The organism is Rhodoferax sp. TH121 (genome assembly GCF_002251855.1).
In the GTDB taxonomy this organism is placed as follows: Bacteria; Pseudomonadota; Gammaproteobacteria; order Burkholderiales; family Burkholderiaceae_C; genus Allorhodoferax.
On record NZ_NOXW01000022.1, the window covers coordinates 1 to 57,671 of the forward strand.

52 protein-coding genes, 1 pseudogene and 1 riboswitch (1 of these 54 running past the window's edge) are annotated in these 57,671 nt (G+C 57.2%); of the genes and pseudogenes, 33 read left to right on the plus strand and 20 right to left on the minus strand.

The genetic code is table 11. From position 1 onward, the window contains the following. Positions 1-499 precede the first annotated feature (499 nt). Both CHU94_RS14415 and CHU94_RS19085 read left to right on the plus strand, forming a co-directional pair. Positions 500-3,259 (plus strand): RHS repeat domain-containing protein, encoded by a 2,760-nt coding sequence (locus CHU94_RS14415; RefSeq protein ID WP_094481140.1) that lies wholly within the window; start codon positions 500-502, stop codon positions 3,257-3,259. After that, positions 3,256-3,693: a hypothetical protein gene (locus CHU94_RS19085; RefSeq protein WP_141211463.1), complete on the plus strand. Its 438-nt coding sequence runs from the start codon at positions 3,256-3,258 to the stop codon at positions 3,691-3,693. The genes CHU94_RS14415 and CHU94_RS19085 overlap by 4 nt, the downstream gene beginning before the upstream one ends. A 66-nt stretch (positions 3,694-3,759) precedes the next feature. Here CHU94_RS19085 and CHU94_RS14420 read toward each other — a convergent pair. The 5 genes and pseudogenes from CHU94_RS14420 to CHU94_RS14440 all read right to left on the minus strand — a co-directional run. Beyond that, positions 3,760-4,115, minus strand: a pseudogene (locus CHU94_RS14420) (transposase); the annotation flags it as partial. 253 nt (positions 4,116-4,368) lie between these two features. Then, entirely contained in the window at positions 4,369-5,226 is an 858-nt protein-coding gene (locus tag CHU94_RS14425) for a hypothetical protein (protein WP_141211464.1), read from the minus strand. Positions 5,227-5,699: 473 nt separating this feature from the next. Further along, positions 5,700-7,628: a hypothetical protein gene (locus CHU94_RS14430; RefSeq protein ID WP_217901321.1), complete on the minus strand. Its 1,929-nt coding sequence runs from the start codon at positions 7,626-7,628 to the stop codon at positions 5,700-5,702. A 95-nt stretch (positions 7,629-7,723) separates the two neighbouring features. Continuing rightward, on the minus strand, positions 7,724-8,704 hold the full coding sequence (locus CHU94_RS14435; protein WP_141211465.1) for a hypothetical protein: 981 nt from the start codon (positions 8,702-8,704) through the stop codon (positions 7,724-7,726). Positions 8,705-9,010: 306 nt separating this feature from the next. Further along, complete coding sequence (locus CHU94_RS14440) at positions 9,011-9,286, minus strand: DNA-binding protein (protein WP_255033978.1); 276 nt, start codon at positions 9,284-9,286, stop codon at positions 9,011-9,013. A gap of 94 nt (positions 9,287-9,380) precedes the next feature. Here CHU94_RS14440 and CHU94_RS14445 point away from each other — a divergent pair, with 94 nt between their 5' ends. The 6 genes from CHU94_RS14445 (at position 9,381) to CHU94_RS14470 (ending at position 14,408) form a co-directional block, all read left to right on the plus strand. Next, complete coding sequence (locus CHU94_RS14445) at positions 9,381-9,845, plus strand: helix-turn-helix domain-containing protein (protein ID WP_094481150.1); 465 nt, start codon at positions 9,381-9,383, stop codon at positions 9,843-9,845. Positions 9,846-9,848: 3 nt separating this feature from the next. Continuing rightward, entirely contained in the window at positions 9,849-11,348 is a 1,500-nt protein-coding gene (locus CHU94_RS14450) for a TniQ family protein (protein WP_094481152.1), read from the plus strand. A gap of 73 nt (positions 11,349-11,421) precedes the next feature. Continuing rightward, complete coding sequence (locus CHU94_RS14455; protein WP_176452044.1) at positions 11,422-12,945, plus strand: TnsD family Tn7-like transposition protein; 1,524 nt, start codon at positions 11,422-11,424, stop codon at positions 12,943-12,945. Between the two features lie 167 nt (positions 12,946-13,112). Continuing rightward, a complete protein-coding gene (locus CHU94_RS14460; protein WP_094481156.1) occupies positions 13,113-13,520 on the plus strand; it encodes an HAD domain-containing protein in 408 nt (135 codons plus the stop codon). A 290-nt stretch (positions 13,521-13,810) separates the two neighbouring features. Continuing rightward, positions 13,811-13,936 (plus strand): hypothetical protein, encoded by a 126-nt coding sequence (locus tag CHU94_RS19545; protein ID WP_255033979.1) that lies wholly within the window; start codon positions 13,811-13,813, stop codon positions 13,934-13,936. A gap of 175 nt (positions 13,937-14,111) precedes the next feature. After that, positions 14,112-14,408 carry a helix-turn-helix domain-containing protein gene (locus tag CHU94_RS14470; RefSeq protein WP_217901322.1) on the plus strand — a complete coding sequence of 99 codons (297 nt, stop codon included), beginning with the start codon at positions 14,112-14,114 and terminating at the stop codon, positions 14,406-14,408. A 214-nt stretch (positions 14,409-14,622) separates the two neighbouring features. On the opposite strand, the gene CHU94_RS14475 is transcribed toward CHU94_RS14470, so the two are convergent. The 4 genes from CHU94_RS14475 to CHU94_RS14490 form a co-directional block, all read right to left on the minus strand. Further along, on the minus strand, positions 14,623-15,378 hold the full coding sequence (locus tag CHU94_RS14475; RefSeq protein ID WP_094481160.1) for a hypothetical protein: 756 nt from the start codon (positions 15,376-15,378) through the stop codon (positions 14,623-14,625). Between the two features lie 49 nt (positions 15,379-15,427). Continuing rightward, positions 15,428-16,153: a hypothetical protein gene (locus CHU94_RS14480; RefSeq protein WP_094481162.1), complete on the minus strand. Its 726-nt coding sequence runs from the start codon at positions 16,151-16,153 to the stop codon at positions 15,428-15,430. A gap of 85 nt (positions 16,154-16,238) precedes the next feature. Next, positions 16,239-17,012, minus strand: a complete 774-nt coding sequence (locus tag CHU94_RS14485; RefSeq protein WP_094481164.1) for an HNH endonuclease — start codon at positions 17,010-17,012, stop codon at positions 16,239-16,241. Positions 17,013-17,429: 417 nt separating this feature from the next. Beyond that, entirely contained in the window at positions 17,430-18,935 is a 1,506-nt protein-coding gene (locus tag CHU94_RS14490) for a hypothetical protein (RefSeq protein ID WP_141211466.1), read from the minus strand. A 331-nt stretch (positions 18,936-19,266) separates the two neighbouring features. On the opposite strand from CHU94_RS14490, the gene CHU94_RS19695 reads away from it, so the two are divergent. From CHU94_RS19695 to CHU94_RS14500, 3 genes are all read left to right on the plus strand, one after another. Then, positions 19,267-19,554 carry an HNH endonuclease gene (locus CHU94_RS19695; RefSeq protein WP_369597404.1) on the plus strand — a complete coding sequence of 96 codons (288 nt, stop codon included), beginning with the start codon at positions 19,267-19,269 and terminating at the stop codon, positions 19,552-19,554. A 465-nt stretch (positions 19,555-20,019) separates the two neighbouring features. Continuing rightward, on the plus strand, positions 20,020-20,538 hold the full coding sequence (locus tag CHU94_RS14495) for a hypothetical protein (protein WP_094481168.1): 519 nt from the start codon (positions 20,020-20,022) through the stop codon (positions 20,536-20,538). 691 nt (positions 20,539-21,229) lie between these two features. After that, positions 21,230-22,711, plus strand: a complete 1,482-nt coding sequence (locus tag CHU94_RS14500) for a SulP family inorganic anion transporter (protein WP_094481170.1) — start codon at positions 21,230-21,232, stop codon at positions 22,709-22,711. A 574-nt stretch (positions 22,712-23,285) separates the two neighbouring features. Here the strand turns inward: CHU94_RS14500 and CHU94_RS14510 are convergent. The 3 genes from CHU94_RS14510 to CHU94_RS14520 all read right to left on the minus strand — a co-directional run bounded on the left by CHU94_RS14510 (position 23,286) and on the right by CHU94_RS14520 (position 25,333). Next, on the minus strand, positions 23,286-23,987 hold the full coding sequence (locus CHU94_RS14510; RefSeq protein ID WP_094481174.1) for a YafY family protein: 702 nt from the start codon (positions 23,985-23,987) through the stop codon (positions 23,286-23,288). A gap of 2 nt (positions 23,988-23,989) precedes the next feature. Next, entirely contained in the window at positions 23,990-24,289 is a 300-nt protein-coding gene (locus tag CHU94_RS14515; protein WP_094481176.1) for a hypothetical protein, read from the minus strand. Positions 24,290-24,415: 126 nt separating this feature from the next. Beyond that, positions 24,416-25,333, minus strand: coding sequence for a LysR family transcriptional regulator (locus tag CHU94_RS14520; protein ID WP_176452046.1), 918 nt, complete (start codon positions 25,331-25,333; stop codon positions 24,416-24,418). 152 nt (positions 25,334-25,485) lie between these two features. Between CHU94_RS14520 and CHU94_RS14525 the strand changes: the two genes are divergently transcribed. From CHU94_RS14525 to CHU94_RS14575, 11 genes are all read left to right on the plus strand, one after another. Continuing rightward, positions 25,486-25,902: a 4-oxalocrotonate tautomerase gene (locus CHU94_RS14525; RefSeq protein ID WP_094481180.1), complete on the plus strand. Its 417-nt coding sequence runs from the start codon at positions 25,486-25,488 to the stop codon at positions 25,900-25,902. A 74-nt stretch (positions 25,903-25,976) separates the two neighbouring features. Beyond that, positions 25,977-26,414: a lactoylglutathione lyase gene (gloA, locus tag CHU94_RS14530; RefSeq protein ID WP_094481182.1), complete on the plus strand. Its 438-nt coding sequence runs from the start codon at positions 25,977-25,979 to the stop codon at positions 26,412-26,414. A 32-nt stretch (positions 26,415-26,446) separates the two neighbouring features. After that, complete coding sequence (locus CHU94_RS14535) at positions 26,447-26,824, plus strand: tautomerase family protein (RefSeq protein ID WP_094481184.1); 378 nt, start codon at positions 26,447-26,449, stop codon at positions 26,822-26,824. Between the two features lie 20 nt (positions 26,825-26,844). After that, positions 26,845-27,771, plus strand: coding sequence for an NAD(P)-dependent oxidoreductase (locus CHU94_RS14540; protein WP_094481186.1), 927 nt, complete (start codon positions 26,845-26,847; stop codon positions 27,769-27,771). A 230-nt stretch (positions 27,772-28,001) separates the two neighbouring features. Next, a complete protein-coding gene (locus tag CHU94_RS14545) occupies positions 28,002-28,766 on the plus strand; it encodes an alpha/beta fold hydrolase (protein ID WP_176452047.1) in 765 nt (254 codons plus the stop codon). A gap of 3 nt (positions 28,767-28,769) precedes the next feature. After that, complete coding sequence (locus tag CHU94_RS14550) at positions 28,770-30,257, plus strand: NAD-dependent succinate-semialdehyde dehydrogenase (RefSeq protein WP_255033980.1); 1,488 nt, start codon at positions 28,770-28,772, stop codon at positions 30,255-30,257. Between the two features lie 57 nt (positions 30,258-30,314). Then, positions 30,315-30,539: a nitrate/nitrite transporter NrtS gene (gene nrtS / locus CHU94_RS14555; RefSeq protein ID WP_094481190.1), complete on the plus strand. Its 225-nt coding sequence runs from the start codon at positions 30,315-30,317 to the stop codon at positions 30,537-30,539. Between the two features lie 114 nt (positions 30,540-30,653). Beyond that, positions 30,654-31,541 (plus strand): AraC family transcriptional regulator, encoded by an 888-nt coding sequence (locus CHU94_RS14560; RefSeq protein ID WP_094481192.1) that lies wholly within the window; start codon positions 30,654-30,656, stop codon positions 31,539-31,541. 105 nt (positions 31,542-31,646) lie between these two features. After that, positions 31,647-32,225 carry a carboxymuconolactone decarboxylase family protein gene (locus CHU94_RS14565; protein ID WP_094481194.1) on the plus strand — a complete coding sequence of 193 codons (579 nt, stop codon included), beginning with the start codon at positions 31,647-31,649 and terminating at the stop codon, positions 32,223-32,225. Between the two features lie 834 nt (positions 32,226-33,059). After that, positions 33,060-34,220, plus strand: coding sequence for a hypothetical protein (locus CHU94_RS14570; protein ID WP_094481196.1), 1,161 nt, complete (start codon positions 33,060-33,062; stop codon positions 34,218-34,220). Next, entirely contained in the window at positions 34,217-35,365 is a 1,149-nt protein-coding gene (locus CHU94_RS14575) for a hypothetical protein (protein ID WP_094481198.1), read from the plus strand. Before CHU94_RS14570 ends, CHU94_RS14575 begins: the two co-directional genes overlap by 4 nt. 402 nt (positions 35,366-35,767) lie before the next feature. Here the strand turns inward: CHU94_RS14575 and CHU94_RS14580 are convergent, their stop codons facing one another. Beyond that, positions 35,768-36,970 carry an ammonium transporter gene (locus tag CHU94_RS14580; protein WP_094481200.1) on the minus strand — a complete coding sequence of 401 codons (1,203 nt, stop codon included), beginning with the start codon at positions 36,968-36,970 and terminating at the stop codon, positions 35,768-35,770. Between the two features lie 128 nt (positions 36,971-37,098). Next, a riboswitch (yybP-ykoY riboswitch) is annotated at positions 37,099-37,291 on the plus strand. A 4-nt stretch (positions 37,292-37,295) separates the two neighbouring features. Here CHU94_RS14580 and CHU94_RS14585 point away from each other — a divergent pair. The 8 genes from CHU94_RS14585 (at position 37,296) to CHU94_RS14620 (ending at position 45,659) form a co-directional block, all read left to right on the plus strand. Further along, positions 37,296-37,853, plus strand: a complete 558-nt coding sequence (locus CHU94_RS14585; protein WP_094482741.1) for a TMEM165/GDT1 family protein — start codon at positions 37,296-37,298, stop codon at positions 37,851-37,853. Between the two features lie 139 nt (positions 37,854-37,992). After that, positions 37,993-39,141, plus strand: coding sequence for a homoserine O-acetyltransferase (locus CHU94_RS14590; RefSeq protein WP_094481202.1), 1,149 nt, complete (start codon positions 37,993-37,995; stop codon positions 39,139-39,141). Next, complete coding sequence (gene metW, locus CHU94_RS14595) at positions 39,138-39,719, plus strand: methionine biosynthesis protein MetW (RefSeq protein WP_094481204.1); 582 nt, start codon at positions 39,138-39,140, stop codon at positions 39,717-39,719. The genes CHU94_RS14590 and metW overlap by 4 nt, the downstream gene beginning before the upstream one ends. Positions 39,720-39,725: 6 nt before the next feature. Continuing rightward, positions 39,726-40,553, plus strand: coding sequence for a 2-oxo-tetronate isomerase (gene otnI, locus CHU94_RS14600; protein ID WP_094481206.1), 828 nt, complete (start codon positions 39,726-39,728; stop codon positions 40,551-40,553). A gap of 77 nt (positions 40,554-40,630) precedes the next feature. After that, a complete protein-coding gene (locus CHU94_RS14605; protein WP_094481208.1) occupies positions 40,631-42,091 on the plus strand; it encodes a M20/M25/M40 family metallo-hydrolase in 1,461 nt (486 codons plus the stop codon). 16 nt (positions 42,092-42,107) lie between these two features. Continuing rightward, positions 42,108-42,950 carry an alpha/beta hydrolase gene (locus CHU94_RS14610; RefSeq protein ID WP_094481210.1) on the plus strand — a complete coding sequence of 281 codons (843 nt, stop codon included), beginning with the start codon at positions 42,108-42,110 and terminating at the stop codon, positions 42,948-42,950. A gap of 42 nt (positions 42,951-42,992) precedes the next feature. Further along, positions 42,993-45,062, plus strand: coding sequence for a bifunctional diguanylate cyclase/phosphodiesterase (locus tag CHU94_RS14615; RefSeq protein WP_094481212.1), 2,070 nt, complete (start codon positions 42,993-42,995; stop codon positions 45,060-45,062). 3 nt (positions 45,063-45,065) lie between these two features. Next, a complete protein-coding gene (locus tag CHU94_RS14620; protein ID WP_094481214.1) occupies positions 45,066-45,659 on the plus strand; it encodes a chalcone isomerase family protein in 594 nt (197 codons plus the stop codon). Positions 45,660-45,763: 104 nt separating this feature from the next. Here CHU94_RS14620 and CHU94_RS14625 read toward each other — a convergent pair whose 3' ends face one another. From CHU94_RS14625 to CHU94_RS14635, 3 genes are all read right to left on the minus strand, one after another. After that, positions 45,764-46,927, minus strand: a complete 1,164-nt coding sequence (locus tag CHU94_RS14625; protein ID WP_094481216.1) for an MFS transporter — start codon at positions 46,925-46,927, stop codon at positions 45,764-45,766. A gap of 27 nt (positions 46,928-46,954) precedes the next feature. After that, positions 46,955-47,680 (minus strand): 16S rRNA (uracil(1498)-N(3))-methyltransferase, encoded by a 726-nt coding sequence (locus CHU94_RS14630; protein WP_094481218.1) that lies wholly within the window; start codon positions 47,678-47,680, stop codon positions 46,955-46,957. Positions 47,681-47,751: 71 nt separating this feature from the next. Continuing rightward, positions 47,752-48,903, minus strand: coding sequence for an aminoglycoside phosphotransferase family protein (locus tag CHU94_RS14635; protein WP_094481220.1), 1,152 nt, complete (start codon positions 48,901-48,903; stop codon positions 47,752-47,754). A 103-nt stretch (positions 48,904-49,006) separates the two neighbouring features. Here CHU94_RS14635 and CHU94_RS14640 point away from each other — a divergent pair, with 103 nt between their 5' ends. From CHU94_RS14640 to rsmA, 3 genes are read left to right on the plus strand one after another with little or no spacing between them, the layout of a single operon-like run. Further along, a complete protein-coding gene (locus tag CHU94_RS14640; protein ID WP_255033981.1) occupies positions 49,007-51,415 on the plus strand; it encodes an LPS-assembly protein LptD in 2,409 nt (802 codons plus the stop codon). Positions 51,416-51,420: 5 nt separating this feature from the next. Next, positions 51,421-52,728 (plus strand): peptidylprolyl isomerase, encoded by a 1,308-nt coding sequence (locus CHU94_RS14645; RefSeq protein WP_094481222.1) that lies wholly within the window; start codon positions 51,421-51,423, stop codon positions 52,726-52,728. Further along, positions 52,725-53,534: a 16S rRNA (adenine(1518)-N(6)/adenine(1519)-N(6))-dimethyltransferase RsmA gene (gene rsmA / locus CHU94_RS14650; RefSeq protein WP_094481224.1), complete on the plus strand. Its 810-nt coding sequence runs from the start codon at positions 52,725-52,727 to the stop codon at positions 53,532-53,534. The genes CHU94_RS14645 and rsmA overlap by 4 nt, the downstream gene beginning before the upstream one ends. Positions 53,535-53,549: 15 nt before the next feature. On the opposite strand, the gene CHU94_RS14655 is transcribed toward rsmA, so the two are convergent. From CHU94_RS14655 to CHU94_RS14670, 4 genes are all read right to left on the minus strand, one after another. Further along, positions 53,550-55,622: a PAS domain-containing sensor histidine kinase gene (locus tag CHU94_RS14655; RefSeq protein WP_094481226.1), complete on the minus strand. Its 2,073-nt coding sequence runs from the start codon at positions 55,620-55,622 to the stop codon at positions 53,550-53,552. 304 nt (positions 55,623-55,926) lie between these two features. Further along, entirely contained in the window at positions 55,927-56,328 is a 402-nt protein-coding gene (locus tag CHU94_RS14660) for a barstar family protein (RefSeq protein ID WP_094481228.1), read from the minus strand. A 34-nt stretch (positions 56,329-56,362) separates the two neighbouring features. After that, positions 56,363-56,698 carry a ribonuclease domain-containing protein gene (locus tag CHU94_RS14665; RefSeq protein ID WP_255034039.1) on the minus strand — a complete coding sequence of 112 codons (336 nt, stop codon included), beginning with the start codon at positions 56,696-56,698 and terminating at the stop codon, positions 56,363-56,365. 208 nt (positions 56,699-56,906) lie between these two features. After that, positions 56,907-57,671, minus strand: the 3' end of a protein-coding gene (locus CHU94_RS14670; protein ID WP_176452048.1) for an NADP-dependent malic enzyme. Its footprint extends 1,596 nt past the window's final position; the window shows 765 of its 2,361 coding nt (coding positions 1,597-2,361); its start codon lies off the right edge, out of view; its stop codon occupies positions 56,907-56,909.

A 57,671-nucleotide genomic window follows, 5' to 3' on the forward strand; every position in this document is an offset into this window, starting at 1 on the left:
ACTCCGGGGTCTATGTCGTGGGCAAGGGAGGAACTGGAGGATATGGGGGTGTTACAAATCAAGGGTACGCATCGGCAGGCGGTGGCGGAGCTGGGGGACCAGCTGTGCGAGTACAACGTGCAGTCTCTGTGATCAATAACGGGACTATCGGTGGCGGTGGCGGGGGAGGCGGTGGTTCTGCACACCCTGGTGGGAACTACGACGGTGGCGGTGGCGGTGGTGGAGGCGCCGGTTTAGGCGATGGCGGCTCAGGACGATACCCTGGGAATAGCGGACAAATAGGGACACCTGGCGCCGGTCTTAGCAGAGGCTGGTATAGCGGCTCGGGCGGTCGGCTTGGAGCTTCTGGCACATCAGGCTCTACGCTTGATTTTCCACCGGCTGACGGATTCAACGGGTTTTATCTAGCTGGTGGCGTCGGAGGATCGGGAGGAGCCGCGGTAGTAGGTAACTCATTTGTGACGTGGACGACAACTGGAACCCGCCTGGGAGCATTGCAATGAACAAGAAGAGCAACATCAAGCGCAACACACTGGCCCTGCTGGGCACGCTGAGTTTGACCGTGGGTCTAGCGGGGGCCCAAACGCAAAGCCAAACGACAGTCTTTGTGAAGAACGCCCAAGGCCAAATGGCCAGCGTAACCGACGCCATGGGCAACAAGGTGGACTACCGCTACGACGCAGCGGGCAACCTGATTCAGACCAATGCAGCAGGCTCCATCACAACCCTGCAGTACGACCAGCGTGGCAACAAGATCGCCATGCAAGACCCCGTCATGGGATCGTGGACCTACGGCTACAACGCCTTTGGAGAGTTGGTCACCCAACGCGACAGCCTGAACCAGAACACCACACTGGCCTACGACGTCCTGGGGCGCATGACCAAGCGCACAGAGCCGGACCTGGTGAGTGACTGGAGCTATGACAAGAAATTCGATGGCACCGCCTGCGGCAAGGGGATCGGCAAACTCTGCGAAGCCAAGACCGACAACAACTACAAGCGAGTCCACACCTACGACAGCCTGGGGCGTCCCAGCAGCACGGCCACCGTACTGGACAACGTAGCAAGCCCAGAGATCGTCTCGGAAACCTTTGATGCCAACACCGGGCGAGTCGCCACCAAGACCTGGCCCACCGGCTACCAAGTCAGCTACAGCTACAGCGCCTTGGGATACCTGACGGCCGTCACCGGCGGAGGCAGCAACGGATTCAGCCAGACCACCAATTACCAAATCCAGGGCATGACCCCCAATGGGCAGATCACCCAGTACCGCAGTGGCAACAACGTCACCGTTGTTAAAACCTACGATCCTTTGGTAGAGCGTCAGACCGGCCAGATCGCTACCACTGACGGCCAGACTGCCGGCAACGTCATGAACCAAGCCTACCGCTTCAATGCGCTGGGCAACCTGCTCGCTCGCCTGGACAACACCCCAGGCGTAGGCACCCAAGAGAGCTTCAGCTATGACAGCCTGAACCGACTCACTACTGCCTCCATCCTGGGTGGTGCGGTAAGCCCGCCCACCACCACGGAAGTCATGTACGACCAACGTGGCAACATTGCTTACAAAAGTGATGTAGGCCGTTACTGGTACGACGCAGCCCGCCCCAACCGCATGACCCAGGTCACCCTGGAGACTGCGGCTGGTGCCACGGTGGCCCTGACAGGCACCCGAGCCTTGAGCTACGCCTTTGATGATGACAGCGTCAACGCCCAAAGCCTCAACGGCACCACGGTGGGCAACGGCAACCTGCAGTACACCGTCAGTCAAGACACTGCCAACAGCCGTCACACCGTGCGCACGGAAATCTACACCAGCTACAACATGCCTGGGCGAATCACCTACGGCAACTTCGTGACCAACACCAGCAACACGTCGGACCGGGTGCTGGACTTTGTGTACGGGCCTGAGCATCAGCGCATCCGGCAAACCGTTGCCCTGTCCGGCAACGGCACCAGCAGCTACTTCTCCGGCAACACGTGGTACTTGAACGGAGAAGACAACCTGGGGCTCACCTATGAGAAAGAGGTACGAGCCAACGGCACCACCGAGCACAAGCACTACCTGAGTGCCCAAGGCGTGACGTTTGCGCTGTTTACCAGCCGCACCGGAACGTTGAACGGACTACCTGCAACGACCACAAGCTACTTCCACCAGGACCAGATGAGCAGTATCTCGACCATCACGGACGAGACAGGGGCGGTGACGGAACGTCTGGCCTACGACCCCTGGGGCAAGCGCAGGTTCATCAGCACGACACCTGGGCTAATGGACACGTTGGACGCCATCGTGGGGCAGAAGACGGATCGTGGCTACACGATGCATGAGCATCTGGATGAGGTGGGCGTGATCCACATGAATGGACGGGTCTATGACCCGCTCATGGCGAGATTCATGTCTGCGGATCCGATCATCCAATCGCCTGATGACCTCAGGTCATTCAACAGGTACTCCTACGTATGGAACAACCCTATGCGGATGTTTGATCCTACAGGGTTCTTCAGTTGGAGTGTTGGCGGGCCCAATTCACCCAGCAGTAGCGATGGTGGTGGTTATGGGTACACAAGCAATGGAGTGTCAACCACTTATGGCTGCTCCGCCTGTGGCACCTCTACCTCAACGCCCCCAGCTGGTTGGAGTAGTGGTGGGGGATCTGGCGGACACACAGCCTATTTCTCACAGGTCGACGAAAATGGAAATCCACTAGGGACCAATCCGCTGGCCCAAGAAGCTCCAAAGATGGTAGCGATGAGCGCTCTGACATTGGGATCTGGTGTCGCGGGAATTTATGGGATAGGGCAGTTAGGACTTGGTTTGTGGGGCTTAACCGAAGCAGCCGAAACAGGCCTACCTCCAGTGATTTTGCCGCCAGGCATTAAGCCATTTCGCACTCCTCCTCGAGTTGCAGATAGAGTGGAAATGTCATCAGGGCAAGTGCTAGATCGAGCAATTGCGTCAGGTCCTGAGCGCGTCGCAGGTTTTGAGATAGACGGCGCAAAACAGATGGTTGAGGCTACGTTGCAACGCGATGTATTGCGCATAGCTACGGAGGCAGGCCCTGGCATGGGGAGCATTAAAGCTCTAATACGGGGGTTAGAGAAGGATGCCTTATCAGCTGGGGCCAATGCTCTACGTGTTGTTGGGCACGAGATCCAAAACAACACTTGGTTTAGAAACTCTAGTCTGGCAGAAAAGCTGGGGTATCAGTTCAACAAGCTATCTGAAACAACGTTTGAAATAGTTAAGGAACTCAAATGATTGATCGTGATCATCTAGTTCGAATATTTCGTCGAACCATTATTTCAACTGAGTTTACGCGGCCATATTTAGACTGGGACGAAAATACAAGAGCAAAATTTCAGGAATTAATCCAGTTAAACGATCTAGCAAAATCGGCTGTCATTCTTTATTTTAAGAAGATTGATCAATGGCTTTTGCTGACCACTAAAGATTTGTACTTCAAATCTCCGGATAAACCCATTGATCATGTTTTGGTAGATGAAGTAGTGTCAGCACGAATTGACCTCCGCATAAATAAGGAGAATGGATTCTCCCAAGGAAAGGGCTTCAGCATCATCACTTTATCGATGATTGATGGGCATCCTTGGAATATAAATATTGAGCACGGATCTGCGACAGAAGGCGTACTTAGAGTTTTGACCGAAATGATTCGAAATCGTCCAGTTGCATGAGCAATCAAGGTGTTGCAGCCGACCGAAAACTGACCATCTGGGGGTGCAGCGTAAAACTTGGACTGGTTAAGTGACGATCCCAAGGCTTGCCCGGTACTCGATAGGGCTAAGTGACCCTAAGGATGCTTGATCCTCTTCTCGTTGTACCAGCGGATATAGGCGTCCACTGTCTGGATGAATTGGTCAACAGAAACATCCTGCCAGTTCCGAGGATAGAACATCTCTGTCTTCAATCGACCAAAGAAGCCCTCACAGGCCGCATTGTCTGGCGAACAACCTTTGCGTGACATCGAACGGATTAACTTGGCGTTGTGTAATCTTTGCAACCACCCTGGCCAACGATAGTGGGCTCCACGGTCGGAATGAATTACAGGTTTCATTTCACTGGTGGCTACCGTCTCAATCGCGGCGTCCAGCATCGTACGGGAACAAATGTCCATGCGCGAGATTTCCAATCCTAACCAATACCACGTAAAGCAGTAAATGACCAGCGATGGAATAACTTTGCTCGACAGTCAAGTGCAAGACCTTGTGAGTGCAATGGCGGCGTTTGCACCACCGGCGGCGGGGTAGACCACAGCCTATGCAAAAACACTTATTCAGAAACCAGTTTATTTAACCCCGGACTCCAAACCAAAGTGCTACTGAAAATGGGGGACGTCGCCTGGGTACCAACTACAAGTCACGAAGGCTTGCCGCATTGGTCCTCAGTGTTTCGGCATCGGGACGAGCGCGGCGCGGCAACTTCACTACGGTGCTTGATTCACCCGTGTGATGGGTCCGGTTGACAGGTTTATTGGTTTTTCTCTCTTGTCCCGACGTAGCGGCTCGCTGAATTTCTTCGGTGAGTCGCAGATCTCTTCTTTGCCTCATTTCCTCTGTGAGCTTGGGGTGGAGTCTGTCGGGCTGCCCAATGGGGCACCAAAGGTCATTTCGCTTATTGTCTACTTGGCGCCCCAGAATGAGCTGTTGGGTAACAATTTCAATATCGATACGATGCGCAAAAAACAAATGCGATCGATAGGCCGATTGAATGTGCTCCATGTTGACTGTGAAGCGGCCGTCGTTTGTTTGGCTACGTGCTATGCGATACCCCTCAACTAGTAACCCTACCGCCGCGCGTTTGATGCCTGCACAGTAGCGGTGAAACTGGGGGGCATCAGTTTTCGGATTAATTCGGAAAATTTCCGGCGACACAGCAATCAAGGCCGCCAGCGTATCGCTCCAGTCGTCACTTTCCGGGGTATCCGGCGACAGGATCATCAGATCTGCCAGTAGCCGGTCACGATCTTCTTGTGGACGTCGCAATAGGCGATGCAGCAGGCTGTGGTTGGCAACATACACGGTTGGCAGTCCGCAGTACCCCATTGAAAGTAACGTCTGTGTGATTCTCGTGTTGGCCGATGCGCTTGCTGTCAGAAACTGAAACTCGTCCGCAAGCAACAACGCCACTCCATCGCGATACGCACGCTTGCGTGCCGTCTTGAGCTGATCCCCTAGCGAACCCTCGGAGCCGCCCAGTGGAGCAAGCATATCTTTCAGTGAAGAACGGACCTGTACGTCAACCCTCCACAAGGATCGCATGGGGAACTTGGATGACTCGGGTGGACATGCGACGTATCCATCCGACGGAAGAACACGCTCCAAGGCACTCGCGAGGCAGGATTTTCCGACACCTGCCAGTCCGGTGATGCAAGCCGGTGATGCGAACTGGGGGAGTGGGGAGTCTTGCCGGTAGACATTGCCTGTAAAACTCTGGATGTCCGGATAGAGTTGCAGGCAATGCCCGTAGGCCCGACTGACCAATTGATGCAGGATATCCACGATCTGTGTCGTGGGATGGAAGACCAGCTGCATTGCGTCGGTCAGAGCCCGGCAAGCTGAGTCAGTAGGTAGTTCGTGGAGGGCTGACAAAGGTACTGCTGATCGCAATGCTCGTCGTTTGATTTCCTCTTTGTCCAGGACAGGCAGAAACCGATCAATCCATGGAGATGTTGTTGTGCCGGTCATGCGCGTTTTTTCCCAGAAAGATATTGACTTGCTTCTTCATATTCGCGCTGGGCGATGGCATTCTTCTTGGGCTTGCCTGTGCGCAGCTTCGCGGCATCCCAGGGTTTTCCGACATCGGCCTCAAAGGCCTGCATGGTGCCAGTCGTTACCGCATGCTGGTGAGGTCTAAACGCTGAATCAACGTCTCTTCGTACATCGTCCCACTGCTCCAATTCCTTGTGCGACAGATAAAGCAGTCCCTCGTCGTCACGCAGTCGGAGCTTGGCGTCAAGCATGAATAGCTGTCCTTCGTGCTCAACCCAGATATGGCGCACGGCCATCTCCAGCATGTAGCCTTGGATTGTTACGGTCGTTGAGGCGCGCTTAAGCTTGTCGAACAGACCGGTCTCGCGAAACTCTTTGGATTCGAAGCGCTGCCCCAGAAGCCAAACCCCTTTTTCGTTGACGGTCAGCTCAATGGGAGTCAAGAAAGCTCGTACCGCATCCGCAATAGGCATTGGAAGCGAGTCATTGCGAAAACGGCCGTCGTAGTAGTTCCACAGACTGATCGGATCGGGCGGGACGTAGGCCAGGTCTCCAATCGGTTGGAAACGCGCAGACATATCCGCCGTGCGGTTGTAGTTCAGGAGGCGGTAGATCTCTTGCTTGGCCAGCTCCACAGGATTGAGATCACTTTGGCGGTACGTAGGTGCACCTTCAATTTTGATGTCGCGCGGATGAGAGGACTCGACCGTTGCTTTGGACTGGGCCGTCCAGGAAGGAGCTGTTTCTCCAATGGGGAGTTTGTTAAGTAGATCTTTCTGCAGTTTCTTGGATGCGCCTGGGCCGCGGTCCAAAGTCATAAAGCCGGGCACACCTTCATTGGGCCAATGCTTTTTCTCAATGGATATGCCGAAGAGCGAACAGAAGAAATCCTTGGGTACGGCCATGCAGAACAGCATCGCTCGGTAAGCTGAATTGCGCTCAGCGCCAAACGAGAAACCAATACCGAGTTTGAGTCCGCTGAGCACATCCCGCGCAATGACGACCGACAACGCCGGTAGTGTGCTCCCTTCAATGAAGCCTTTGGGCCGTTCATCGGTGTTGTAGGCATCGGCTTCCACTCGCTCGACTAGATTTGCAACCGCCTCTGAAAAAGCGCCCTTGCTGGCGACTTTGCGATTGCGATGACGGATCTGGCCATACAGACTCAACTGAATGGCGTCCAGACCGAATTTTTGCAAGACACGGTAGCGAAACTGCCAATAGCTGGGGAACGGCTTGCCCTCGGGCTGAATAAAGTCCTCGGTTCCAAAGGCCGTTGTCATCGGCCGGCACTTGAACTCGTTCTTCATGGTTCGCCGATAGATGTCTTGCATGGTGCGCTTTGGCGCGCTGTGCTTCAACCACCCTTGGATGCAGGCATCCACTACGTCATGGCGACACCCAAAACCATAGTGCTTGCCGAATTTCCTGTTCTCGCGCCCTTGCTTGGAGTCAGGGAAGGCGAACCGGTCGTGATGTCCGGCGTTGAGAAACGGCGGCAGAAGTACCCAGGAATCTCGTCCGAAACATAGGTAGGTGTAGAACCAGAGGCGGTACCGTGTCTCGTTTTGAGTAGGCTTGCAATTGCGTGCGAGGGTGTTGAGCAGGCGGTCCGGTTTAACGGCATCCAGGATGGTTTCCCATTGCTCGAGTGCAGGCGCGAGCAGCAAAAGACGATCTTCGACGCGTGATGTATGTGACTTCTTCGCACGGGGCCGCAAAACATCGATCTGAGTCAGGTCGACGCCCTCCAGCGGCGATAGCCAAGGAGGAAGCGAAGCCTGCGAAGGACACGCTACAAGCTGGCCACCGTCTATGGCGTCTTCGAAGGCTCCTTGGGGCAGGATTAGCAGCTCAGCCTTTGCTTGGTGCTTTCGATCGCCAGCAAAGCGTAACAGCATGATTCTGTTCTTGCGGCTGCGTAAGAAGTGGTAGGTCTCACCTGCACGGAGGGTACCCCATCCCTGAGGGGCCATCAGTTGGTTGCCGCAGTGCATCACTTGCGTCCAAACCAGGGGCCATAGACTTCGAGAACATCGGCGGTCTCTGGCCGCAACGGGCGGTCAATCAGTACTGGTTTGAAAAGGTCGCAGCGAATCTCGCGCTTCCAAATCGCCTGCCACAGGTAGGTTCGGCATTGATGCACAGTGAAACGGTCACGTGCCACGCATAAGGAAATCACCTCCAAAGGCGAAATGCCGTTCGCAAGCACGGTCGCGAAACGCTCCTTTAGCTCAGCGCATTGAGCGGGACTGAGATCCAGTGGTGTCTTGTGGTGCAAAAAGAGCTGGGTCAGGTTGGCAACCACATGCGAGTCCAACTGTTCGAGTGCCAGATGTTCAGTTCGAATACCCGCGTCAACGTAGTACACCCGTTCCATTTCGTTGCGCGGCAACTCTGACACTTCGTCTTGTGCGAGACGTCGCTTGCTGTTCAGGGCGCCAGGACGCTTGAAGGCCTGGATTTGATCTTTGATGTTCCAGTTGATGCAGTAGGGCACTTCCCCAGGGGGTAGCATGTAGAGCAACAAGTCCCCCACATAGGGAAAGACGAATACACGTGGATTCTGTGGATCAGCTGGCGAAGTCTCCGTTACCAACGGAAGCAGATGGCTGTATCCAAGTCGCTCCGCCACATCAATCATCCCTTTGATCGGCGGTAAGTCAAAACTCTCCACTTCAGGCCAACCGGTCAGTGGATGCAGACGTGGCTCCGCAGAGAGCATCTTTTGTTCGTGGATCTCTTTGACATAGGGGTGGTAGAGCGCCAGCAAGGCAAACGCGCGTTCAGCTGGGGACAGCAAATGCATGTTGCGTCCACCAAGCTTCTGCGGCGTGAGAATGGATGCCCTAGATAGGTTGGGGGCCTCCTTGGGAGTGGCTTCAATGGACGCTTGGTAGGCCGCCCTCCATTGCTTCTCTTGCTGACGCTTGTAGATGAGCATGAGGCGGGCAAATGTTGGGCGATTTAATGCCATAGCCGCCTCCTGGCAGTGGCAAACGGGACACCAAGGGGCGTGATTTCAGGCGCTGGAAGTTGGCGGAATGCCGCTAATCGGACATGGCCACTCCAAATGAGGCGTAACAAACACATGAGTATCTCCTTGCAGACCGACAGGTCTCCTATAAGAGACTCAGGCCAATCGGTTGCGGGTTTCAGTAGACAAAAGCATTGACAGCCCTACCGAATTTGGAGATACTTCAGGTACCAAGTGAAAGTATTTCTTACTCCGGTAAGAGCGAAAAGCCGAGTTCTTCAGCAATGGGGGATTCGGTTTTTTCGTTTATGTGTGTTGCTGCCCTTCTTGCGCAGGCGCCCCGGGCCGAGCGGCCTGGAGGCGTTGCGTCAATTCTTGGATATCCATCTTTTTTCCCTCTTTAAGTCCCAACGCCATGGCGATTTGGTGGCTTTGTCCGCGAAGGCATTTACGCCGACCTTCGAGAACCTGGTAGACCAAGCCTGTCGAAAAGCCCTGCACACGCGCCCACTCAGCTACTGAAATACCCGTGTCCGCGAAAAGCGCGCGGGCCGAGTCGGTTTCGTGCAATTGGGCATTCACGATGGATTGTATTGAATGTTTATAGGAATAGACATGGTAACCAGATTCTTATAGGATGCAAATTGTGTTTACTGATCGACAGGAATCTCTACAAATGTCTTCTAAGCCAGAGGTTTGGGGCGTCCCGCCTGGATTTGGCCAGCGGTTGAAGGAAGAGCGCACGCGTCTGGGGAAGAGCCAGGTTGAGTTTGCGCAGGCGGGGGGCGTTGGCCGCCTGTCTCAAATTCAGTACGAAGGGGAGACAACGTCTCCGACGACGCGCTACCTGTCAGGGATTGCGAAAGTAGGTGCCGATTTGACGTATCTGCTGCTTGGTGCCCGATCGAACATCGCCAAACTAACGTTGGCGCAAGAGGAGCGTATCGAGAGGTTGGCCTTTGATTTGGTCGAAAACTACGCCAAAACCCAACCAGGCGGGCAATTGGGTGCGGAGAGTCGGCACATTCTGTATCGCGTCTTCAGAAGCAGTCTGATGCAAGTGGAGGCCGGTGCTTTGCCGGCAGATTTCGATCCTGCATCCCTCATACCTAGTTACCAGGTAACCAGCATCCAGGAGTAAACAATGAAACAAGATCAAAACCATCAACCGAAGCTTTTGATCTTGCGCAAGGCGCTGGATACGGCCAAGGTGGCGGGGCACACGATAGAAGAGTTTGCACGCAACGTTGCGGCGGATCTCGCCGAAAGTGGGAAGCATGTGGGCCACCCGAAACCTCGCCCGAGTCAGCCAGTACTGCCCGGAGAAGACATAGAACTGGTGATTCCCAGGATTCAGCCCAACGAATTGCTTCACGGTTGGCGAGGTCGCGTGGCGACGAACAACTGCCTGAAGGCTGCCAAAAAGGTGGATTCCGTACTGTTGAACTGGGCCCGCAAGGAGTCATTGGTCACGGATGAGAACGCGGGCTTTGTGCAGTGCGCCGCATATGCGCTGGGCGTCACCCAGCAAGAGCTGATCCGGGACCACACACTCACGCCCTACTTCTCAGCCCTGTGCAACATGAAGCCGAACAAGCCAGGTGAACCAGGTAAACGTCAGCAGACAAGCTTGCAACAAGCACACTTGCGCATAGACGTGAAAATGGCCATGTTTTGTCCTGAATGCGCAAGGGAAGATATTGGCTCGCGAGGGCTCCCGTTCTCGTACTGGCGGCGAGGCCACCATTTGGCCGGCGTGGTCAGCTGCAGCACACATGCCGTTCCTTTGTTGGTGGCTGGTGACGATTCATGCTTTGATCGTTGTCCAGACCATTACTTATCTGAATTCAATACGGAGAGTGCCCGGCCTCTCGATGAATCCGCTCAAGCCATATTGCTTCGCTACGCCAGAATCTCCGAAGAAATTCTCGAAAGCGCGCCGAACATTGATAGCGCAGCCGCTTCATGCCTCATCAGAGAACGGGCGAAAGCGATCGGGCTTCGCAGCATCAAGGGTGGAAACCGTAAGACACTGAGTACCCACTTGATGGATCTGCTGCCCTTGGAGTGGTTGGAGCAGACGTTTCCGCGTATCCATTGGAAGCGCGACAAGTACATCTCCACCATTGACGGCATTTGCATGCCACTAGTCACCAGGTACACCACGGCCATGCTGTGCCTGTTGGCAGCCGTCTTGTATGACGACGCAGATCGTGCGCTCGTTGAACTCATGGGCAGTTCTCGCAAGAGTCGCGAACCATTCTTGGGATTTGATTTCTGGGCGAGTCGCGAGATTTTTGATTCCTATTGTCTTTACAAGGGTGTCGTGAATCAAATGGCTGAAGCAATCGGATTACCGGCCAGCACCGTATCCGTGGGGCTACTGAACCAAGGGTTGCCAGGTCTTGGTGGAAGAGCTGCGCCGATGCGATCTGCTTTGCGGGCGTTTTATGTTGGTGAATCGATAGAAACATCGTGCGAGCTGGCTGGCGTGCCCAAAGAGGCATTCATAGAGTTGTTGCGGAGCACCGGTTCCCGCTTGGCGAAAGCGTTGGATCGAATGTCGGATGCAGATGAAAGGATTCCCGGAAAGCAGGACGTGGCGGAGTCGCCATCATTCGATCCAATCGCTCAACCGAAGTAAGGTTCAAGCAAATCCAGCTTAGGTTCATGCCCTACCGTATGAACACGCTGCCTGTGTCCACTGGACAATGCGCATGACCAAGAGCGCCGCGCCCAGCACTGAATACCCAGGCCTTTTTAGTCCTCACCAAGAGCCACTCCCTGGCGCATTGGATGGTGAGCTGCTCTACAGTTGGTGTGCGCGATTTCATCGCCTCAGTGGAAACTCGAAGGCAAGTACAACCAGCCAAATGCTCTTTGGACACGCGACTACGGGATTACGTCACGACTTCCCAGGTCAACTTGGCTATTTCGGGGCGGCAACTGGAGGACATCTCGGCACTTTGCAGGAGATCGTGCAGGCACGGACACAGTTTGCGCTGCACGCACTTTTTTTGGATGAATCCACGCGGCGAGCGACGGAAAGCGTTTTCCAAGGGAATGACCGAAGTCAGCTCAGCCGAACTCTGGGCCTCAGTCGCAGCGGGCAGGTGTCGCTAACGCCATTGAAGGCGTGCCCGGCATGTATAGGCGAAGATCGCGGAACTGTTCTGACGGGTTGGTGGCGCATGGATCACCAATGGCCGAGCATGTATGCCTGTCTGAAACATCGTTGTCTGCTCAACGTCATGGCGAATCAAGGGCGCGCGCACTGGCTCCAAGAGTGGTATCTGCCAGTTGAGTTGCGGGAAGACCAGTGGGCAGAACACACAGAGATGGGGCAGTCGCAAGTGGAGCGCTTGATCCATATTGCGCGGTGGACGGAAGCGCTTCTCCATCAGCGAGACATCTACTTCGACGCAACACTGTTGCGCCACGTCTATTTGTACCAGGCGAAGGCGCGTGGTTGGATGACATGGGATGGGGCGCTACGTTTCGCGACTCTGCGTGCCGCCTTTGCAGACTCACACCGGGGTTTGGAAGCACTGCCGGGGTGGGAATTTATCAAAGAAGTAGGTTCGGTCAATGGGGGATTTCTGGGACTGTTGCTGAGAAAGCATCCAGGGCGGCGGCATCCACTCAAGCATGTGCTGCTGATGGCGTTTCTCTATGAAGAACCATTGGATTTCTATGCCCAGTATGAAAACTCCAAGTTGATACTGGAGACTGAGGGTCCAGCTGCACTGGATCGGCGGCTGACGGACATGCAATCACGTCTGATTGAAATGGTGGAGAGTGAAGGCAAGTCGGCAAATGCATCGTGTCTTGAACTTGGTATCCCAACCACCCAAGGACTTCGACTGCTGACCAGAAAGAATGTTGCTGTTCATCGACGCCCGCGAATACTGACAGATGCACTGAAGGCAGAGCTGGAGGCGCTACTGCGCGCTGGTACAGAACGCGATGAAATCGCACGTCGGTTGAAACTGAGAAAAGCCTATGTGAAAGACTATTTGGCTACACAGCCAGAGCTTCGGAATGCGTGGGAGCAAGCAGCCAAAGTCCAGCTGGCGGCGCGCTATCGAGCCCATTTTCTGAGAGTCTTGGAAGACAACCCAGATGTGCCGATTAAGCGGATACGGCGAATTGGTGGCAATGGTTTTGAATGGCTGTACAGGAATGATCGAGAGTGGCTGGCGGAGAACTTGCCGGGAATTTGGCGCAGGCCAGAAACTTGAGTGTTCTACTATCTCACCCATTGCTATGCGGGCTGCACCAAACGCCTTACAAGTGAATGAGTAGTATTTCATCGTCATGAAATATCGTAACTACTACCTGAACCATCGCAACCCACAAAGCCACGAACGAGGCTATATACGAGCGTGGTTTTCTCACATATCTGCAAATGGGCCCGGCTCACCATCTGTTTGCCCATGCCAGTCTTCTGGCGCATCTGCTGGTTCCTTACCCAGAAGTACGCATTGTGCTGAGCACATCCTGGGTGCTGAAGTACGGATACGAAGACACGGCCGAGCGGTTACCGCATGCGCTACGGGAGCGTGTCATCGGCGCGACCTATCACAGCGCCATGCACAAGGACGACTTCCGCACACTACCCCGCTGGCAGCAGATAGTTCAGGACTATGGTCGCCGCAAACCGTCAGCTTGGATTGCACTGGATGATGACCATGAAGGTTGGCCCGACCCGCTGAGGGACAACTATGTCATGACTGATCCCGTGGAAGGTCTGAGCAAACCGTCCGTCTTGCAAGATTTGCAGATGAAGCTGCGTCAGCACTTTGAGCCGGTATAGCCATTCAGTTTGTAGCCATCACCTTATAGGAGGCAGTCATGGTTGAGCATTTCAAGACAGACGCTAGTAAGAAACCAGTCTCGGATGTCCTGGTGCCAGATGACTATCCTCGTGATCCCTATCCTGCCGCGTTAGGTGGAGCCCAGCCAAAGTTCGCGGCCAGACTCATTGATGGACGTTACGTCGTTGGCCTGACCGATGAATAGCGTCAGGAGTGGTATCTCCATTGCGCTAGCTGGGTCGAGACACTGGTTATCTATGTACCCAACAAGCGGCTCCGAAGACCTGACATGTCTATGGAGGATGTCCTGCAGTACGTCCATGCAGGAATTCGCAGCGAGCGTGGCGACCTCGGCGAGGTCGAGTTGGACTGGAACATGGCCAAGCTGCGTGCCCGAGTCCTGCCCAATGGCTGAGATGGGCATGCTTTTTTAAGTAAGTCCGGGACGACGTACACGAGCGAGTTAGCGCATTCATAGCCACCCGATTCAACAGAGTTTGATCCAGTGGATTTGATTTTCCACAATGGCTTCAAAAGAAGCCATAAAGGTCTGTTTGCCTGATTAATGGCTTTATTTTGAACCCTTGTATATGACAGCCAACACCATTGAAGAATTCGAAATGGATATAGGAGAGCAGATCAAGTCGCTGCGGTTGAAGCAGAACATTGATCGAGCTACATTGGCATTACGTGCGGGCTGCAGCGTCAGCGCCTTGAAGAATCTAGAAAATGGGTCTGGCTCCACCCTGCACACGCTCATTGCGGTCGTTCGGGCCTTGGGCCGGGGAGACTGGCTGCGAAACGTCGCCCCCATGGCCACAATCAGCCCTTTGAACATGCTTAAGACTGGACAGACCCGCCAGCGTGCCCGTCCTTCTATCAAGTAAGCCCACCCCATAACTTACCCAACTAAAGCCAGATCGCCATGTGCTACCAACTGGTTCTCGCTGGGTCATGGCTAGCAAAGGCGCATAACTTAGTATTTGATTGAGTCTTAGCGACAGGTCTGGGCCATTTACCGTCTTTGGCCAATCACCGGTTGCAGAAATCCCAAGCAGCTCGGCTGAAAGTCGATATGTCCACGACGTGGCTCACATCCAGTCAAGAGGAATCTTTCTTGTATGGATCCTGATCAAGGGTATCGAGCTCCTTCACTTCCACTACCATTCCGAGGGTCTTGTACCAAGTTGCCAAAGGTTGTAGCAACCGGTCAGCCGGAGTGGCGCTCAATCCTTGTTGCATGTTGTCCAGTCCGCGGACGACCAAGTAAACACCTGCAGTCAGAAGTGCGATCAGAAGATTTGGGTCTGTAGGCGCCGCTGAGTGCGTTCCCGTAGAGACTTCGATGTACTTATACGTGGCAATCGAAATGCCAGCGGCGACTTCTGTCAAACCGTAGGTTGCTCTGTATCGAACACGAAATAGAAACAGCACTAGTCCAATTAGAAATACTGCCATACCGACAAGGAGTGGACCTGAATAGGGCCGGTCCCACTGCTGGATTAGCCATCTCAAAAAATCGTAGGCTGAGGCTACTAAGGAGTAGTAGAGTGCGCCACCGATCGCCGCTCCTGCAATCAGATGGACCAACATCAAAATCCGAAGCCAGACCTTAATCTGCTTAGATTTCCGCCAAGTGGAAAACCATAAGTTACCTACGGCGAGCATTAGCGGGATTCCAAAAATCCAGCCATATCGCAAGTACTCAGCCGCAGTTCGAGTTGTCGCGGCGTGATAAATCGCCCATAGGGTCATCACCCCAACAATGATGAACAGTGGAATCGGGGTTCCGACTCCAAGATAATAGAAGTACCCATGTTTGATGGGGGCGTTTTTGGGATAGTCTGGATTGTTCAATTCTTCCCCCTGAATAGAGGCGACTTCGAGGTGCGATGGAAATCCATATCTAGGGACTTGTTGCTCTTGGCCCTTGAATGCTCTGAAAGTATGTTTCTAGGAAATCACTAATGTCTGTATCGAGTTCAGTAAATGCCTCTCGATTGCCCTGGCGACTCAATTGCGCTCGACATTTCCAATAGGTCCATACGCCGCAATGCCACGCAACCAGCAAAACCGAACGCCGAAGTTCCCGCACTGCAATGGCGTGTATGAAGTCATCCGCTTCGATGCTTAGAAACTTTCGCCCTTGTATGGATTCTTCACTTCCGTCATTGAGTTCACGTTCCATATAGTCGCGGACAAATTTTGAAGGCTTGTCCAAGCCCTCCTTGCCTTTGAGCTGAAAAGCCAACAGTGGATTTTCTTTTGCAAGATCCTCAAGAGCCTTGAGAAACGGTGGGCCAATAATCAGTGCCGTCTGTTCGATTTCCGTGACTGCAGTATTCCGTATCAGATTTGAGAGGGCTGCCTCAAGTGCCTTATGGTTCTCCTCTGAAAGGACTAAACCTCGTTTCTTCAAAACTTCGTTGCATTTTCGTAGGTAGTTTTTTGGAAAATCTGTTACGCCCTCGTTCCATCGCGCAATGTGATGATGCATTTCCAGAACGTGATACAACACCACTCGGGTAGCACGACGATGCTCATAGCGAATCTTCGCAAAATACGTCCAAGCAGCAAACAGGGCACTGAGCGCAGTTCCCAGTACCCCCAAAATTTTGGCATCTATGTCCACGTTTTTCCTTCTATCTCATTTGGGCATTGCAGCGATTAAACGGATTCAAATAACAACCTTTGGCTTGTAGATTGCCCCAATCGCACTAGTTGGAGGGGCGTTTTCTTGCATAGGCATGAAGCTGTTTATTGAGTGCATCCTTGTTTGGTGAGTAGTGTGCATCACGGTGGCAATTAGGGCAAAGCGCCACACAGTTAGTCACCCTGTCACTTTTTGCAATTCCAAGAATGTGGTGCACATCTAGGAAACTCTTGTATCGGAGTTGTTCGGAGCATCCCTTTCGCTCGCACTTTTCCCCGGACTTCTTCAGCACATCTTCACGCACCTTCCTGTCCCGCGGGAAATAGTGCCCGGGACCAGTCGGCTTGCTATGACCTTCATCACGTCCCAGTTCCGGGGCGCCGACATCTGCGAGGTCATCTTGAACGTCTGGCTCCGAGTGAAGGGCTACAACGGATAGATCTTGTGCCCACCACATCCCGCCTTCATGCACCAAGGTCTTTGGCGTAAGCCTAGGTTCAAACCGCCCTATGGATGACGGGTCCCGCCCCGCTCCCGTTTTCCCCACTGATGCCTGCCAGATTGGGAACGTGAACAGTGCATAGCCCTCTTCAGCAACACGCGACAAATGTTCGATAGCTTGGGGGTAGCCTGGTTGACGACGGGCCTTGGTTGAACCTTTGGGAATGCGCGTTGCCCAGTGCTCATCTAGTATCAAGTGTCGCCCGGCAATATGATGGCTATCCTCCTGCCAGGCGCCAAAGATCACAAAACGTTGCGTCTTGTTCACGAATGACCAACTCCAGGTCCAGTTCTTGCAGGTGGCACCGTAGCTTTCTATGAAGGTCGTTCTACGCATTCTTGCTCCTACTCCGGTTGTCCAGTACGCTAAGAAAGCTCCAGATCATTGCCCGCATCGGTGCATGGTAAAAATAGCTGTGTGCACCTACGCTCGTTCCGTAAAGTCCTAGTCAATTTGAACGTTGGTCCGAAGCACTTTGATCCATCCAAATCAACTATGAACTATGAACTATGAACTATGTAAGGGTAGTCTGCGCTTGCGTCTTGTCCATCCCCCGTTCGAGTGAATTTGACTGCAAATCTCTTGAAAGCAGACTAACAATCTGATCGGAGGAGGCTGACGGCCAAGCTGCCCAGGAAGGCAACCAAGTCGCAGCCCCTGCGCTGTTCAACTTCAGCACGCTGAAGCACCCAGACATAGACCTGCCCTTCGAGTGCTCGCAGGTTTAGTAAGTGAATGAAGCCAAGCGCCCCTCTAGGAGAAAAATCCTCCAGGTTGCCCGGAGTACACCTGCTCATTGACGATGCTCTGAAGAAATTGCTCCGGCAGCACACGTTCCCATACATTCAATGATGCTTTGACCAGTGCGAGGTATTGGTCATCTGTACCACCTTCAATCCGCCGCCATGCACTTGGCATGTACCTAACCATGATCGAGAGTGCGTAGAGGGTTGCCGCTGCAATAGTTCGGTACTCCGTCATACCTCCGATGGTCGGGAGCAACAGCGTTGTTCTGTGAGCGAACGGAGATGAATGGGTTGGCAATGCGCTCCACCAGATGTCATGTCCCGCGTGATCCACACGAGCACTGAAAACTTGCCCCTCGTCGCCTTTTCCTTTGATCCGCAACTCCGCCAATGGCCACCCCGCCGACTCGACTCGCTGCAACGACACCAAACTCGATCGGTCATACAAGCAAGCATAGGCACTGCTCGCCTTACGCTTGGTCTGCAAGACTACTGTATGGGGGTTCGCCTCATTGTCGTAGCCAGGAGTTAGCCAACCCTGCGCACTTCCAAAAACTTCTGAAAACAGGTCATCTATTTCGGGCATCGATGAGAAAAGCTGTTCCAGCGTACACCAGCTATCGGCAGGTAGTCTCCCGAAATCCTCGGTACTCTTTGCCTTGCGTCTTGGAAAACCAGCGGTGTCATGCCCAAGCATGTCGAGCCATCGCGTCATGAAACCTTCAGCTAGTACCCCAACCCTCAAATCATTGAATCCACTCTCGGCATACGTGTACAAACCATGACCTTGCCTGGTCATGCCCTCGATGACATCCAGACTGTTGGGGCCAGTTGGTTTGGCCAACATCTCCGCGAATGCGAATGCCATGGTGCCGTAATACAGACCCAAGATGCGCTTGTTGAGCTTCTCTGTCGCAGAAGATGTTACATAGTCCAGGGCATTTCTCATTGAGTAGGCAATGCCCTCTGCCTTGGTTCTTACATCTTGCGCTGATAGTTCGACTGCGGCATCGTTCGCCCTACGCTGCACGAGCTTTACGGCAAGGTTGATGCTGGTGAACTGCCCCAACCGCATAAAAATCCCTTCGAGCGGGTTTTCTTCAGTAATTCTGCGGACTCGAAGCTTCTGCGGTGGCTTTGACGAAGAACGATCGGGCTCGGACTGTTTGTTCAGTTCGACTAGATAGGGAAAAAATTCAGCTATCGACTCCACGGGTATCCTCACGCCCTGGGCAAACGACTCCAGCATATAGGCTTGTCCGCGGAAGAAAATTCTCTCCACCCGCTTCTCTAGCAGCTTGTAGTGCTGGTTTTCAGTTCCCGTGCTGTACAAAACCGCCAGCCGAATCAAATGCTCGCCCTTCTTTGCCTCGAACTCTAAGCTCGAATGAGCATCGTGTTCTGCGACGATGTTTACGCTCCAACCGTGCGTCCGCATCGGCGAGAACATGTCCCGCTCCACTTCCTCTCGCAAGATATCGAGGCGCGGATTGGGTTCACGGGATGAGATCATCAGGCACTCACTTTGAGGGTTTTATGGTATCCGGCTAAAGGTTCTGAACCAGTGCAGCCTTCATTGGCACTGCTCACTGTACCCCTTGCGCTTGGTGGCCACGCCCGGCACAATTCACTCGCTCGAGGACCATAAGCGCACTTCGACCGCCTGATCCCTACGGACAGGCATAGCGGCATACAGGCATTTAGCCACCGCTCCCGCCATATCCAATTCGGACAACGGGGACAGCTTGAACTTGTTCAAGGAGTCTCTGATGACATCACTCATCAACAATCGAAAACGCGCTTACGAAAGTCAAGGCGGTATCTGCTATTACTGTGGATTGCCCATGTGGCTTGAGGAAGACGCCGAAGTCCTGACCGATTACCTGGGCTTAGAAGCTCCCCAGGTGAAGTTGCTTAGGTGTACCGCCGAACATCTGCACGCAAGAACTGACGGAGGTACAAATGCGGGCGAGAACATTGCTGCCGCATGCTACTTTTGTAACTCCCGACGTCACAGGCAGAGGCACGACCAGGCACCAGAACCAGACGACTACCGCGCCCGTGTCAAAGCCCGCATGGCATCGGGGCATTGGCACCCCGCTCTGTCTGCGCTAGGACGATGGGGTAGCTGATAGGTACGGATTCCCGCTTTGGGTCGAGAGTGATTGTTCAGCTTGCGCCAGCGCCATAAATAGCGTTGGTGGATTTGATGCGAATCACTGGTGGTTTTAGGGTGCGAACGGCTGGTGGAATTCACGCGAATACTCAACTATCCTGGTAAGGGGCACTCGGCGAAGGACGTAGTCCTCATTGCTGCTACTGCTCTTATGCATGTATGTGCTGGCGTTGAAAAGTGGCTAGGTACCACTTCTTCGATTAACCGAGCAATACACGCGCGCCTCACAGAGTTCGAAGCGTTCGGACCAAGGTCGGAGTGGTGACCAGTTCTCAATCCAATCCCACGAGCAAGATTCACCCAATCGCAACTTTGGCCTGGCCATGGATCACTTCTAGTGCCCATGGTTAGTTCCAATAGATAAGTCCGGGCGTCCCAGGTTATCCTGGCGTTATCGGCTCGAAGCCAGTGTAATAACGGCATGGAAACCATCGACTTTGCGGAAAAGACTGTTGATGCCTCGCTCAAAGAGGCACGAGCCTCATATGACGCTATGCATGAGCGGGCATACAAGTTCGCCACCTTGACCATGGGCGCATCGGGCGCAGTCTCCATCTACGCCCTCGGCAAGATCGGCGCTGACGGATACCTCTGGCAAATCATCCCAATGGCTCTCATGGCCGCTTGGTGGTTCGTGGCGGCGTCCGTGCTTCTCCTTAAAGGGGCGGCTACCAATGAGATGTCGGCTGGCACCACGAGCGCGAAGATCCGCGAGAGGGTCACGAAGCACTCAGAGAAGGAAGGTGGCGAGGCCGATCTGGAGCAAGGTTTGAATCTCACCAGATGGGACCAACTGGCAGCGGCAGACATCCAGATCCAAGCGTTCAGCTATGCGAACATTGAGCGGGCCAAAGCGCTCGACGCGGCCTACCGTTGGATGGTCGCTTCGCCTCTAGCAGGACTGGCTGGATTGGTTTTGGCGCACCTCATCCAGCACTAGGTCTTACTTGGTTTCGTAAGGGCGTTGATCGTCTCTGCGCATTGGAACTTGGTCCAACGGCTGAGGATTGGCCGGGATCGGTGCGGGAGCGGGGTTCGTGGCCATGCAACTCTCCGATTCAATACTTTGGCTTCAAGGGAACGTCGATTCGCACTGGGACCTGTTCAATGGGCTGTGGATTGGCGGGAATAGGTGCGGGAGTTGATGCCATGGTAATGTCCTCGTTGCCGATGCTTAATCATAGGGTAGTTCAAACACTCCCTTACCATCGTAACCGCTGGGTGAGCCAACCTTGTATGTCCGCTATCTGGCCATGAATCAGAGCTACCAGAAGGCTGCTTTGGGTCGACTGCTGAGACAGGTCAGGGCCAGTTGCGGATATTGTTGAATGCCCGCAATCGAGCGTCAAAATAGTAGTCGTAGCATTACCCACCTTTCAACACCCATATTTGCTTTGGAAACCGATCGCTAGAATCGGCACATGGTTAGGTGCTCAAATCCACGTTGCTATAGCCAGGTTCACTACCGTGGTGCTGGCTTGCCACGAGGTTATTTTTGTTCTGTCACGCCACCTTGAAGCAACACTGGCCAAAGGCCCACTGTTAGCTTTCGCCCGTCTCTCGTTTCTTGAGAGATGGAGCATCTTCCTTTTTTTGTGTAACGGCTCCTTACCTGAGCGGTTGGATCTTCCATGTCATTCCAAATCATTAAACAAAGTTGGCTTTTCAACGTCCGCGGCGACGTGCTCGCCGGCCTGGTCGTCGCGCTCGCGCTGATTCCTGAAGCCATCGCGTTTTCCATCATCGCGGGGGTGGACCCCAAGGTCGGCCTGTATGCCTCGTTTTCCATTGCCACCATCATCGCGTTCGCGGGTGGTCGGCCCGGCATGATCTCGGCGGCCACCGGCGCAATGGCACTGGTCATTGCGTCGCTGGTCAAAGACCATGGCCTGCAGTACCTGCTGGCCGCCACGGTGCTGACCGGTGTGCTGCAAATTGTTGCCGGCTGGGTCAAGCTGGGGGCCTTGATGCGTTTTGTCTCACGCTCGGTGGTCACCGGTTTTGTAAATGCCCTGGCCATTTTGATTTTCATGGCGCAGTTGCCTGAACTCACCAACGTGGGTTGGCAGGTCTATGCCATGACCGCTGCTGGCCTGGCCATCATCTACGGTCTGCCATACCTCACCAAGGCGGTGCCCTCACCGCTGGTGACCATCGTGGTGCTGACAGGAGTGTCCATCTACCTGGGTCTGGATATCCGCACCGTGGGCCATATGGGTGAATTGCCGGACAGCCTGCCAGTCTTTCTGATGCCAGATGTGCCGCTGAACTGGACCACGCTGGGCATCATCCTGCCTTACTCGGCCACGCTGATGGTGGTGGGTCTGCTGGAGTCGCTAATGACCGCCACCATCGTCGACGACATGACTGACACCAAGAGCAACAAGAACCGTGAATGTGTGGGCCAGGGCGTCGCCAATATCGCCACCGGATTCATCGGCGGCATGGCCGGTTGCGCCATGATTGGCCAATCGGTCATCAACGTAAAGTCCGGCGGGCGTGGGCGCCTGTCCACCTTGGTGGCAGGTGTGGTGCTGTTGATTTTGGTGGTATTTCTGGGCGATTGGGTCAAACAGATCCCCATGGCTGCGCTGGTTGCCGTGATGATCATGGTGTCTATCGGCACCTTCAGCTGGGGCTCGTTCAAGAACCTGCGCGAACACCCCAAAAGCTCCAGCGTGGTGATGTTGGCCACGGTGGCCGTCACGGTCTACACCCACGACCTGGCGCGCGGTGTGCTCACTGGTGTGTTGCTGTCAGGCTTCTTTTTCGCGCACAAGATCGGGCAGATTCTGCTGATCCAAGCCAAGACCGAAGACGACGGTACGACTCGCATTTACGAGATCTACGGTCAGGTGTTCTTCGCGTCTGCCGACCGCTTTATCGACGCCTTTGATTTCGAAACCCCACAGGCTAAGGTCCGCATTGACCTTACGCATGCCCACTTCTGGGACATCACAGCTGTCAGCGCGCTAGATAAGGTTGTCCTGAAATTCCGCAGAAAGGGTACCGATGTCGAAGTTCTGGGCCTGAACGAGGCTAGTGCAACCCTGGTGGACAAGTTTGGTGTTCACGACAAGAACGTTGCTGATGACATCCTGATGGGGCATTGAGTGCCTCAGAGGCTCGCCAGAAATAAACGAGCCTATTCGACTGCTATGGGCAGGCCCTCAGGCAGCTGCAAGGACCGCTTGCTGAGACGGGTCTGGGTTGCCAGCTGCTGAGGGCAAGCAGCTGCAAATCCACGGTTCAGGATCTCAAGCAATCTTAGGATGCTGTTCACATCCGCCAACACTGCAGACCATTCGGCATCGCTCAGGAGCATGACGTGCATGGACCGCGTCATCATGGCCCCTTCCAGCGCACACAAGCGCAAAATGTCTTGTCAGCCCTGCGCAGTGTCCGCTGTGTGCATCCTCGGTCGCCATGTACGGGAAGGGACGCTCTTGCGCGGTCCGGTCGGCCTCATCTTGAATCCAATACAGCACCAAGCCGTCCAGGGCAATGTCCTGCATGGCGGCTGCCTCGGTGCCTAACCGGGTGGCACCAACCCGTACAGCACGATGCCAGTTTGCCGATGCTGTAATTTCTCAATCAACATAGAACACTCCGTAGAACCCAGGCCAACGTAGGCTTGGAACACGTCATCTAAGCGGACTGGCATTGGGCGAGAATCACGCCACCACATCATCGCCAAGCGCTGGCATCTACCCCAAGGACAGTGGCGAAATAGTGTTCTACATGGATGGTCGCAGTGGTCTCAAATGTTTCGGGCAAGGCTGTCACCGAGTGCATTCGGTCAAACCGGAAGTTGCGGTAATCCTGACGCATCTCGCACCAAGCCAGCAGTAGCCAGACTCCTTGCAGCCCCACAAGGCTCAGAGGCCAAACAGTTCGATGTGTGATGTGTTGCGCCTCATCGGCATAGTGCAGATGAAGCTTGGACTGCGATGTGCAGGCATCCCGAATTACGCCGTGCAATGCCCGCAATTTGGCATCTTTCTCCAGTTGGGGAATGCGATAGGGCTGCTGATCTGCCTGTGCCTTCAAGGCATCGCTCAATACTGCACGAATTTTTTGCTCAGCCGCGCGGGCGGCGAGCCCCAGCTCCCGGTCTGTGGTGGCCTGCACCATGCGACTACCAACCAGCAGGGCCAATACCTCGTCGGCACTGAACATGAGGGGCGGCACATGGGCCTGTTTGTGCAGCACATAACCAACGCCCGCCTCTCCCTCGATGTGCATCCCGGAGTGCACCAGGCCCTCGATGTCCCGGTACACCGTGCGCAGGGAGACCTGCATTTCACGCGCAATGACGTGTGCAGGCAAGGCAGTCCGCCTGCCTTGCAAAAGCTGGACCAAGCGAAAGAGGCGGTCGGATTTTTTCATCGTCAGGTGTGTGCGTGCACCGCAGTGTGCTGCATCTGCACTGTTGTAGGGTCCATCAGAGCCATGAATGCAGAGTCGCCAAAGTTATGCATGAAAGCTTCGCTGGCGGCTTGTGCTTGGACCATCGACACCCACAAAACCTGGTCCGACCATTGCCCGGCTTCGTCACAGCTCAAGACCCTGTGCACAAAGCCCGGCTGCTGCCGCACCCAAGCAAACGTGACCTCACTGGCCTGGGTGAAAGCACTCACTGTGGCTTCAGGAGCCAATCGAAAGGTCACGGATTCCAATACTGCTGACATGATTTTCCTTTGCATCTGTTGAATATCACCGCTAGCTCAGCGGCAAGACGCAGTGTTCACTGAAGCAGTGACAGAACCTGTCAGCAGACAGCAACTGACCAGCCCACGCAGCGAAGTCCCAAGTGGCTAGATGGCGCGAGTGGACGGTCGAAACTCGGAAAAACAGGACTGAAGAAAATCCATGGCCGCCACTATCTTGGGCGCCCTGTGCCGGGTGCTCAAAATCACTGCATACACGGGGTTGCTGCCTGGATGTACAAACTTGGTCAATACGGGGCGCAACCGTCCTTCTTTGACCAGCGCATCACCCACCACGTCATTAATTCGGGCAATTCCGGCACCATTCAGCGCCAGCGAAATAACGGACGCACTGTTGTTCACCCGCACATTGCCCTGAACCTCCAAAGTGACAGGAGCCGCTTCGCCCAGGAATTCCCATCGATTGTGAGATTGGGTGGCTGCGTTGGAAATAAGTCGATGCGCGGACAAGTCGTCTATGGACTTTGGTGTGCCCCACTTGCGCAAATAGGTTGGTGACGCGTAAAGGGCGCGACCATGTGTCCCCAGTGTTCTGGCAATTGCGGCCTGGGCGGGTTCTGCACCCGCACGAATGGCGATGTCGATGGACTCGTCCGCCATGTCCACCAGCCGGTCTTCCACCTGCAACTCCACAGACAAACCGGCATGCAGCCCGGCGAGTTTGTGCAAACGAGGGATCAGCACATATTCCGCCAGCAATTGGCTCACGCTGATACGCACTACGCCCGAAATACTCTTGCTACGCCCACCAATACCGTCTTGAAGCTGGCCAAACTCTTCGAGGATTCGGCGGGCATGCTCCAGAAACACTTCGCCTTCTTCAGTCAAGGAAAGGCTGTGGGTGGTGCGATGGGCTAGCCGCAGACCACAGGCGGCTTCAATGCGCGCCATTCTTCTCGATACGTAACTAGGGGCGACATTGCGGTCGCGGGCGACAGTTGAGAACGACTGCGCACTGGCCACCTGCGCAAACAACAAAAAATCGTCCAGATTCAATTCATGCATGGTTGTGCATTTTCTGCACAAGCACTGTTCGTCACAAGTGGTTTCCGAAATGCCCCTGCCATCGCACATTACGCCGGTGCGGATGCTCCGTACACAACGCAGGACAGAGCCACGCCGAGTTCTGCACTTATCTCATGACTCTTGGAGTAGAAATGCCACTCACACTCATCATCACCGAAGGACTGCTTCCCAAGGAGCGCCGCCAGGCTACCGTAGCCAAGCTCTCAGAAGCTTTCTTGAAGCTGCACGGACTGACCGGCAACAAATTCTTTACCCCCAATGTGATTGGACATATTGCAGACATTGCTGCAGACAGCACCTTTGCGGGCTTGCAGCCAACGCCGGTGGCAATTGTCGAATGGCTGACGCCCTCGTTCGCTTTTGCCTCTCGGGAGATTCAGGAAGCCTACGTGGCGGAAGCCACGCAGATCGTTTTTGACGCCTGCGATGGCAAGCATCCGCGGGAAAAAATCTGGGTGAATCTGAAATACGCAATTGATGGCATGTGGGGCATTGGTGGCAAGGCGTACACCAACGAGCAGCTAGGCGCAGCTGCAGCCCTGGGCTAGAGCCGACTCCGGGTGGCTACACGCTTTGCGATCTGTAGCCACCTGCCCGTATCAACGCCATACAAACCAAGTCCATGACACACCACGATGAAGTCGTGCACTCCAGCCATCCAACCCGTCTGTTGCACACCATGCTCCGCGTCTCCGAGTTGGAGCGCTCCATCAAGTTCTATACGGAGCTACTAGGCATGCGACTCATGCGCATGGAACGGTATCCCGATGGGCAGTTCACGCTCGCCTTTCTCGGCTATGGCGACGAAGGCTCCAGCTCGGTCATTGAGTTGACACACAACTGGGGCGAAAGAACCTACGCCATGGGTGATGCCTATGGGCACATCGCGCTGGGATGCAGCGACATCTATGCGACGTGCAATGACTTGAAAGCCGCCGGCATTTCTGTCGTTCGGCAGCCTGGCCCCATGTCTGCAACGTCACTAGACCGTGCAGATGTCGAACACATTGCTTTCATTCTGGACCCGGACGGGTACCGGATTGAGTTGATTCAAACGTAACCCGCCAGCCTCACAACACCTAAGGAGACAACATGCCACTCGTCCGGATTGATATTCCTGCTGACACACCACCACAGACCATTCGACATGTGGCAGACCTGGTCCACAAGGCCATGGTCGGAGCGCTCAATATTCCGATTGCGGATCGCTTTCAGACCATTTCACGCCGAATGCGCGATGAATTGGTTTGTACCGAGGACTTTTTGGGCATCACGCACACCCAGGCCATTGTGCTGATTCAGATCACTTTGGCCCCGAGGCCAACAGAACTGAAGAAGGCATTGTTTTCCGCCATTGCCTCAGAGATTGAACACCACACACCGTTTAAAGCACAAGACGTGATCATCAACCTCATTGAGGCTCCCAGAGAAAACTGGAGTTTCGGCAACGGCATTGCCCAGTTCGCCTGAAACTGCGTGAGAGCTCCCCCATGCCCAACATCAACGACAAGACCTACGAACCCTCTCCCGCTTACTCCGTTGCCTTTCTGGGCCTGGGCGTCATGGGTTACCCCATGGCCGGGCACCTGGCACGCGCGGGTCACCAAGTGACCGTTTACAACCGAACTGCTAGCAAATCGATAGCTTGGTGCGCAGAGTTTGCGGATGCCAGCAGCCAATTGGGTGCCCATTCGCATGCCCCCACGCCACGCCAGGCGGTGCAGCAGGCCGACATTGTGTTTTGCTGCGTGGGCAATGACAACGACCTGCGCAGCGTGACCCTGGGGGCCGACGGCGCCTTTGCCGGCATGAAGCCCGGCGCCATTTTTGTGGACCACACCACAGCCTCGGCCGACATTGCCTGCGAGCTCAGCGCGGCAGCCCGGGCCAAAGGTCTGCAGTTCATCGACGCCCCGGTGTCGGGTGGCCAGGCCGGTGCACAGAACGGCCTGCTGACCGTGATGTGTGGCGGTGATGCCAATGCGTTTGAGACCGTCAAACCCGTGGCAATGGCCTTCTCACGCGCCTTCACGCTGCTGGGTGACAGCGGCGCCGGCCAACTGGCCAAGATGGTCAACCAGATTTGTATTGCCGGGCTGGTGCAAAGTCTGAGCGAAGCGATTGCCTTTGGCCAAAAAGCCGGGCTGGACATGAACCAGGTGCTGGATGTGATTGGCAAGGGTGCGGCGCAAAGCTGGCAGATGGACAACCGTGGCAAGACCATGGTGGCCGACAAGTTTGACTTTGGTTTTGCGGTGGACTGGATGCGCAAAGACCTGGGCCTGGTGCTGGACGAAGCCAAACGCAACGGCGCCCGCCTGCCAGTGACCGCGCTGGTGGACCAGTTCTACGCCGATGTGCAGCAGATGGGCGGCCAGCGCTGGGACACCTCCAGCCTGATCAAACGGCTCAACTAGCCGGTAATGACGATGTCTCGGTGTCGAAGCTTTTTGGAGTAGTTCTGAAATCACACCTGAGACAAATGGCATAGCAATCGAGACGATTCGTCAGCGCACGAACACGCACAAACCTCAGAATTTCCAGGCGCCTCGACACAAGAGCGCAGCAGATCAGCAAGCCAGAAGTATCCATGCCGGGTGCTGGTTTACCGACAGCTGCGCCAATACCAACACCATCTGGAGACAAAATGAACATCGGTTGCAAAGTACATGGATACGGCCCTACAAAACTTCTGCTGTTGCACGGATGGTTGAGTGACCATTCCATCTACTCAACTGTGCTCGGCTATTTCGACCACGATCGATACTCAGTTGCGCTGATGGACTACCGCGGCTATGGAATGTCCAGCGACAAGAATGGGGATTTCACTCTGGATGAAGTGGCAGAAGATGCACTTCATCTGACAGCAGCCCTTGGCTGGAAGTCCTTTCATGTGATTGGTCACTCCATGGGAGGCATGGTTGCCCAGAAGATGGCGCTCCGTGCGCCCGAGCGCTTGGTCTCGCTGATTGCAATAACGCCTGTACCGAGCTCTGGATTTGCACTCGACACAGCTACTCAAGACTTTTTTGAATCCTCTGCGACCAGCGACCACGCGCTGACAGAAATATTCAATACGCTGACCGGCAAACGTCACAGCACCAAGTTACTTCAGAACTTGACGAAAAGTGCCCGCGCAAGCTCGACAACACCGGCATTTCTCGCCTACCTTCAGGAATGGACCAGGACGGACTTCTCGCAAACTACACAGGGTCTGGCGACACCCACCTTGGTCATCGGCGGTAAGCACGATGGGGCGATTGGGCAGCAACTTCTCACCGACACCTACCTCCGCTGGCTGCCCAACGCAAATCTGGTGATGATCGATGGTGCTGGGCATTACCCCATGATTGAAACACCGCTGGAGTTCTTTACCTTGCTGGACCAGCACCTGACCCAGCTCGGAGCATAGCCAGTGGATCAGTCAAAGCTCACAGTGATTCAAAAAAACACTTCCCCCGAGTATCCGGACAGCCTTCTTTTCATTGGAAACACTTGGCGGGAAGCACAGGATGGCGCGCGCCTGCCAGTCGTCAATCCCGCGACAGGTCACCACATTGGCAGCGTCGCCAAGGCTTCGGCGACGGATGTGGATGAATCCCTGATTCACGCGCAACAAGGCTTTCAGGTTTGGAGCAGAACCCCAGCCTCCGCCAGATCGGAAGTGCTGGACCGAGCTGCCCATTTGTTGCGGGCGCGTGCCCCCGAGATTGCCCGTCTGATGACGCTGGAGCAAGGAAAGCCCCTGGCCGAATCGCTCACAGAAGTTCTTTCGGCTGCGCAGACGATTGCCTACTTCTCGCAAGAGGGGCCTCGTATTGCGGGGCGTGTGGTGCAGGCAAGACTCAGCAACACACAACAACTGGTTGTGAAAGAACCGGTGGGCGTTGTCGCCGCGTTCACACCTTGGAACTTCCCGGTCAATCAGGCAGCACGCAAGGTGGCAGCTGCGTTGACGGTAGGTTGCAGCATCATTCTCAAAGCCGCCGAAGAAACACCAGCGTCCCCCAGCGAACTCGTACGAGCCTTTGCAGATGCAGGCCTGCCTAAAGGCGTCATCGGCCTGCTTTTTGGAAATCCGGCAGACATCTCCCACCAACTGATTTCCAGTCCGCTGGTGCAAAAGGTGACGTTTACCGGCAGCACCCCGGTAGGCAAACAATTGGCGGCACTTGCGGGCCAACATATGAAACGTGTCTCGATGGAGCTGGGCGGGCATGCTCCCGTCATCGTTGCCGAGGACGCAGACATAGAACGCGCTGCAGACACCTGTCTCTTGGCAAAGTTCAGAAACGCAGGACAAGTCTGCATCGCACCCAGCCGGTTCCTAGTTCATTCGTCTATTGAAAAAGCTTTTACCAGCGCACTCTGCGCCAGAATCCAGCAAATCCATATTGGTGACGGCTTGTCGCCCGCAAGCACCATGGGGCCATTGACCAATCAGCGCCGGGTTACCGCCATGCAGAGTTTCGTGGACGACGCTGTGCGCAAAGGTGCCACTTGGGTCGCAGGTGCAAAAGTCGATGACTTCGGTGGCTACTTCTTTGCCCCACATGTTTTCACCGATGTCCCTTTGAGCGCCAAACTCTTCAATGAGGAACCGTTTGGCCCCATCGTAGCCATCCGAACCTTCAATCGGCTGCAGGAGGCGATCCAAGAATCGAACCGACTGCCCTATGGCTTGGCGAGCTACCTGTTTACAGAAAACCTGAACACTCTGCATCAGGTCAGCCAAGACATTCAGGCGGGAATGCTATGGGTCAACCAAGCCGCAAAATCTGCGCCAGAAATGCCCTTCGGTGGTCAGAAGGATTCAGGTTATGGCAGCGAAGGTGGTATGGAAGCGCTGGATGCCTACTTGAATACGAAAGCCGTCAGTGTGTACTTTCAGCCAAAAGACTAATGCTTCGTAGCATTTACTGCGCTCCATGCAAGTGCGTGGGGCATTGACGGATACGGCATGCAAGACTTTATCCGGATGGCCTGTTCACGCGATATTGTCCATAACGCTGTGCGCATCGCATTAGTAGTGGGCTCTCTGCTCAATGCACTAAATCAGGGCGAGGCATTGCTGGAAGGAAGTGGTATCGCGTGGGTGCATATCGCCATGAATTTTGTAGTGCCCTATTGCGTGGCGACCTACCGCGCGACCAAACATGCTTTGGCAACGCAAACGAGACCTTAGGGGGCTTTTGCGAACCCCGAGCGCTCTCTGGGCAAGCGCGCATTGGGTGTAAAAATGTCCCCCAGAAGAAACGAAATGGATAGAAAATGACATTTTTATATCCATTTCATCCTCATGGATAGCTTAACCATCCTGCTCAATCAGTACGCCCTGCGCGCCGGTGTTTTCTATGCGGGAAACATTTGTGGGGTGTATGGCTTTCCTGATGACTCCAGCCGTGGGCACTTGCACCTTGTGCGTTCCGGTACGGCACAGCTGATTGGTATCAACGCCAAGCCCATTGTGGTGAACGAGCCTACGGTGCTTTTTCTGCCACGCCCTGGGCCTCATCGATTGGTGGTGGACCAAGATGCAGGGTCGGACATGGTGTGTGGCACGGTTCAGTTCGGCATGGGCGGGTGGAACCCGATTACCAGCGCATTGCCATCTGCGGTGATGGTGCCTCTTCAGGCCATGCCTGACATGGCCACCTTGTTGCAAGCCATGTTTGACGAAGCCTTTGAGCAACAGTTTGGGCGCCAAGCCATTTTGGACCGCTATTGCGAAATCATCATGGTGAAACTGCTGCGCTACTGCATGGAGAACGGTCTGGCTCAGGGGGGCTCCATGGCGGGCCTGGCCCACCCACGCTTGTCCAAAGTCTTGCATGCAGTGCATGAGCACCCAGAGCAGGCTTGGACGCTGGAATCCATGGCCGATCACGCTGGCATGTCGCGCGCACGCTTCGCGCTGTTGTTTCGTCAGATCACCGGGGACACGCCGGCTGACTACGTCAGCTCCTGGCGGATTACCACTGCACAAAGGCTGATGCGTAGCGGCCGCGGCCTCAAGCACGTGGTTGACGAAGTGGGCTACACCAGTGCCAGTGCTTTTACGCGAGCCTTCACGCGCAAGGTGGGGCAACCACCAGGCGCGTGGTTGAAAGGGCCACACCCACAGCCCTTGGACACACACACTGAGATGCCTGGTACAAGCAACGAGACATTAGGGCAACGCAAATAAGGCGTGAATTTTTAGCATTCATGCACGCCCCACCAGTGGCCGGCAATCGTGCCATCACCGGGTTGGGACGCACCGGTGCACAGCACCATCGCCTGGAGTTATTGCATGTCTGCCTCGTCGTTTATCAACACCCTTACCGCACTCACCCCCGCCACTGCTACAGGCACAGCAGCTGCCCAACTAGCAGATGCTCAAAGCAAGATGGGCTTTGTGCCCGCGATGTATGCCAACATGGCCAACGCACCTGCGGTACTGAGCACGTATTTGCACGGATACGGCCTGTTTCGCAGCGATTCAGGCTTCAGCCCCGCGGAGCAGGAAGTCGTTTTTCTGGCTACAAGCATTGCCAACGGCTGTGACTATTGCACCGCCGCACACAGCATGGTGGCAGACAAGATGTCGGGCGTGCCTGCGCCCGTGCTGCAAGCCATTCGCTCAGGTACCACCGTGCCGGACAGCAAGCTGGAAGTCTTGCGCGCAACCACCACAGCCCTAGTGCTCCAACGTGGACGCCTCAATGATGCACAGGCACGGGCCTTTTATGGTGCGGGCTACACGGAGCACCAATTGCTGTACATCGTCCTGGCGTTGGCCGTCAAAACCCTGAGCAACTACAGCAACCACGCGTTTGACCCACTGCTGGACGCACCGTTTGCGGCCTACGCTGTGTCGCCCAAGGCATAAGGGAGCTCCCATGCCGTACAGAATGCTGCGGATATGGCAATCCTTTCAAAGCGTCCCCCTGTGGGTGCAGGTTTGGATTGCTGTCTTCCTGTTTCCAGTCAAAGCCGCTTCATTAGCACTGACACACTGGGAAACCGCAATCTGGGCGGCATTCGCATATGCTGTTGTGAGTATCAGCAACGTAACGATGTTGGTGGTCTAGCCGGGACTAAGTCGCATGATGGCTCTCCCTCATATCATCGCGTGGCTGCCCTTGCAGGCTTACCCGCCTAACCAGCCTTTTTTGAATGTCAGCTAATAGGTCATCAATTCGCACCACCAGACGACCGCTTTGGGTCGACTGCGGCACAGGGCCACTTTCGGGTATTCGCGAGTGTCTGGTTTAGCGCAATGAACAGATTGATCACAGGCATGGACGGAAGCTGACGCTCTTCTACGGAGCTTTCGCCCCCTTAGCACTCCTCCGAAACCTACGGCGAGCGATGTCCGACATAGATTGGAGCTGAATCGCAAGATGACACTTGGCGCTGCCGAATCCGCAATATGGTTGCACACATCCCTGCCAGCCCGACATATGGCGCGCAGACCCTCCGGCGTTTCATTGAGCACCCGGATCGCTTTGATTTCAGCTAAGTTGCCACGTTTTGGCCGAAGGGTTCAGAAAACCGAAGGTCGACGCTCGTTAATCATGATCGTATCCTTGGGCAATACGAGTTTCTTGCTTCGAAATAAGGCGCGAAAATTGGAGCTATCCTTCATAAGTCTTCAGATCCGATACCGATTCGCAGAGCTTCGGTGTCGGAGCTTCGACCGAAGCAACCAACCAAGGACCCTATGGCTGACATATTTTTGAGCGACGCGCGCGTCAACTGCTTATCCGGGATGGGGCAAATCGGTGCCGCCGAATATCTCTCCATGGTAGAAGCTGTTTATCGGGAATCTGGTGGCATTGAGGGCCAGCGCGCACCACTGAAGACTAAGACAGGTATTAACATCCGGAAGCGGATGGTCGAGGACATTAAAAACGGAGCACTCTTGCCTCCAATCGTCCTCGGCGCCGTGGTAGGAGACGAAATTTTCGAGGCCGCTTCCAAAGTGGAGTCGAATGAGGCCTTTGTGCACCTATTGAGATCAATTGACAAGAGTCGCCTCTCGATCATTGACGGCATGCAGCGCACCACAGCCCTCGATGCCGCGATGCGTGATTCAAACATCGACGGCACGAACATTCGCGTTGATCTTTGGTTAGCCAAAAGCTTAGACAGCCTCGTATATCGCATGTTGGTGCTCAACACAGGTCAAGTGCCATGGGACATCAAGCGGCAGCTGGAGACGATCTACAAGCAAGTGCTACTTGAGATCGAAAAGGGCGCCACCGAAATTACGGTCTTCGAAATCGACTCCAAGGAGCGCCGCAGCGGCGCAGGCCAATATCGCTCGGCGCGGATCGTTGAGCTCTTCTTGGCGTTCACCTCTCGCAAACCGCATATTGAACTCAAAGAAAAGGTGGCAGAGGACTTCGCGCGGATGGACGCGACCGAAGCTACGGCCAATCAAGACACGCTCCCGGTGTTCATCGAAACGATGAAGTTGCTGGCGAGGTTCGACCAGGTACTTTCTAAGACTACCTGCTCCGAGGATTTGGTGACCGATTCAACACGTTTCAAAGAAGGCCGCGACATCTTCACCAGCGCGCCGGCGAGCATAGGCTTTGCGGCGGCCGCCGCCCAGTATCTTCTCGGCAAGCCTGGCTACGCCTTCACTTTTTCGGAAATGCGCTTAAAGCTTGAGCGCCTGACATCGGCCGTCCAAATTGTGATCGATAAGGTCTCGTCGGAATTCGTCGACTACGCCACCCTAAATGAGAAAATCTCTGCGAGGTCAGGGCGGATAGGCGAGTACGAGCGCGAATTTTTCTTCAGGGCGTTCGAGCTCATGTTCAATGACGCTGCCCAGCTGCAAAGCCTGACTCCGTGTTGGTCGGCTTATAAATGACCACCGACATTGGAAAGCTAGAAGCCAGGGCACTTGCCAAGTTCGTGGGCATAAACGGAGTGCCGGTTAAGGGTAAGGTTGCTCCACCGAGCGATATTGAGGCTGACGTCCTAGAACTCAAATCGCTGGTGAAAGGTAACGCTTGGACGGCTGCTGGTGGGATTTCGGCATTCGATTTTTCAATTGCGGGCAAGTATTGCGTTGCGCTCAAAATGAGCCTAGCGGAAAGCGACTCGGAGGATTTGATCGGCGCCGGCAATGCTCCCATCGAGTTGGTCGATTTCGGAATTGCGGTTGGCCTTTTCTTGATCGACCAATTGAAACTCACCCCTCGCTCAGAGTCCCTGGATTGGGTCGAGGAGTACATTGCCTTTCCGGCAAGCCAAGGCGACGGAGTGGATTTCGCGGTACTTCGCGGCGCCTTCGAAGAGTTCTCAGTCTTTCGGGTCCGAAATGCGGAGGCTGTTCGTCCATCAAAGCCTGGAGCGAGCAGGCATGTTGCCAACTTTATTCTCGCCCATCACAAGCCTCTGACCGCCCGTGGGGGCCTCAGCCAGAAATCGATCGACTGCATCCGAGAGATCTTCTTGCAAGAGAGGTCTCACTTGTTCGACGATAACCTGTTCACGGCACTATCGAGCCCTATACCTCGCCACGCCTTCTTGGAGCTGTATCGCACGCTCGAGTTCGTATTCGTGCTTCCGCGCGTGAGGGCACTGGCCGGCGCACTCAAGTTGGACAGAGGCGAAGGCGAATTGGACTTGATTGAGTTGGCCCGCGCATGCTATTCGGAGCTTCGCTGGAAGCGTGTCGAGCGAGACTCGCTGGAACGACTGTTCGACGAATACTCGCAGCGCCACATGGTGTCCTTTCAAAACCTAACTACGCAGTGCAAACCGTTCAATTCGCTTTCCCAAGCGCTTGGATCCGACGACGCTAAAGAGGTTCGCTCTGCGTTGCCAAAATTCGTAGATAAGTTTTATGCCCTCCGCAACCAAGTTGTTCATCAACTGTGGAAGGATGAGGAAACCGATTGCGATGCCGACGACTGGACGGCCCTCGCGGAATTCACCATTGGCTGCGTAAAGTTCTTCTATGAAAGGTACTTGAGCGTTCCAGTGAGGACTCATGCAGAGGCTATTTAAACTGATTGACACCAGGCACCCCCGTCGAACCGCCGGTCTCTGGTAGTGAACCGACACTGATGTTCCGGCTGCGACCGCCCGTACGGTCTGCGGCAATCATTCATGGGCTAAAGTTGAATCCCCCCACTGGCCAACATGCAGATTGAGTTTCCCGGACGCAGACATTGGTGACGTGAATTCGCAGGTCCGTGAATGTCCGCAGTCGGGCAAATATTTGATCGTTCGCTACTGCCGGTTTGGGTCGACTCCTGCCTAGAGTGGACTGTGCTGTCGATTGAGTTCTCCAATTTGCATTGCCTAGTTATTGGGCGGTGTTGCATAGAGACTGCCGAGACAATTTCCTCAGAATAGTTCGACAGACTTAATTCTCGTCCGACAGACTCAATTGTTTCCTATCAGCGGTCACCAGTTTGCTTCGCGCTCCGGCGTGGCACTGATTTTGTGGATGCTGAGGTCAGCGCCATCAAATTCCTCCTCCTGGCTGAGGCGCAGGCCCGTGGTTGCCTTAAGCACACCGTAGACCACAAAGCCGCCCGCCGTGGCCCAGGCCACGCCTATCAGTGTGCCGATCACCTGCGCACCCAAACTTACACCGCCCAGGCCGCCCAAGGTCTGGCTGCCAAACAGGCCGGCTGCAATGCCGCCCCAGGTGCCGCACAGCCCGTGCAACGGCCACACGCCCAGCACGTCGTCGATCTTCCACTTGTTTTGTGTGAGCGTGAACATCACGACAAAAATGGCGCCGGCCACACCGCCCACCACCAGAGCGCCCAACGGGTGCATCAGGTCGGAGCCCGCGCACACCGCCACCAAGCCGGCCAGCGGGCCGTTGTGCACAAAGCCGGGGTCGTTTTTGCCCGCAGCTAGCGCTGCCAGTGTGCCGCCCACCATGGCCATGAGCGAGTTCACCGCCACCAAGCCGCTGATCTTGTCCAGCGTCTGCGCACTCATCACATTGAAGCCAAACCAGCCTACCGTCAGAATCCAGGCGCCCAGCGCTAGGAAGGGGATGCTGGACGGGGGGTGCGCCGAGATGGCGCCGTCCTTGCGGTAGCGGTTGCTGCGTGCACCCAGCAGCAGCACCGCGCCCAGTGCAATCCAGCCGCCCACGGCGTGCACCACCACACTGCCAGCAAAGTCGTGAAACTCGGCGCCAGTCAAACCCTTGATCCAGGCCTGCACGCCGAAGTGCTGGTTCCACACAATGCCCTCGTAAAACGGGTAGACAAAACCCACGATGACGGCGGTGGCAATCAGCTGCGGCCAGAACTTTGCGCGCTCGGCAATACCGCCCGAGATGATGGCCGGGATAGCTGCCGCGAAGGTGAGCAGGAAGAAGAACTTCACCAGGTCGTAGCCGTTTTTGGCGGCCAACTGCTCTGCGCCCACAAAAAACGTAGTGCCATAGGCCACCGCGTAACCCACCGCAAAGTAGACGACGGTGGAGACCGAGAAGTCCACCAGAATCTTGACCAGGGCGTTGACCTGGTTTTTGCGGCGTACCGTGCCCAGCTCTAGAAAGGCAAATCCGGCGTGCATGGCCAAGACCATGATGGCGCCGAGCAGGATGAACAAGGCATCCGCGCCCTGTTTGAGTGCTTCCATACGTTCCTCTATCGTGTAATTGCTTTGTATTGGTGCATCTTTGCCAAGAAATTGGCAAACGCACCAAAATAAAGCAAAAACTGCGCCAGTTTGGGGCTGGGTGAAAACTGCTGTGCGGTATACAATCAACGCTTGTCATTGGGGAGTAGCCGCCCTTCTTCATTGAGAGGGGCTTGCGTCAACAGACTTGTGATGCCGGAGACGGTATCCATGGCGCAAGCAGGGCCCGTCACGCGGGTCTTGGCGAGACCTTTGACTGCACGCCTCTGATTTCGGCCGGGGGTGTCGTGCAGTCATTGGTAGGTCCCCGGCCATGGATCTCGTCATGGAAGCTTTTCTCCTCTCCACCGGTATCGTTGCACTCGCTGAAATGGGCGACAAAACCCAGCTGCTCGCCCTCATCCTGGCCGCGCGCTTTCGCAAACCTTGGCCCATCGTCTGGGGCATCTTGGTGGCCACGTTGGCCAACCACGCCATGGCGGGTGCCTTGGGTGCCTGGGTGACCACCGTCATCGGCCCCACCACCTTGCGTTGGATTCTGGGCGCGTCCTTCATCGCCATGGCCGTGTGGATGTTGATCCCCGACAAAATCGACGATGACGAGGCAGATGCGCAGCCGCGCTGGGGCGTATTCGGCACCACCGTGGTGGCCTTCTTTCTGGCCGAAATGGGTGACAAGACACAGATCGCCACCGTCATGCTGGCCGCCAAATACAACGCCTACTTGTGGGTGGTGGCCGGTACCACGCTGGGCATGATGCTGGCCAACGCCCCCGTGGTCTGGCTGGGTGAGCGCATGACACGCCTGGTGCCGCTGCGCGTCGTGCACATCGTGTCGGCGTTGATCTTTGCCGGGTTGGGTTTGTATGCCCTGCTGGCCTGAGCAGACCTCATTGGTATACTGCCAGCGCACAGCGCCAATTTGCTCCAGCTTGCGGGCGCTTAATAAATACAGCTAAACACGGACCCGCCTTTTGGCATTGCAACCCGGCCCGCGTTTAGCGTTGCCGGGTTTTGTTTTTATGCTGATTGCCACGCCTCAGACCATGCGCTTTGATTCCCCTTTGCAGCTGCAAAGCGGAGCGTCCATCCACGGCTATTCCCTGAGTTACGAGACCTACGGCACGCTCAATGCCGACAAGTCCAACGCAGTGCTGGTGTGCCACGCCCTGAACGCCTCGCATCATGTGGCGGGCGTGTACGAAGGGCAGGAAAAGTCTGAGGGCTGGTGGGACAACATGATTGGCCCGGGCAAGTCGGTGGATACGAACAAGTTCTTCGTTATCGGTGTGAACAACCTTGGCTCCTGTTTTGGCTCCACCGGTCCTATGCATACCCACCCCGACACCGGCAAGGTGTATGGCGCCGACTTTCCAGTAGTCACGGTGGAAGACTGGGTCAATGCGCAGGCGCGCCTGCTGGATGCGTTGGGCATCCAGACGCTGGCTGCTGTGTTGGGCGGTTCGCTGGGGGGCATGCAGGCATTGAGCTGGACATTGCAGTACCCTGACCGAATGCGCCATGCAGTGGTAGTGGCCAGTGCGCCCAACCTCACGGCGGAGAATATTGCCTTCAACGAAGTAGCACGGCGCGCCATCGTGACCGACCCCGATTTCCACGGCGGGCACTTCTACGAGCACGGCGTCATCCCCAAGCGCGGTTTGCGCATCGCCCGCATGATCGGCCACATCACCTACCTGAGCGACGACGTGATGAACGAGAAATTTGGGCGCGAACTAAAAGAGGCGGTGTTGGCCAGCGCTAGCGGCTACAAGTACAGCACGCAAGATGTGGAGTTCCAAATCGAGAGCTACTTGCGCTACCAAGGCGACAAGTTCGCCGAGTACTTTGACGCGAACACCTACTTGCTGATCACGCGGGCGCTCGATTACTTTGATCCGGCAAAGGCCTGTGGCGGTGACCTCAGCCAAGCGCTGGCACGTGCCACCTGCAAATTCCTGCTGGTCAGCTTCACCACCGACTGGCGCTTCAGCCCCAAGCGCAGCCGCGAAGTTGTCAAAGCCCTGCTGGACAACCAGCGCGACGTGAGCTACGCCGAAATCGATGCACCCCACGGGCATGATGCATTTTTGCTGGATGATCCCCGATACATGAGCGTCATTCGCTCCTATTTTGATAGCATTGCGTGTGACGTGAAGGTGGCAGCATGACCGATCAAAACACCCTGCATGCCATTGCCAGCTTGGTACCCCACGGCTCCCGCGTGCTGGACTTAGGCTGCGGCGACGGCGCCATGCTCGACCATCTGCAGCGGGTGCGCGGCTGTACCGGCTACGGCGTGGAGCTGGACGACGCCAATGTGCTGGCCTGCGTGCAGCGTGGTGTCAACGTGCTGCAGCTCAACCTGGACCAGGGCTTGAGCATGTTCGAGGATGCGAGCTTTGACGTGGTGTTGCAGATCGACACGCTGCAGCACCTGCGCAATGCAGAGACCATGCTGCGCGAGACCGTGCGCGTGGGGCGCGTGGGCATTGTGGCCTTTCCCAATTTCGCCCATTGGCCCAACCGATTGAGCATCCTCCAAGGTCGCATGCCGGTGACCAAGCGCCTTCCCTACCAGTGGTATGACACGCCCAACATCCGCGTTGGCACCCATGCTGACCTGGCCTTGCTAGCGCAGCGCAATGGCCTGCGCGTGCTCGACAGCTTTGGCCTGCAAGAGGGGCGTAGCGTGCGCTTGGCGCCCAATCTGCGCGCAGGTACCTCTGTCTACAAACTCTCGCGCTAAACCGCCATGCCCCGTCTGGCCGCCAACCTGAGTTTTCTCTACAACGAGCTGCCTTTTCTGGAACGCTTTGCTGCTGCTGCTGCTGATGGCTTTGATGGGGTGGAGTTCCTGTTTCCATACGCTTGGGAGGCGCAGACCATTGGTCAGGCCTTGCGGCAGGCCGGCTTGCAGCAGGTGCTGCTCAATGCGCCCCCGGCTGGTGTTGATCGCATCGGCATGGCTGCTGCCTGGGAGCATGGCGCGCGCGGCACGGCATGCCTGCCGGGTCGTGAGGCTGAATTTCGCGCGGGCATCGTCGAGGCTTTGCGTTATGCCCGGGCCTTGGATTGCCCGCGCATCCACGTGATGGCGGGTCTGGTGCCACCGGGCGCCGAACGGGACACATTGCATACTACCTATGTGCATAACCTGCGCTGGGCGGTGGAACAAGCCGCACCGCAGGGGTGCACGCTGCTGATCGAACCCATCAATCCGCATGATATGCCGGGCTATTTTCTGCGCCAGCAGGCCCAGGCCCATGCCGTGGCGGCCGAGGTAGGCTCGCCCCATTTGCAGGTGCAGATGGACCTCTACCATTGCCAAGTCACCGAGGGCGATGTGGCTAGCAAGCTGCGCCAATACCTGCCGACTGGGGCCGTCGGCCATATCCAGATTGCAAGCGTGCCGGATCGCCAAGAGCCCGATGGTGGCGAATTGAACTACGGCTACTTGCTGGCGCTGTTGGACCAGCTTGGTTACAGCGCTTGGGTAGGATGTGAGTACCGGCCTCGTGGCGGCGCGGTGCCAGGAGCAACCCGTGACGGATTGCGCTGGCGCAACACGCTGTTGCGCTGAGGGTTTGCCACAGCCGGAAGCGGCTACACCCATGGCATGATGGCGCTTTACCAACTCTGCCGATTCAGGAGTTCGCCATGAACGCCCGCGTACCGTCCGCCGCTTTGAATGCGCCACAAGCGTTGGAGCAGGTCAGCCAAGCCTGGGACCGTGACATTGTTCATCGTCTGGAAGACTACATCCGTATCCCCGCCAAGTCCCCCATGTTCGACGCCGACTGGGCCAGCGGTGGTTACATCGACACCGTGGTGCGCAACACCGCGCAATGGATTGAGTCGCAAAAGGTGCCCGGCCTCACGCTGGAGGTGGTCCGCCTAGAAGGTCGCACCCCGGTGATCTTTTTTGAAGTGGCCGCCAGTGGAAGCACCTCGGCCCAGACCGTGCTTATGTACGGCCACCTGGACAAGCAGCCCGAGTTCTCCGGCTGGCGCAACGATCTCGGTCCCTGGACTCCCAAATACGAAGATGGCAAGCTCTATGGCCGCGGTGGTGCTGACGATGGCTATGCGGCCTATGCCGCCATTGCTGCCCTGCAGGCTCTCAAGAGCCAGAACTTGGCCCACCCGCGCGTAGTGGGCCTGATCGAAACCTGCGAGGAAAGCGGCTCCTACGACTTGCTGCCCTACATCGATATCCTCAAGCCGCGCCTGGGCGACGTGGGGCTGGTGGTGTGCCTGGACTCGGGTGCTGGTAATTACGACCAGCTTTGGCTCACCAACAGCCTTCGCGGCATGGCCAGCGGCGTGCTCAAGGTGGAGGTCCTGACCGAAGGCATCCATTCGGGCGATGCCAGCGGTCTGGTGCCTTCGAGCTTTCGCATCATGCGCCAAGTGCTTGACCGGCTGGAAGACAGCAAGACCGGTCGCCTTTTGCCGCAGAGCTTCCATTGCGAAGTACCTGGGGAACGTCTGCAGCAGGCTCAGGCCACGGCGGCCATTTTGGGCGAGGAGCTGTTCAAACGCTTTCCTTGGGCACACTATGACTGCGGTGGGGCCACGACCTTCGCTCTGCCCACCACCACCGATCCTCTGGAAGCACTGTTGAAGCGCACCTGGCAGCCCACGCTGAGCGTGACCGGTGCCGAAGGGTTCCCCGACCTGAAGAATGCGGGCAATGTGCTGCGACCTTTCACCGCCTTCAAGCTCAGCCTGCGCTTGCCCCCACTTGTGGAGGCGGCAACCGCAGTGCAGGAACTCAAAGCCTTGCTGGAGGACAATGCGCCGTACCAGGCGAAAGTCACTTTCGAAGGTTTGTCCAGCGCGACCGGCTGGAATGCGCCCGACACGGCGCCCTGGTTTGAAGCCGCGTTGAACGAAGCCTCGCAGGCCCACTTCGGTGCGCCTTGCGGACACATTGGCCAGGGAGGCACCATTCCGCTCATGAATATGCTCTCCAAGGGCTTCCCCAAGGCGCAGATGATGGTCTGCGGTGTGCTGGGCCCCAAGAGCAACGCCCATGGCCCCAACGAATTCCTGCATGTCCCCTATGCCAAGAAGCTCACCGCTGCCGTGGCCCAGGTGATCTCCCGTTTCCCCTGAACTTTGGAAGTCCTGCATGTGCGCTGACACCACCCTCACCACCTTCGTGGCCAGCGATGGCGATAACGTTGTGATCCAGGACTGGCCCCTTGAACCCGGCGTGCGTTTGCGTGGTGTGGTCATCTTGGTGCACGGGCTGGGGGAGCATGCGGGTCGGTATGACCATGTGGCGCGTCAGCTCAATGCGTGGGGCTTTGCGGTGCGGGGCTACGACCAGTGCGGCCACGGTGAGTCAGGAGGTTTGCCGGGCAGCCTGCCCACCGACACCCGACTGCTAGATGACCTCGCGGACATTGTGGACAGCACACGGGCTCGCATGGACAAACACTCGCCGCTGATCGTGCTGGGGCACAGTATGGGCGGCTTGGTGGCTGGGCGTTTTGTGTCGCTGGGCATCCGCCAGGTGGATGCCTTGGTGATGTCCTCCCCTGCGCTGAATCCTGGCTTGAGCGCTTTCCAGAAGCTGCTGGTGGCCGTATTGCCCAAGTTGTTTCCCAACCTGCGGGTGGGTAATGGCCTCAATGCCAGCTACATCTCGCACGATCCTGCCGTGGTCGCGGCCTACCAAGCTGACAAGCTGGTGCATGACCGCATCTCGGCCCGGCTAGCCCGTTTTATTGCCACCGCTGGTCCGGCCACCGTGGCCTTGGCGCCGCAGTGGAAGGTTCCGACTTTGCTCATGTATGCCGGGGAAGACAAATTGGTACATCCCCAAGGCAGCCGCGATTTCGCGGCCGCGGCTCCTGCAGCCCTTGTCACCACACATTGTTTCGAAAATCTCTACCACGAGATTTTCAACGAGTTGGATGCGGCCCCTGTGTTTGCAGCGCTACGCCAGTGGTTAGACGAGCGGTTTTGAGCGTGGCACTGCCTGTGCTTCTCTGACGTGTCCCAAGCCCCTATGCATCGATTCCCCCTGAGCTTTTCGAACTTGCGCGCCCGTTGGCGGGCGGGCCTCCCTTTGCGCTACACCATGATGGTGGTGGTGGTGGTGGGCGTGACCCTGCCGGCCTTGCTGCTGCTGACCTTGGAGCAGGAGTTGGCTGAAAAGTCGCAGAAAGCCCTGTTGGCGCAGAGTGAGACAGCCCTCATGAAGATTGGCAGTGTCTCGATAGCCGAACCCATGTGGGTGGTGGATCGCGTGGCGTTGGATGCGGCGGCCGTGCGCCTGCTGGAGAGTCCACAGGTGGTGGCGGTACGCATTGAGGATGGCTTGGCCAACACTCCCGAGTTGGAACGGGTGAGGCCGGACTACGGCAAGACCCTGGCCACAGAGACCGCGTCAGGCAGCCTGACCCGGCGTACCCAGACCGTGGTGCGCTCCGGCGAGGTGCTGGGTACTCTGGTGGTGTGGTTTGACGCGACCTATGGCCAAGGCCTGTTGCAGGCGCGGCGTAGCCAGATGCTGTCGCTAGTTGCACTCCAAGTTCTGGCTATTTTGGCAGTGCTGATGCCCGTTTTGGTCTCGCGCGTGCTGCGCCCTATCGAGCGGCTCAAGGAGCAGGCCTCTGCCCTGCTGGAGCATGGTCAGGATGGGGTAGCTGACCGGGCACGTTTCGTTTGGCGCCGTCAGGATGAGCTGGGCCTGCTGGGCCGCCACTTGGGTCGCGTGCAGGAAGAGTTGCGCACCCTGTTTGGCCAGCTGGGCACCAAAAACGCCCAGCTGCAGCAAATGGCCTTTTACGACCAACTGACCGGTCTGCCCAACCGAGCCCTGTTTATCGACCTCGTGCAGCGCGAAATGCTGCAAGCTCACCGCAGCCAGCAGCAATTCGGCATTTTCTTTATCGATCTGGATCGCTTCAAAGCTGTCAACGACTCTATGGGCCATGCTGCGGGTGACGAGCTATTGATTGAAGTGGCGCGCCGCTTGCGGGACACATTGCGCGAAGTGGATGTGGTGTGCCGCCAAAGTGGCGACGAGTTTTTGGTGATGGTGCGTGACATCGACCACTGGGAGTCGCTCGGGGAAATGGCCGAGCGCATCCTTCGCGTGATCGAGGCCCCAGTCGAGTTGGCCAACACCACGGTGCGGGTATCGGCCAGTATCGGTATCGCCCTGTTCCCCGAGGATGCGCAGGATTTCGAGACCTTGGTCAAGCACGCCGACATTGCGGTCTACCAAGCCAAGACCCTGGGCCGTGCACGCTACAGTTTTTTCCACTCAGAGCTCAACTTCCGCCTCCAAGCCAGCCTAGAGCTGGAGCAGCAGCTGGCCCAAGCGATTGCCCATGGCGAGCTGGTGCTGCATTACCAACCCCAGGTGGACGCCAAGACCGGCCGCATGGTGGCGGTGGAGGCCCTGGTACGCTGGCAGCACCCCACGCGCGGCCTGCTCTATCCGGGTCAGTTCATCGGTCTGGCCGAAGAGTCCGGAAAAATTGCGGAAATGGGCGTCTGGACCCTGCGCGAAGCCTGCCGCCAACTGGCCGACTGGAAGGCCCGTGGTATTCATGTGGGCAATATGGCGGTCAATGTATCGGCCTTGGAGTTTCGCGACCACCGCCTGCTCGACAGCTTGCAGGCCGCGCTGGAAGCCAGCGGCATTGCGCCCAGTGAGCTTGAGATCGAAATTACCGAGAGTGTGCTGATGGCAGAGACGGAAACTAGCCAGCGCATCATTGAGCGCTTGCGTCAGCTTGGTGTCGGGATTGCGATTGATGATTTCGGCACGGGATATTCTTCGCTCGCTTACCTCAAGCGCCTGCGCCCCAACCAGCTCAAGATCGACCGCTCCTTTGTGAACGATGCTGATGTGGACAGTGATTCGCGTGCCATCGTCCGGGGTGTGGTCGGCTTGGCCGAGGCATTGGGTCTCAATGTGGTGGCTGAGGGGGTAGAGACGGTAGAGCAGCAGGCATTTTTACGGGAGAGTGGTTGCCACACCCTTCAGGGGTATTACATCGCGCGACCTTTGGCGGTGCAAGCTCTGGAGGCGTGGATGGCGGACCGCCATAACAAGGAGAGTTGAACGATGAAACCTATTTCTTTTCACATTCGGTACGCCCTTTTGGCTGGTGCCATGTGTTGTGCCTGCGCTGCCTTGCAAGTGCAGGCCGCCACGGCGGTGAGCAGCACCTTCGCGCCTACGCAGGTGGTGCAGGGAACCACCTTGTCGGTAAACGGCATGGGGACGCGCTACAGAGCCATTTTCAAGGTCTATGACTTGGCGCTTTACACCGCTAGCAAAGTGAGTACGCCGGAGGCTTTGTTGGCACTGCCGGGGCCCAAACGCCTGAATTTTGTGGCCCTGCGCGACATGCCTGGCACTGACCTGGGGCTGGCCTTTATCAAGGGCCTGAACAGCAATTCATCGCCTGAGCTGGTGCAGAAACACACGGCTTCGAGCACCCGACTGATTGACATTTTCTCGGGCAAGCCCAAGCTGGTGGCGGGTGATACGTTTGCCATGGAGTACGTGCCGGGCAAAGGGACCACCTTTTTCATACAGGGCCAGCCCCAGGGTGCCCCGGTGGGTGATGCCGAATTCTTCAGCATGGTGTTAAAGATTTGGGTGGGCCCTGCGCCCGCCGATTTCAAGTTGAAGGATGCCTTGCTGGGCATGTAAGTCTTTGGCCCCCCGCGAGCCGCCGCTACACGGGTTGCTGCCCCCGAGGGGGCGTTTCACTGTGGGGCGGCCTAGCGTCGAAACCTGGCTCCCACACTCCACCGCTATGCGGATCGCTGCCTCGCGGCCAGCCACAGTAGTGCGGCGCCGGTCAGCAGCACCAGTGGCAGAGAACCCAGGTTGAGCCAGGTCCAGCCGCTGGTCACCACAAGCGCGCCGGAGGCCAGCGAACTCAGCGCCATCACGGCAAACACGGCGAAGTTGATGGCGGCCTGTGCGCGGTCTTTTTCCTCGGGCCGGTAGGCCGCCAGCGACAGTGTGGTGCTGCCGGTGAACAGGAAGTTCCAGCCCACCCCCAGCAAAAATAGTGCGATGGTGAACTGGTGCAGTTCCACGCCGGAGAGTGCTACCGCAATACATAGCAGATTCAGCAGCACGCCCACGCCCATGATGGTCAGGGTGCCAAAGCGTTTGATCAGATGGCCGGTGAAAAAGCCTGGCGCAAACATGCCGATCACATGCCACTCCAGCACGAAGGCGGCATCGTCAAAACCCAGTCCACACTGCTGCATGGCCAGCGGGGTGGCGGCCATCAGCAGGTTCATGACCCCGTAGCCCAGCGCCGCACAAATGCAGGCCACCAGGAAGGCGGGCTGGCGTGCAATCTCCCACATCGGGCGGCCCCGCAGTGTCTGGGCGGTGGGTGCCTGGTGCTGCGGAAATTGCACAAACGCCATCAACGCCATGGCCAGCAGTGCGACGCCGGCCAGCACCACGTAGGCACCGGCAAATGGTACGTCCAGCAGCGTGCGGGTGCGGGCCGCGAGGTTGGGGCCGGCCACGGCGCCAATCAGCCCGCCTGCGAGCACCAGGGACACAGCTTTTTCACGGAACGCGGGCGGTGCCAGTTCTGCGGCGGCAAAGCGGTAGAGCTGGCCGTTGGCACTGTAGTAGCCCGCCACCACGGTGGCAGCGACCAGCCACCAGAACTGCTTTTCGGCCACGGCCCATGCACCCAACAGCGCTGACGCGACCGCCACGGCCAGACCAATCTGGAACGAGATGCGCCGCCCGTAGCGTGATTGCGTGCGGGCCACCAGCGGCGTGGCCAGCGCTCCGCCCACCACATAGCCCATGACCGGCAACGTCGCCATCCAGCCGTAGGGCGCCAGCGCCAAGCCGACCAGGCCGTTGATGGCAATGAAGGTGACGTTGTTGGTGAGAAACAGTCCCTGGCACAGGGCCAGCAGCCAAAGGTTGCGGTTCATATGGTGTGCCCGTGGGCGTGGTGCGGGTTAAGGCAGCAGGGCCAGGGTGGCAAGTGCTGCCAGCGCTGCGGTTTCGGCCCGCAGCACACGTGGCCCCAGCGACACAGGCGCAAACCCCTGGGCCAGCGCCAGTTCTTCCTCTGCGCTTGCCAGTCCGCCTTCGGGGCCGGAGAGAAACACGGTCGCCTGTGTTGGGGGACGGATATGCAAGGCTTCGCTGCCCTCGCGCAGGGACAGTAGCAAGCGCTGGCTGTCTTTCGCGGCTTCGGGCAAAGTTTTGAGCCAGTGGCTGAGCGTTAGCACGGGATGCACCGTGGGAACCCGGTTGCCGCCGCACTGCTCGCAGGCGGAGATGGCCACACTTTGCCAGTGCGCCACTTTTTTCTCGGCGCGCTCGCCCGCCAGACGCAGCACGCTGCGCTCGGTCATCAGCGGCTGGATGCTGGCCACGCCGAGTTCGGTGGCTTTTTCGACCAGCCAGTCCATGCGGTCATTGGCGGGCATGCCCACGACCAGGTGTACGCGGCGTGCTGGCTCGCGATCAGTGGTGCGCGGGGCGCCTACGTGCACCTGTACATCGCTGCGGCCCATGCGGGTGACGGTGGCGTCGAACTCTTCGGTGCTTTCACCGTTGAACAGTGTGATGGCATCGCCGGGCTGCAGGCGCAGCACCTGCACGTGACGCGCGGCACCCGCAGGCAGCTCCAGCAGGGTATTGCTCAACAGCGGCGTGGGGCAGTAGAAGCGGGGCATGGCGGCAAATTTGCTATGAAATTAAGAGCTGCTTGCGCAATATCCACGATGTCTAGAGGCATGAATGACTCTTAACGGCCGATGACAAAGACGTCGGAGGCGGCAATGCCTTCCACCTGGTCCACCAGGCGCAGCAGTGGCTTGAACTGGATATAACGGTTGCAGGTGCTGCGGATGTAGTGGATGAAGCGGGGCGTGTCAGCTAGGTACTTGGGCTTGCCGTCGCGCAGCGTCAGGCGGGCAAAGATGCCAGCGATTTTGAGGTGGCGCTGCAGGCCCATCCACTCCACGGCGCGGTAGAACTCGCCAAAGTCCTCGCCCACGGGCAGGCCGGCCTTGCGCGCCTTTTGCCAGTAGCGGATGGTCACGTCCAGGCAAAAGTCTTCCTCCCATGTGAGGAAGGCATCGCGCATCAGGCTGGCAATGTCGTAGGTGATGGGGCCGTAGACGGCGTCCTGAAAGTCCAGCACGCCCAGTGTGGTGGCGTCCAGTTTTGCGGGCAACCCGTCCACGGGCACCATCAGGTTGCGCGGCATGAAATCGCGGTGCACATAGACGCTGGGCCAGGATAGGTTGTCCTTGATGAGTAGCGCAAAGGTGTCGTCCAGCGTCTTGCGCATGGCGGCGTCGATGGTGACCTGGCGGTACGCGCCCAAGTACCACTGGGGGAACAGTTCCAGCTCGCGTAGCAGCAGCGCGTGGTCGTAGGGCGGCAGCACGTCCGGCTTGGAGGCCAGCTGCCACTGCACCAGCGCATCCACGGCGCCCAGGTAGAGGTCCAAGGGAGGGGCGATCAGCGCCTGGCCAGTGGCGCTGGTGGCGGGGTTCAAGTCCCCGCGGGCGTCCATCAGCTGCATCATGGTCAGCGTGCCCAGGTCGCTCAGCAGCATGAAGCCGTGGGGCTGGTTCCAGTCCAGGATTTCGGGTGCGCGCAGCCCGGCATTGCGCAGCAGGCCGGCAATGTCGACAAAGGGCTGGCAGTTTTCCTTGTCAGGTGGCGCATCCATGATGACGCGGGTGCCATGGGGGCCCTGCACCCGGAAGTAACGGCGGAAACTGGCGTCGGCCGAGGCCAGGCCCAGGGTGTTGGCGTCGAGCTGGTGGGTCACCTGCACCTGTGCAAACCAGGTGGCAAACAGAGCCTGGCGTGCTGGGTCGTCCCAGAGGATGGCGGTGTCGGCGGGGGTGGGGGTGTTCGGGGGAAGGGCGGTGCTTGGGCTCATGGATAATCCATTCTACAAAGCCCCCCGGGCAGCGCCTGCTGGCGCCAACCGGGCGGTGCCGCTTCTTTGAACCCAATTGTCGACCGACCCTGCGCTCCGCCCCATGCGTTTTTCTCCGCACGGCCTGTCCTCCAGGCCGCTCCTCTGTTTGCCCCCGCTGACCCGCCTGGTGGCCCTGGTGGCGCTGGCCTGCGCACAGATGGCGGCCCAGGCCCAGCAGGAGGCACCCGCCGTCCCGAGCCCTGACATCGAGCCGGCGCGCCTGACCGCCAGTCCCAAGTTGCAGGAATCCTTGTCGCCTGCGCAGCGCAATCAGGCACCGACCTTCTTGCTGGGTGAGCGCATCTCGGGCCGCCCCGACCTGGAGACGGTGGTGGAAGGCCAGGCTGAGTTGCGCAAGCCCGGCACCGTGATCAAGGCCGACCGGATGGAGTACGACGCGGCCACAGACCGCGCCAAGGCGAGCGGCAACGTGCGTATCAACCGCGGTGGCAACGTGTTTGAAGGTCCGCTGCTGGAGCTGCAGGTGGAGACCTTTGAGGGTTTTTTCATTGAACCGCGTTACCAGTTTCTGCAGGGCGATGCCCATGGCGATGCCAGCCGTGCCGACTTTGTGGATGCCAGCACCACTGTGGTCCACAACGCGACTTACACCACCTGCCGGCGCAAGCCCGGCCCCAGCTGGATGCCCGATTGGGTGCTCAAGGCAGCGAATATCGAGTTCGACAGCAGCGAGGATGTGGGCATTGCCCACGGCGGCTACCTGAGTTTCAAGGACGTGCCGATCTTGCCGGTGCCCGCCATCAGCTTTCCGTTAAGCGACAAGCGCAAGTCGGGTGTGCTGCCGCCCACCATTGGCGCGGATAGCGTCAACGGGACGCAACTTAGCGTGCCGTATTACTGGAATATCGCACCCAACCGCGACGCGACCATCACGCCCACGCTGATGACGGCGCGGGGCGTCGATCTGGGCGGTGAGTTCCGCTACCTCGAACCCACCTACTCGGGGGTTTTGCGTGCCAATTACATGCCGAGCGACAAGCTGCGCAGTGCCGACCGTTGGGGTGCTTCGATCAACCAGACCGGTACGGTGGACACTGGCTGGCCCGAGGTCGGCCAGGTGAGCTACCTGCTGAACATCAACCGGGTCAGCGACGACAACTACTGGCGCGACTTCACCAGTTCCGCCAACGGGACCTTGACACAGCGCCTGTTGCAGAGCAACGGATCCGTGAGCTGGTCACAGGGTCCGTACAGCCTGAGTGCGAGCGTGCTGAAATGGCAGACGCTGCAGGACCCCACGGCGCCCATCGTTCCGCCGTACGACCGCGTGCCCCAACTGGTGGCAACTTATTCGCAGACCAACGACCATGGGTTCGACTGGTCCCTGCAGGGCGACTTCACGCAGTTTGAGGCGGATCGCACCCTGACGCTACAACCCAATGCACAGCGGGTGTATGGGCTGGCGCAGGTGAGCTATCCTTGGTTGGGTTCGGCTGGTTTTGTGGTGCCCAAGCTGCAATTGCACACTGCGGCCTACCAGTTTGACGCCATGCTGGCCAACGGCACTCGCTCGGCGGACAGCACTGTGCCCACCTTCAGCCTGGATGCGGGTTTGGTGTTTGAGCGAGATACCAGCTATTGGGGCCAAAGCATGGTGCAGACCCTGGAGCCGCGCCTGTTTTATGTTCGCACTCCCTACCGCAACCAAAGCCTGCTGCCCAACTACGACACCGGGGCCAATGATTTCAACTTTGCCACCATCTTTACCGAGAACGCCTATGGTGGGCATGACAAAATTTCGGACAACAACCTGCTCACCTTCGGGCTGACAACGCGCTTTCTGGATGCTGGCACCGGTGCACAGTTGGCACGCTTTGGCATCGCGCAACGCTTCCGCTTTGAAGACCAGTTGGTGACCCTCACCCCCACCGCAGAGCCGGCGCGAGCAGGCTTTAGCGATGTGCTGTTGGGTGCGGGTGTGAATGTCAGTGAACGTTGGGCGCTGGATTCCACGGTGCAGTACAACCCCCGCACCGACAAGTCGGTGCGTTCCACCATCGGAGCTCGCTACAGCCCCAGCAGCTATCGGGTGCTGAATGCCGCCTACCGCTTCCAGCGTGACGTGAGTGAACAGGTGGATGTGAGCTGGCAGTGGCCGCTCAACGACCTCTGGGGTGACCGGGGCCAGGACTTGGGCGCTGGCCGCGGTCAGGGTGAGGGACGGTATTACGCTGTGGGTCGGATGAACTACAGCATGAACGAACGCCGCCTTGTCGACACCATTTTGGGCGTCGAGTACGATGCAGGTTGCTGGCTGGCACGGGTGGTGGTGGGCCGGGTGCAGACCAGTACTTCCTCGGCCACAGACAGCATCAAATTTGAGCTGGAGTTTGTGGGCTTTACCCGCTTGGGTGTGAGCCCACTGCAGAGCCTGAAATCCAATATCTCGCGTTACCAGAACTTGCGCGATGTCGGCGGCTCCAACAGCCGCTTCAGTAACTACGATTGAGAACCATGAAATTACGCCTGTGGGCTATTGCCCTTGCTTGTGCCTGCGGATTGGCCATGCCATCGCTGCACGCGCAAACCAGCCAACCGCTGGACTACATCGTGGCACTGGTCAATTCCGAGCCGATCACGCACCAAGAGTTGGAGCGTGAGATAAAGCGCGTAGCGCAACAGATTGTCCAGCAAGGCCAGGCCATGCCGCCCGCTGCCGAACTGCGCCGCCTGGTTCTGGAGCGCATGATCAATGACCGTGCCCAGTTGCAATTGGCCCGTGAGACCGGCATACGTATTGATGTCTCGGCAATCGACCGTGCAGAGCAAGCCGTGGCGACCCAAAACGAAGTAGATGTTGCCGGTTTGCACCAGCGCTTGACCAAAGACGGCGTGAGTGTGGCCACTTTTCGCAACGGTCTGCGTGACCAGCTCATGCTCAACCGTCTGCACGAGCGTGAGGTGGAGTCCACCATCAAGGTGTCGGATGTGGACGTTGATCGCGCCATGCAAACTCAGTTGGCAGCCAACACCGATCCGCTGACCTTCGATATCAATTTGGCCCAGATTTTGGTCGCCGTCCCCGAAAAAGCCACGGCCGAACAGGCCGCGGCCATTTTTGTGCAAGCCAAGCGCCTGCTGGACCGCATCCGTGCCGGCGAAGACTTCGACCGCCTGGTCAAGGAGACTTCGGCGGCCGACCGCAACAACGGAGGCCAGCTGGGTCTGCGCCGTGCCGACCGCTACCCGCTCCTGTTCGTGGAGGCCACCCAGGCGTTGAAAGTGGGGGAGGTCTCGGAGGTGGTACGCTCCGGCGCTGGGTTCCATATCCTCAAGGTGATCGAAAAGCGCGCCCCCACCCGACTGGTGCAAACCGTGGTCCAAAGTCGTGCGCGCCACGTGTTGCTGCGCAGCAGCCCGCAGCTCCCGCAGGCGCAGGCCATCGCCAAGCTGGCAGATGCCCGTCAACGCATCATGGCGGGTAAGACCGACTTTGCGGCTGTGGCGCGCAGCCTCTCGCAAGACACGTCGGCCGAACAAGGCGGTGATTTGGGCTGGGCCAGCCCCGGCATGTTTGTGCCGGAGTTCGAAGAGGCGATGAACGCGCTCAAGGAAAGCGAAATCAGCCAGCCCGTGGTCTCGCGCTTTGGGGTGCATCTGATCCAGCTGATGGAGCGCCGACGCGTCGAGCTCAGCCCGCAGCAGGTGCGTGAGTCGGTGCGCAGCCAGTTGCGTCGCAGCCGCTATGACGAAGCCTACCGCAATTGGGCCCAGGACGTGCGTGGCCGCGCCTATGTCGAAATGCGTGAGCCACCGCAATGACACAGCACATCGCGCGCAAGCGTTTCGGGCAGCACTTTTTGTCCGATAGCGGCATCATTGACGCCATCGTGCGTGCCATTGATCCCAAGCCGGGCGACCCGATGGTGGAAATTGGCCCGGGCCTGGCGGCGTTGACGCAGCCCTTGGTGGAGCGTTTGGGCAATCTCACTGTCATTGAGCTGGACCGTGACCTCGCCAAACGCCTGCGCGGCCACGGACAGCTGACCGTGATCGAATCTGATGTGCTGAAAGTGGATTTTAGCCTTATAGAAACTGCGCTGTCAGCTACTAAAAATATAGCAATAACTGCGCCCGCCCCACGCCGCAAGTTGCGCGTGGTCGGCAACCTGCCTTACAACATCTCCACGCCCATTCTGTTTCACTTGCTGGACCACGTAGATAGCATTGAAGACCAGCACTTCATGCTACAAAAAGAGGTGATCGACCGCATGGTGGCTGAGCCAGATACCTCCGACTTCAGTCGCCTGAGTGTGATGCTGCAGTGGCGCTACGCCATGGAGGATGTGCTGTTTGTGCCCCCCGAGAGTTTCGATCCGCCCCCGCGGGTGGACAGTGCGGTGGTGCGCATGTTGCCACTGGCCGAGCCACCGGCGATTGACCAAGCCCTCTTCTCCGAGTTGGTGCAAGTCGCATTCAGCCAGCGCCGCAAACTCTTGCGCCACACCTTGGGTCGTTGGTTGGAGGACAAGGGATTTGCAGGTAGCTTCGACGTCCAGCGCCGTGCCCAAGAAGTGCCGGTGCAGGATTACCTGGACTTGGTGAAGCAGCTCCGCCCTGCGCAGTAATGGTACGTCTGCATCTCAGCCGTCGCTAAGGTGCAGGCTGGCGGCGCCTTCCACCCGCTCAGGCGCGCTTGTTGGCAGTGTGATACTGAATGTCGCTCCTGCGCCGGGGCGGCTGTGCACCTCGATACGTCCGCCCAGCACGCTGTGCACGAGGTTGTGCACGATGTGCAAACCCAGCCCAGAGCCACCTTGGCCCAGCCGGGTGGTAAAGAAAGGGTCAAACACGCGGTGCAGATTCTCGGGGGCGATACCACGGCCGCTGTCACGCACTTCAATCACCACCTGTCGGGCATTTTGGGCCCAAGCTTGCACCTCGATTTTTCCCTCTTCGCCGGGGGCAAAGCCGTGCAACACCGCATTGTTGATCAGGTTGGTCAGTACCTGCCCCAGTGGGCCGGGGTAGCTGTCCATGGTCAGTGCGTCCTCAATGTGCGTATGGACGCTGCAGGCCGTCTTGCGTAAAGCGGGGTTTAGCGTGACCAGGATCTCCGCGACTACGGCGCCCAGGTCAAACTTGCGTCGTTGGGAGCTGGTCTGGTCTACCGCGACCTGTTTGAAGCTGGCCACTAATGCAGCAGCCCGGCCCAGGTTGCGCACCAAAATTTCAGAGGCCAGTTGCATATCGGTTAGCAAGGTCTGCAGGTCGGACTTGCGCAACCCGCTGTCCATCAGTCCCTGGAAACTCTCTATGCGGTGTTCCAGTGTGCTGGCCACGGTCAAACCATTGCCAATCGGCGTGTTCAACTCGTGGGCCACGCCGGCAACCAGGGCGCCCAATGCTGCCAACTTCTCGCTTTGCACCAACTGGTTCTGTGCAATCTGCAGCGTTGAGAGTGCCTGTGACAGCTCTCCGTTGGCGCCTTGCAGTTCGGCAGTGCGACGCGCCACACGCGCCTCCAGTTGTGCATTGAGCTCCAGGATTCCTTCTTGGGCTAGCTTGCGTTCGGTGATATCGAAGTAGGTGAACAACACCATGGTGCGCCGCAACTCACCAAACAGCCGTGTGGACAGCGAGATCCACCGCAATTCTCCATCACGACGCCGCATCTGTACTTCAACGTCGCTGAAAGCCGTGCCTTCGGCGGTCATGCGCAGCAGCCGTGCGCGCTGTTCCGGGTCTACCCACACATTGAGCAGCAAACCTGATTTGCCTTGATCCTCCACGGGGTCAAAGCCGAAGGCCTCGAACCAGGCCAGGTTCCATTGCGTGGTCTGGTATTGGTTTTCGTCGCTGGAGTAGCACATGGGCAGTGGCGACTGATCAAACAGGCGCACAAAGCGGGATTCGCTCTCTTGCAAGGCCCGCGCGGCCTTGCGTTCATCGGTCACATCGCGCAGCAAGGCAATGATGTAGCGTTCCCCACGTGACTCAAATGCCACTGCATTGAGCAAGGCTTCGCGTACCTGTCCCTTGGCGTTCAACGCCATGGGAAAGTCGTACACTGCGCCTTCTGTTTCCAACAGCTGTATCAGGCTCGGGCGTTTGTCCGGTTCCGCCCAAATCTTCAGTTCGGTGGAAGTTTTGCCCACCGCGTCTAACCGCGCAATGCCCGTGATGCGTTCAAACGCGGCATTCACTTCCACATAGCGTCCATCCGTCACCCGGGATATAGACATGAAGTCTGGCGTGAGTTGGAAGGCTGCCTTGAATTGTTCGTGCACGATGTTGTGTTCCGTCACATCGCGGGCTATCCACACTGCGTGTGAGTGTTCCGGGCCGTCCAAGGCGATCAGGGCGCAATTGACCACGCAGTCGCGCAAGGCGCCATCGCGCCGACGCAGGGTGACTAGGTGGTTGCGGACCGATCCAGTGCGCATCATTTCCGCGACCAGAGTGGCCCGTTGCTCGGGGTGGGCCCAGACATTGAAGTCCAACATGCGCCGTCCTAGGACTTCCTCCTGTCGGTAGCCGCTGATTGCCTCAAACCCGGAATTCGCTTTGGCAATGGTGCTGTCACTCAGGCGGGTGATCACGATCCAGTCGGCACTGGTATTGAAGACCCGCGAGAACATGTCATCGCCGTCCGAGAGTGCGTTCAGTATCCGGCGCCTGAGCGCCTTGGGGAGAAGCTTTGCCAGGATGCCCATGCCAACGAGTGTTTATGTGTTTTGCGCAATAGTACAGCGCTCAAAAAGCAAAAGCCTGCCGCAAGGGCAGGCTTTTGATGGGCAATCGCCCCAAGGGGTCTCGGCGTTTAGGCCGCGGCTAGCCAGTACCCTGCGTTAAAGGGGCTGCTCATGCGCAGTGCCAAGGGAGAGACATCCAACAATTTGTCGGTCGGCATTTTTTCTCCGGCTTCTGCGCCCAGTTCCACGCCCACTACCTCTGTAGGTGCGGGCTCGTTGCTTGCCTCGTTCGCCCGTTCTGCTTGGCTGGTGTGTGCAGAACGGGCTACAGAAAAGAATAGAAGCACCGGAACGGAATTTTCCGGTCTCCCCAGTAATCGGCGGTGTCACGGAAGATGTCGAGCAGCTGCTCGCGCGCTTCCTTATCGAACTTCACGTTCGCAGGGATGTGCTCCAGCACGGCGATAAAACCAGGCTGAGGCCCGGATTTGTGCACTGGGTCAGTCATGCTGTCGTACAGCGCATCAAAATTTTTGCTGACTGTGGTGGGCAGCATGAATTGCTGACCGATCATGTCCAGCACATCCTGTTTGGTCTGCGCATTCGCCAGGTTGGCGTACAGAAAGTGATGTCCCAAGCCTTGGGCGGCTTCCTGCAGATCCGATACCCGGAAGGCACGGATCGATTGAACGATATTCGTTCTTACAGTTCGAAGTGGCATGTCCATCCCCGATTCTCTTTCTCAAAGTACAAAATTCAATTCAAGGCACGATCTTGCGAAAACTCGCATAGTGATCGGCCGTGTAATAACAAGCATCTGGCACCGTGGCCGGGCCACCGCATACCAATCGGCGTGCACCCCGGGTCGATACTCCCGGGGTTTTGACGGTGTACTCGCGGTAATACCCACGCGTGTTCAGGGGCAGTAAACGCTCACGGTTGCCGAAGACCACGCCATCTTTGGCATAAGGGAAGGGGCCGCCTTGCCGCACCAGCGCATAAGTGGTTTGGGCTTGGACTGGCAGACTACCCAGTGCAACGTCGGTACCGGGCGGCAGAGACCGCGTATCTTTGGCCGAAAGGGCGGTGACAACCAGTGTCACGCTCAAAAACAAGCCAGTGAGTACTAACTTGGAAGCACCCTTACGCACCCTGAATCCTTGTGTGGTTACTGCGGGTAAACCCGAAAAAGTAAGCGCGTAGTGTCGCGTATCCGGCACAAAAAAGCAAGGCCTTGCCCAAGAAATGGGCAAGGCCTTACGGGTTTTTACAGATTAAAGTGTGTACTAACTGTAAGGTAAACACTTACCGGGTGGCATTGGCATCTGCCACTGTCAAAGCTGTCATATTCACAATGCGGCGCACCGTCGTGCTGGCGGTCAGCACATGCACCGGTTTGGCCGCACCTAGCAGCACGGGTCCAATGGCAATGTTGCCGCCCGCTGCGGTTTTGAGCAGGTTGTACGCGATATTCGCTGCATCAATGTTGGGCAGTACCAGCAGATTGGCGTCACCGTGCAAGGTGCTGTTGGGCATCAAAGCCTTGCGGGCTGCACCGTCCAGCGCCACGTCACCATGCATTTCGCCATCCACTTCCAGCCAAGGTGCTTGCTCGCGCAACAGCTCCAGGGTACGTCGCATCTTGATGGCGCTGGGTTCGTTGCTGCTGCCAAAATTGGAGTGGCTCAGCAAGGCCGCTTTGGGCTTGAAGCCAAAGCGCATCATTTCCTCAGCCGCCATCACCGTGATCTCGCACAACTGCTCGGCCGTCGGGTCGTAGTTGACATGGGTGTCGACCAGGAACACCTGGCGGTTGGGCAACATCAGTCCGTTCATGCAGGCGTAAATCTGCACATCCTGCGGCGTGCTGGGGCTGCCGCCATGGCGTTTGCCGATGACCTGGTCGATGTAATGCAAGTGAGTCGAGGTGGTTCCCCATGTGCCGCAGATCAGGCCATCCACATCGCCTTTGTGCAAGAGCATGGCGCCAATGAGGGTCAGGCGCCGGCGCATTTCAATTTTGGCCATTTGAACCGTCACGCCTTTGCGCTCTGTCATCTGGTGGTAGGT

Bases quoted from the DNA above. Each gene is read 5' to 3' on its own strand.
- CHU94_RS14610 (WP_094481210.1), top strand. From the start codon at position 42,108: ATGTGCGCTGACACCACCCTCACCACCTTCGTGGCCAGCGATGGCGAT.
- CHU94_RS14485 (WP_094481164.1), bottom strand. From the start codon at position 17,012: ATGCGTAGAACGACCTTCATAGAAAGCTACGGTGCCACCTGCAAGAAC.
- CHU94_RS14460 (WP_094481156.1), top strand. From the start codon at position 13,113: ATGGGCCCGGCTCACCATCTGTTTGCCCATGCCAGTCTTCTGGCGCAT.
- CHU94_RS14605 (WP_094481208.1), top strand. From the start codon at position 40,631: ATGAACGCCCGCGTACCGTCCGCCGCTTTGAATGCGCCACAAGCGTTG.
- CHU94_RS14540 (WP_094481186.1), top strand. From the start codon at position 26,845: ATGCCCAACATCAACGACAAGACCTACGAACCCTCTCCCGCTTACTCC.
- gloA (WP_094481182.1), top strand. From the start codon at position 25,977: ATGACACACCACGATGAAGTCGTGCACTCCAGCCATCCAACCCGTCTG.
- CHU94_RS19085 (WP_141211463.1), top strand. From the start codon at position 3,256: ATGATTGATCGTGATCATCTAGTTCGAATATTTCGTCGAACCATTATT.
- CHU94_RS14560 (WP_094481192.1), top strand. From the start codon at position 30,654: ATGGATAGCTTAACCATCCTGCTCAATCAGTACGCCCTGCGCGCCGGT.
- CHU94_RS14455 (WP_176452044.1), top strand. From the start codon at position 11,422: ATGACCAAGAGCGCCGCGCCCAGCACTGAATACCCAGGCCTTTTTAGT.
- CHU94_RS14415 (WP_094481140.1), top strand. From the start codon at position 500: ATGAACAAGAAGAGCAACATCAAGCGCAACACACTGGCCCTGCTGGGC.
- CHU94_RS14490 (WP_141211466.1), bottom strand. From the start codon at position 18,935: ATGATCTCATCCCGTGAACCCAATCCGCGCCTCGATATCTTGCGAGAG.
- CHU94_RS14570 (WP_094481196.1), top strand. From the start codon at position 33,060: ATGGCTGACATATTTTTGAGCGACGCGCGCGTCAACTGCTTATCCGGG.
- CHU94_RS14660 (WP_094481228.1), bottom strand. From the start codon at position 56,328: ATGGACATGCCACTTCGAACTGTAAGAACGAATATCGTTCAATCGATC.
- CHU94_RS14620 (WP_094481214.1), top strand. From the start codon at position 45,066: ATGAAACCTATTTCTTTTCACATTCGGTACGCCCTTTTGGCTGGTGCC.
- CHU94_RS14590 (WP_094481202.1), top strand. From the start codon at position 37,993: ATGCTGATTGCCACGCCTCAGACCATGCGCTTTGATTCCCCTTTGCAG.
- CHU94_RS14430 (WP_217901321.1), bottom strand. From the start codon at position 7,628: ATGCTGTTACGCTTTGCTGGCGATCGAAAGCACCAAGCAAAGGCTGAG.
- CHU94_RS14630 (WP_094481218.1), bottom strand. From the start codon at position 47,680: ATGCCCCGCTTCTACTGCCCCACGCCGCTGTTGAGCAATACCCTGCTG.
- CHU94_RS14510 (WP_094481174.1), bottom strand. From the start codon at position 23,987: ATGAAAAAATCCGACCGCCTCTTTCGCTTGGTCCAGCTTTTGCAAGGC.
- CHU94_RS14520 (WP_176452046.1), bottom strand. From the start codon at position 25,333: ATGCATGAATTGAATCTGGACGATTTTTTGTTGTTTGCGCAGGTGGCC.
- CHU94_RS14470 (WP_217901322.1), top strand. From the start codon at position 14,112: ATGACAGCCAACACCATTGAAGAATTCGAAATGGATATAGGAGAGCAG.
- CHU94_RS14625 (WP_094481216.1), bottom strand. From the start codon at position 46,927: ATGAACCGCAACCTTTGGCTGCTGGCCCTGTGCCAGGGACTGTTTCTC.
- CHU94_RS14495 (WP_094481168.1), top strand. From the start codon at position 20,020: ATGGAAACCATCGACTTTGCGGAAAAGACTGTTGATGCCTCGCTCAAA.
- CHU94_RS19695 (WP_369597404.1), top strand. From the start codon at position 19,267: ATGTGGCTTGAGGAAGACGCCGAAGTCCTGACCGATTACCTGGGCTTA.
- rsmA (WP_094481224.1), top strand. From the start codon at position 52,725: ATGACACAGCACATCGCGCGCAAGCGTTTCGGGCAGCACTTTTTGTCC.
- CHU94_RS14525 (WP_094481180.1), top strand. From the start codon at position 25,486: ATGCCACTCACACTCATCATCACCGAAGGACTGCTTCCCAAGGAGCGC.
- CHU94_RS14500 (WP_094481170.1), top strand. From the start codon at position 21,230: ATGTCATTCCAAATCATTAAACAAAGTTGGCTTTTCAACGTCCGCGGC.
- CHU94_RS14655 (WP_094481226.1), bottom strand. From the start codon at position 55,622: ATGGGCATCCTGGCAAAGCTTCTCCCCAAGGCGCTCAGGCGCCGGATA.
- CHU94_RS14580 (WP_094481200.1), bottom strand. From the start codon at position 36,970: ATGGAAGCACTCAAACAGGGCGCGGATGCCTTGTTCATCCTGCTCGGC.
- CHU94_RS14585 (WP_094482741.1), top strand. From the start codon at position 37,296: ATGGAAGCTTTTCTCCTCTCCACCGGTATCGTTGCACTCGCTGAAATG.
- CHU94_RS14565 (WP_094481194.1), top strand. From the start codon at position 31,647: ATGTCTGCCTCGTCGTTTATCAACACCCTTACCGCACTCACCCCCGCC.
- CHU94_RS14445 (WP_094481150.1), top strand. From the start codon at position 9,381: ATGTCTTCTAAGCCAGAGGTTTGGGGCGTCCCGCCTGGATTTGGCCAG.
- CHU94_RS19545 (WP_255033979.1), top strand. From the start codon at position 13,811: ATGTCTATGGAGGATGTCCTGCAGTACGTCCATGCAGGAATTCGCAGC.
- CHU94_RS14645 (WP_094481222.1), top strand. From the start codon at position 51,421: ATGAAATTACGCCTGTGGGCTATTGCCCTTGCTTGTGCCTGCGGATTG.
- CHU94_RS14515 (WP_094481176.1), bottom strand. From the start codon at position 24,289: ATGTCAGCAGTATTGGAATCCGTGACCTTTCGATTGGCTCCTGAAGCC.
- CHU94_RS14640 (WP_255033981.1), top strand. From the start codon at position 49,007: ATGCGTTTTTCTCCGCACGGCCTGTCCTCCAGGCCGCTCCTCTGTTTG.
- CHU94_RS14435 (WP_141211465.1), bottom strand. From the start codon at position 8,704: ATGGCATTAAATCGCCCAACATTTGCCCGCCTCATGCTCATCTACAAG.
- CHU94_RS14575 (WP_094481198.1), top strand. From the start codon at position 34,217: ATGACCACCGACATTGGAAAGCTAGAAGCCAGGGCACTTGCCAAGTTC.
- CHU94_RS14535 (WP_094481184.1), top strand. From the start codon at position 26,447: ATGCCACTCGTCCGGATTGATATTCCTGCTGACACACCACCACAGACC.
- metW (WP_094481204.1), top strand. From the start codon at position 39,138: ATGACCGATCAAAACACCCTGCATGCCATTGCCAGCTTGGTACCCCAC.
- CHU94_RS14635 (WP_094481220.1), bottom strand. From the start codon at position 48,903: ATGAGCCCAAGCACCGCCCTTCCCCCGAACACCCCCACCCCCGCCGAC.
- CHU94_RS14545 (WP_176452047.1), top strand. From the start codon at position 28,002: ATGAACATCGGTTGCAAAGTACATGGATACGGCCCTACAAAACTTCTG.
- CHU94_RS14450 (WP_094481152.1), top strand. From the start codon at position 9,849: ATGAAACAAGATCAAAACCATCAACCGAAGCTTTTGATCTTGCGCAAG.
- nrtS (WP_094481190.1), top strand. From the start codon at position 30,315: ATGCAAGACTTTATCCGGATGGCCTGTTCACGCGATATTGTCCATAAC.
- CHU94_RS14615 (WP_094481212.1), top strand. From the start codon at position 42,993: ATGCATCGATTCCCCCTGAGCTTTTCGAACTTGCGCGCCCGTTGGCGG.
- CHU94_RS14425 (WP_141211464.1), bottom strand. From the start codon at position 5,226: ATGCTTGCTCCACTGGGCGGCTCCGAGGGTTCGCTAGGGGATCAGCTC.
- otnI (WP_094481206.1), top strand. From the start codon at position 39,726: ATGCCCCGTCTGGCCGCCAACCTGAGTTTTCTCTACAACGAGCTGCCT.